Origin of the sequence: Vibrio sp. EJY3, from assembly GCF_000241385.1 — a bacterium.
GTDB lineage: Bacteria > Pseudomonadota > Gammaproteobacteria > Enterobacterales > Vibrionaceae > Vibrio > Vibrio natriegens.
In genome coordinates, this window is the sequence record NC_016614.1 from 1151280 (window position 1) to 1208950 (window position 57671).

A 57671-nucleotide genomic window follows, 5' to 3' on the forward strand; every position below is an offset into this window, starting at 1 on the left:
CTGATCCCTTGTCGCCAATTCCAACGGCGACAAGTTACACCTATCTCATCTCGCCATATCACTTCTCCAGCGTCTGGACTTTCGATTGCAGGCGTACCATCCTTCATTGTGTCAAATGCCTCTGTCCCATCTGCAATAGTCAGTGTTGGTGTACCTTGGTAAGCGTCTATATTTTCACCACCAACAGGGATGGCATATCGAATACTGATGGCATTATAAATATCGACAATAGGGTCAATGCTCTGCATTACCCCATCTTTTAAGACTCGTTTTCGCAAAGCCGCAGCTGAGCAAGGGGTTCGATTAGGCTTAGAGCCAAATTGTCGAAAAATGTCTCCCCACGCATTAATGTGCGATTCTGCCCATGAATAGTCATTCTCAATGACAAAGACACATGCTTCTTGCAGAACCTGTTTTGCGTACTCTGGGTTCTGAATTTCAGCTCCTTTGACTGATATACTCAGTGCTCTAAATTTTGGTGCAATATGAGAAATTCGAGCATCAATTGACGGCACTATAACAACCATTAGATAATTCCTTTAGTGATTCATTTTCATGCAAGATACATTACAATGACCAAATTAGTCAATATAACGACCGATAGTGGTGCTGATGCCGCATTCGTCAATCAAGCTGTAGCAACACGAATCAAGGAACATAGAAAACGTCTCAAGCTGTCACTGGATGCTTTATCAAAAAGAGCGGGTATCAGTAAGGGCATGTTAGTTGAGGTAGAGAAAGGTGCTGCAAATCCTAGCATTTCGACGTTGTGTAAACTGTCTGCTGCCCTTGGGATTTCTGTTGCGGATATCGTTAATGTCGCAAGTAACCCAACAATTAATGTCATTTCCAAAGAGGATATTCCAACGCTTTGGACTGGGGAACGAGGAGGTAGTGCCAAACTTCTCGCTGGAACAAGCGGTCCAGACATGATTGAGTTGTGGCGCTGGAATATGAAGCCATCAGAAATTTTTAAATCTTCAGGTCACCCTCAAGGTACATTTGAACTTTTTCATGTCGAATCAGGAACACTTACTTTGAACATTGATGAGCAAACGATAGAACTGCTTGAAGGTCAGTCCGCTATTGCTAAAACAGACGTTCCTCACGCCTACTCAAATCAAGCTGATTCTGATTTAGTTTTCACGATGAGTGTTGCTGAGTTACATCGATAAACTGAATGATAATTGAAGTAAAGCAAAGATATTTGGGCGCATCATCGAGAAAGGATGATGCGCCAAATTTTACGAGTTAGCTTGATCGATTTAATTTATGCAATGCATTCTTAGCCACTGTAGCAAAGTAGTTTGCTCCGGTAACAAGTAACTCGTCATTGAAATCATAATGAGCGCTGTGTAGAGGTGTACCGCCCTGACCTATTTGATGACCATTACCAAAAAAGACAAAGTTGCCTGGTATTTTTTGTAGAAATGCGCCAAAGTCTTCTGAAATCATCATGGGTTGGATATTGTCTTCAACATTGTTTTTTCCCACCACTTGTACTGCCGTTTCTACCGCTAAGCTGACGTATTCCTCCGTGTTTACTGTAGGAGCAAATTCGTGAGTGTAAGTGACGGTGCCATTAGCGTTGTGCGCTTCACAAATCCCTTTAACAAGACATCTCATACGCTCCTCAAGTTGTGTTTGAATCGCTTTGGAATAACTACGAGTGTCGCCTTTAATTACCACATTTCCAGGAATGGCGTTACGTAATCCATCGGTTAAGATCTCTGTACAGGAAACAACTGCCGGTTGGCTTGGGTCTACGTTCCGAGACACGATAGTTTGCAGTGCTAAAATAATGTTTGCCGCTATCACCATCGGATCATTGCCCATGTGCGGCCGTGCAGCATGTGTACCACTGCCTTGAATGGTTATTTCAAAGTTATCCTCGCTAGCCATGATACCACCAGATCGAGTAGCGATAGTCCCTAATGGCATTCCTGGCATATTATGGCCACCAAAGATTGCGTCTACTGGGAAGCGCTTAAACACGCCATCAGCCATCATTGCCTTCGCACCGCGACCATGTTCTTCCGCTGGCTGAAATAAAAAACGCACCGTTCCATCAAAATCAGGATTATCGGTAAGTAATTTTGCTGCACCGAGTACCATAGCCATATGGCCGTCGTGACCGCACGCATGCATCTTTCCCTGATGTTGAGAAGCATAGTTGCGCTCATTCGATGCCTCACAAATGCTTAAGGCGTCCATATCAGCACGAATAGCAACGGCTTTGTGGCTAGTTCCCCGACTGATACTGGCAACTAATCCTGTGCCTCCTATACCTGTGGTTACCTCTAGCCCCATATCCGATAAAATTTGGGTAACAAATTCAGCAGTCTGATACTCTTCAAAACCGATCTCGGGATGCTGATGCAAATGGTGACGCCAGCTCATTAACTGATTTTTAAACGATTCAATAGATGACATTTCCATTCCTTATTGTTTAGCAATGATTTCTTCTGCCGTAATACCTGTTAATTCTTTGAATAGATCTGGCGCTGTGGCACCTTCGGTATTAACGATTAAAACTTTGGAGTTCGCGTTTAGACCCAACGCATTGAGCTGACTCTGCTCTGCCAACTTGCTTAGTAGTGCCAGACCTGCCACCCCAGATTCACCGCCAACAATTGGAGTGTCGTGATGTTTACCATGAGCAAGATGCACCATGCTGTCGATCGCATCCTGATCTTCAATCAAGACGAAATAATCCACACTCGGTTGTAGAATGTCCCAGGCGATTTGTGAAGTTTCACCACAGGCTAGTCCCGCCATTACGGAATCTACCGACCCTGTTGCCGATGACGGTTTACCCTGGATAGCACTCTGGTACAAACAGTCTGCCTGGCTTGGTTCGACCACAATAAATGTTGGACGCTCAGCTCCGTATTGTTCCCAGAAATAACTAAACACACCTGCCGCTAAACCTCCGACTCCACCCTGAAGAATTATATGGGTTGGTTTATGCTCTCGCGCTTCGAGTTGTTCAGCCATTTCCGCAGCCATCACACCATAACCTTGCATAACATCTCGAGGTATTTCCGTGTATCCTTCATAAGAAGTATCCGAAACGACAATCCAGCCATTTTCTTTCGCAATGCGGTCGGCTTCTTCTACCGACTCATCATAGTTTCCAGTGATACGAACCATGGTTGCGCCATACTCAGCAATGGCGCCTTCCCTTTCTTGGCTGACTTGTGCATGAATCACAATGGTGCAAGGACAACCACTCGATTGTGCCGCTGCTGCTAAAGCGCGTCCATGGTTACCGTCAGTAGCACTGACCACAACAAAGTCTGCAAGTTGCTCTCGGTATTCACCCAGTAGAATTTTTTCCGCGTCGAGTGAAGGGAAATGTTTAAGGATTAAATTTATTAATGCATTGGGGGCGCCCAACGCTTTAAAGCTTCCTAATTTGGAGCGTTTGGATTCATCTTTTATCCAAAGCGTTTCAATGCCTAAAGCATGGGCAGTTCCCGTCATCGACCAGAGTGGCGTAGCGTTGGCATTGAGTAAAGGCCAAGTAGAAAGCCATTGCTTACTTTTCTGAGCCGTTTCACTGTTTAGCACTCCAGCCAGTTCGACAGGATAAGTGGCATGTGTTGCATTTGGATTTTTAAATAACATAGTAACTTCTCTCAAAACGAATTATTGCTGGGTAGGACTCAGTAACGCTGCCACTGTAGCTAGTAGCACCTTTGCGCCTTGGATCAAATCTTCAGCTTCGGTAAACTCTTTAGGGTTGTGGCTAATGCCATCTTTACTTGGTACAAAAATCATCGCTGATGGCGCAATGCGGGCTATCATTTGTGCGTCGTGACCAGCGCCTGACGTCATTCGGCGATGCGGGATATTTAGTGCATTGGCAGCTTGCTCGATAGCATCAACCAGATTTTCGTCAAAGATAACAGGATCAAATCCAGCCAATACTTCCGTTTCTATCGTGACACCCTCCTTTTGACTCAGTACTTCTAGGTACTCGGTTAACGCCTGCTCTGAGGCGTACAAGGTCGAGTTATCCGGGTTGCGCAAATCGACTGTGAACTCGGCTGCTCTGGGGATGACATTAATTGCGTTCGGCTCAAATTTAATACTCCCCACCGTCGCTAAAGTGCCAGGCTTACTTCGAGTTACGTCACGTAAAAACGTCATAACAGATGCCGCGGCATAGCCCGCATCATGGCGCATGGACATCGGTGTAGTCCCAGCGTGGTTGGCTTTACCTTTAATATGAATTTTTTGCCAGGAAATTCCCTGAAGATTAGAAACAGCTCCAATCTTAATACCTTCTTTGTCTAGAACTGGGCCCTGTTCAATATGTAACTCAAGATACTGGCTCGGAACTAAAGTGCCTAATGGCATATCGCCATTGTAGCCAATACGTTGTAGTTCATCCCCCAAACGCGTGCCATCTGTACCGACACTATTTAGGACTTGTTCTGCGCTTAAGCCTCCTGCATGAGCAAGTGACCCCATCATATCTGGCTGATAGCGAACACCTTCCTCATTGGTGAATGCCGCGACGATAATTGGTCGAGAAGGGATTATTTTTTCATCGCGAAATGCCTTAGTCACTGCTAATCCAGCGATTACGCCATAGCAACCATCCAAAGCACCAGCATTGAACACACTGTCAATGTGAGAGCCAATCATTAAAGCCTTGTGTTTTGTGTTGCCTGATTGATCTGGCAGTATGCCAAAGATATTGCCAATTTCATCAATATGAACAACCAAATCCTGAGCCTTCATCCAAGAGACAACTTGGTCTCTACCTAACTTCTCTGCATCCGTTAAGGCAATACGTGAACGGCCTCCATTTAAGCGGTCTAAGCCAATGTTTCCTAAGGTCTCTATATGTTCAAGCAGTGTGTTTGCATCTAATGTAAGTGCTGTCATATAAGCAATCCTATATTGCAGGGCGAATAGTAACTTTTGATATGACTAGTATAGTGACGCGTAATTGTATAAATTCTCTAAATGAACCCTGCCAGCGCAAATTTATTGCGTTCTTGAACCATTTAATTGAAAAAAGTTATGATTGAAGTTGATGAATTTGATTTAAAGATACTGCGAGCCATCCAAAAGGATGCGCGGGTAGCCCAAAGTGAATTAGGTGAAGAGGTGAATTTATCTACCGCCGCCGTGAACCGACGCTTAAAGAAACTTAAGACTAACGGCGTAATCAAGCAATACACCGCATTACTCAATCAAGAGGCCTTAGGGTTTGGTTTGACCATCATTGCAAACATTGAAGTGGAATCAGAACAAATCCATGAACTGGATGCAACACGCCGCGATTTTGAAAATTGCCCTTTCGTGCAACAGTGTTACTACGTAACGGGGGAATGGGATTTTGTATTGATTTTTGCAGTGCAAAGTATGGATCAATATAACGAATTGACACGAGAGTTATTTTTCCAAAAGCCTAATGTCAAACGCTTCAAAACCCTGGTAGCTATGTCTAAAGCTAAGGCTGGATTTGAGTTACCTCTTTAAATAAGTACACAGAATGTTCAGGTATTCTCTCTTTCGAGGGTAATGTCCAAATAACTGTCGGCTAATGTCGCCAAGAACTCGGCTTTTATTCGTGATCTACTCCCGTCTGCAAATTAGTAATGTTCATCCGACCAAAGAGATGATAAATAAAAAAGCGATTCAATGACTAACGAATCATGCTATTTGGGGGAAGGTGTTGGGTTTCTCGCAGGAATAGAGGAGCTGGTATTTGAACGACGTCGATTTGGTAATCGTCGTATTGATCGCCTTTGGTGCAATAAGGTTTTGAAGTTAACCATAAGCAAGTTAATCGCTTGTACCGTGGATTAGATTTAATTATCGCAGTAAACCAAGACGTGGCGCACTTTACATGAGCAACCCAACCTTTTTAATCTGACGCCGAGTAATCCCAAAATTAATGAATGTTTATGACACGTTATATCAAAGGATTGGCAGTGACACTGTGTTTTTGAATGCGAAGGGGATATTGCAGAAGTGGACAATGCGGCGTCAGATGTTAACGCCGCAATATACGACCCGTAGGGTCGATTTATCGAAGATTAGGTGCTAGCTTTTGGTAGTATATGAAGCTTGGTTTGCTTCAATTGATAGTGGTTGTATCAAATCAAAGACTGGTTGACTTTAGCCTTATTGCTAGCACCGACAGATAACGGGAGAGAGTTTGCAGGTCATGAAACCATCGCAAAGGAGTTGGAGGCTGAGGTGTACTTTGCCCACCCTTATAGCTCTTGGGAGCGTGGAGCCAATGAGAATGCTAACGGTCTTTTAAGGCAATATGTGAAGAAAGGAACCGACCTAACAACGGTAACAGACAGCGATATTGAATTCGCTCTATTGCGGATAAATTATCGACCAAGAAAATGTTTAGACTTCAAGCAGCCAGCAATTGTATTTAAAGAAATGGCATTGGCTGCTTCATATTAGCGAGTGTCGCACTTCGCAGTTGAATTCGGGAGTATGAAAACCTTTTCGTCAACAATTTATTTCAATAAAAACAAAGACATATTCTTTACTTTTAAGGCTGTTTATATCTAATAAAAACAAAGAATCGGTTTTACCCCTTATCGGGGGTAAACGACAGACTACCCTCTATAAGGGGTAAAGATGGTTTGTTGACTATGAATCAAACATCGATTGATGCACTGCGAAAGCAGTGCTGAATGAAAACGCTTAGTACCACATTGGGCAAACATTTAGTATGGAACGGGCAGAATTGACTTAGTTAGTTCCATTACACTTACTACTAGACTGCTCCATACCACCCTTTAGTGGACATCCGCTCAGATAATCGGACACCCCCTTACAAAAATGACAATAATCCAATTGCTGTGTTCGTTTGCATTTCTTTTTGTATGTTAGAATAACAACACCAGTAAATAATCAACGCTTACAATGTCAGAACAGTCATATCACAAGCTTTTAAAATCTACTTTTGAAAATGCACTGCTTCATCTCTACTTTAAGGTCAGTGCGTCTCAAAGCTTTGTCAAAGAAGTACAGCGCAACAAAATCCTCATTGACTTCTTAAAACCAAAATTGAGAGAGCAACGCTATTCACTTATCAAAAAAAAGCTAAAAGCCATCTGCTTAATGAAAAACAAATTTGGGTCAATCGAAAAACATTTAAATGGGATTGTTCAGCAATATAGCTCAATCAAGAGCAAGAATGATGTAGACAAACTCTATGACTTGCTTGAGCAGTTCGAGAAGGCAGGGTTTGACACAAAGCTGATTGAAGAAACTCCAACGCAGAATCAAGATGTTGTTTATTTGGATAGAGCACACATTAACAATTGTTTCGATGAGATCGATAATCACCAAATCGCACCAATTTCTTTACTCATTCATACAGAACAGTTAGACAAGTTTACGCAATGTCTTGATGAACAAATCCATTTCAAATATGAGATCTTTCAAGTTAACGAATCATTGAAGAACTATCACTATCGCTTACATCCTCTTTCCTGATTGCTTGTATATGTAAAACATACTAACTCTGAAACTATCGAGCATTGTTAAAATCATCTATGGAATCTCACCGTATTCTTTTGTCGGGATAAGCGTTACATTTTTCAATGCCATAGCTTAAAAAGCGGGTGCCTCGCTCAATGATGAAAAGCAATAGAGGAATAAACCCTAACAATAGCAACGTTAGTCATTACTCGCTATACAATGCCATGGAGTTTATTGCAATTTTTAACTCTTTAGGATAACTGAAATTTGTATGTCTATTGTTGATAATACCTTCTCGGGAGGTAACCTTATGAGCAAAAAACCAGACAGAATAACAGCAATGCAGCAGATAATTGATGCTGTTAAAGATGAGTTCCCCCTATACAATGAGGATACATTTAAATGTGGCACAGACAATAGTTGTATCGGTTGTCCTAAAAAGTTAATGGAGCTTGTCGATTCAGAATTATCATATTGGCAGCACCAATTGAATCGAGGAATTTCACCTACATTTGACGAAATATATTCATTTGGAAAAATGTGTAAAAGTGTAAGACGTGCTCTTGTCCGAAACAAACGAATATAGCGTTATTGTTTATCATTTCTGAGATATTTAATTTTTTTAGGTATATATGAGTAACAAGCCTGTCTCTTCATATGGGTAGGCTGTTGCCATGCCTCACAAATTTCCTTGTCCGTAAGTTTTTCTCTGATAAAATGTCTACTTTTCCCACACGTTTCCATTCGAATACCCCCATAAAATATATTTTAAATTATGATTCTCCAATATAAATTAATAAATAATATTAATTTTATTTTTTCCATGCCTTTCTATATCATTAATAAAATTATCCATCCTATCAAAACAGTATACTCTCAACTTACTTCTGTAAGGAAACAGAACAATACTTATGATCTTTCTTTTAGACTTATAAATTTCAACTCTTGATAAATCGGTCCATGTAAATTTAGCAACCTTATCTCTAACTCGATAAATTATTCCATCCTTGTCTATAACAAGCACTGTGTTTTTTAAAAAATAAATATTTATTATAGCGATAACAATTGTAATTAAAAATATAATTATAGTAAATATTTTAATTAGATAAATTAATTCTACACTCATACCAATGTTAGCAAATTTTGAAGTTAAATAAATCGAAAAAGGCCAAAAAAATGTGATAAAAAATGGCTCTAATATTTTATGTAAAAGATATTTTCTTGAAACATGATAAATCATATATTTTCCTTTAAATTCAAACCCATAATAAACTTAACGTAAAAATACGTTGTAGAAAAAAGTGAGTACTAAACAAAGACATTCAGTACTCACTTCGCTCACTAGTATTATCTTCTACTTCTTACTATCTGGTAACGTCTTGAAACATATTCAAATGGAACGCTCCAAATATGAACCAATCTACAGAATGGAAAAATAAGAAATATCGTCATTCCTAATATCATATGAATGCGAAATATAAAACTCACGCCATCTAAGTTGCTTGCTGCACCAGATTGAAATGTCACGACATCTTGCGCCCAACCAACTAACTTCATCATTTCACTGCCATCCAAGTGTTGTGCAGAAAACGGAATCGTCAAGACACCTAGGCATGCTTGAATGACAAGCAGTGTAAGAATGAGGATGTCGGCAAAAGATGATGTTGCACGCACTCGAACATTAGTCAGACGTCGTCTCAGTAACATTGCTCCTCCTGCGATAGTCATAATGCCAAAAATACCACCAGCGATCATCGCAATTAATTGTTTGGCGGCTAATGACAGAAATGATTCATAGACCCAGTGAGGCGTTAACATGCCAAAGAAATGTCCGAGAAATATGCCTATGATACCAACATGAAATAACCCCGAAGCTAATCGCATATTGGTATTGTCTAGAATTTGGCTAGACCCTGCACGCCAGGTGTATTGGCCATAGTCATACCTTACCCAACTACCGATCAAGAATACGGAACCAGCGATGTAGGGATAGATATTAAAAAAGAAACCATTTAAAAAGCTCATTGCTGTACTCCATTAATATCACTAATGTTTAAATACTGCGGCGAAACATTATTTACAAATCGTCTTTTATGTTGATGTTGCAACGCAGAATTGCATCCTTCTTCACCTAAAAATCGGATTTGCTCTTCTTCCCAAACGGCATCTAAGGCTTCTGGTGTATAGTCCTCATCTTCATTAGATACTTGTTGATGCAAAGCTTCAGCGTCTACATTCTCTTCCGATAATTCCAACAATATTTTAAAAAGATCAAAATAGTAACTGTCTCTTTGTTTTAACCGTTCAGTAATAAGCGCTAAAATCGGAGCTATATTTTTTAGCCCTTCCTTGGCATGTTTTGCATTCAATTGAGACACATATTCTAGATATCTAGGCAGATAATCAGGAAGTTCACCACCGCTAAGATGCAACCCAACTTCTTCATATTGGCCCATCAAATCAATCATTGCTTGACCTCTATCTCTTGATTCTCCATGAACATGTTCAAATAAGAGAAGAGATAGTGACCGTCCTCGATCAAATAAATCAACATAATTAGATTGTGCATCCATTAGCTCCAAATCTAAAATTCTATTAATAAATTTAACAAGTATTTTCTTTTGATCTATATTTAATTCTTCGCAATGTTTTACGATACCAATCAATTCATGTGGAAAATCCCAAGTATCACAGTTCGGATAATCCAATAAGGCCGCAATTAATCTGAGAGATTTCAGTTCCATTACTTGTCTCCTACCGTCTTAGCTGTGATATCTATAGAGTTGATGCGCTGACTATTAAATAGATTGATTCGAATATCATCACCGCCATGACATCCGTTACCAAAACTGAATCCACAGCCTTTAGCTTCAGGAAAGGCTTCACGCGCCAGTTCTCGATGACTTGATGGAATAACGAATCGATCTTCATAATTTGCGATTGCCAGGTAGCGATACATTTCTTCAGCTTGTTGTGCCGTCAACCCAACTTGCTCTAATGCACTAAGGTCTGTTTGACCATCAACTGTTTCAGCACGTTTGAAGTGCCGCATTGCCAGCATTCTTTTTAATGCCCTTAGCACGGGAACGGTATCTCCCGCAGTCAGAAGATTTGCAAGGTATTGCACAGGGATTCTTAAACTCTCTATATCTGGAAGCACACCATTATTACCCACATATCCAGCATCTGCCGCAGACTGAATTGGTGACAAAGGTGGCACATACCAAACCATTGGCAAGGTGCGATATTCAGGATGCAAAGGCAGCGCAAGTTTCCAGTCAATCGCCATTTTATACACGGGTGACTTCTGCGCGGCCTCTAGTACATTTTCCGTAATACCTTGTTTAAGTGCTTCTTCAATAACTTCAGGATCATTCGGGTCTAAAAATATGTCTAGCTGGTTTTGGTAAAGATCCGTCGTATCTTTCGCGGACGCCGCCTGCTCAATCTTATCTGCATCATATAGAATCACACCTAAATAGCGAATGCGCCCTACACAGGTTTCTGAACACACCGTAGGCTGACCAGACTCAATTCTTGGGTAACAGAAGATACATTTTTCCGATTTGCCGCTCTTCCAGTTGAAGTAAATCTTTTTGTATGGACATCCTGTCAAACACATCCGCCATCCACGGCATTTGTCTTGGTCAATCAATACGATACCGTCTTCTTCCCGCTTATATATTGCACCACTTGGGCAAGTCGCCACACAAGCTGGATTTAAACAGTGCTCGCATAAACGAGGTAAATACATCATGAACGTATTTTCAAACTGACCATACATCTCCTTTTGCATGTCATTGAAATTCTGATCAGCAGAACGTTTAGAGAATTCTCCACCCAGAATTTCTTCCCAGTTTGGCCCTTTTTCCACTTTGTCCATCCGCTGGCCAGTGATCAGAGAACGAGGACGAGCAATCGGTTGATGTTTACTCTGTGGTGCATTTTGGAGATGCTCGTAATCAAAAGTGAACGGTTCATAGTAATCATCTATGGTCGGCATATCTGGGTTATTGAACAGCTTTGCCATAACGCCAATTTTATTGCCCATTTTTGGCTCGAGCTTTCCTTTAATATTTCGAATCCATCCTCCTTTCCACTTATCTTGGTTTTCCCAATCACTTGGATACCCTGTACCAGGTTTACTCTCGACATTATTAAACCACGCGTATTCCATACCTTCGCGACTAGTCCAAACATTTTTACAAGTGACTGAACAGGTATGACATCCGATGCATTTATCAAGGTTCAATACCATGCCGACTTGTGAACGAATTTTCATACTTATTTATCTCCCACTAAACCACTGTACATATTCGGTGCTTGTGTATAATCGTTGTTTTCGTCATCTAGCCATTTGACTTCTTTCATTCGACGAACAACAACAAATTCATCTCTGTTCGAACCGACTGTTCCATAGTAGTTAAAGCCATAAGCCTGATGCACATAGCCGCCAATCATATGAGTAGGTTTTGGACATACCCGAGTAACTGAGTTATGGATCCCACCTCGTTGTCCAGTAATCTCACCACCTGGCAAGTTAACAAGGCGCTCTTGTGCGTGGTACATCATGACCATTCCTTCAGGCACACGTTGACTGACCACAGCCCTTGCCGTTAATGAACCATTAGAGTTAAATGCTTCGATCCAATCGTTATCTTCAATACCAAGGTCTTTTGCGTCTATTTCACTCATCCACACAATTGGGCCACCACGTGATAGTGTCAACATAAGTAAGTTTTCACTGTACGTAGAGTGAATCCCCCATTTTTGGTGTGGCGTAATCCAGTTCAAGGCTTTCTCTTTGTTGCCATTTCCCTTCTTACCCATAATGTCGTGAACAGTACGAGTGTTAATAGGTGGACGATAAGCTATTAAACTCTCGCCAAAATCTCTCATCCATTGGTGATCTTGATATAACTGTTGACGCCCTGTTACTGTTCGCCATGGAATCAACTCATGTACATTGGTATAACCAGCGTTATAGGATACATGTTCATCTTCTAAGCCAGACCATGTTGGACTCGATATGATTTTTCTCGGCTGCGCTTGAATGTCTCGAAAGCGAATTTTTTCTTCTTCTTTATTGATGGCCAGGTGGCGGTGTTCTCGTCCTGTAAATTCACTTAATGCATCCCAAGCTTTTACTGCTACCTGCCCGTTCGTTTCTGGCGCTAGCGTTAAAATCACTTCTGCTGCATCAATAGCTGTTTCAATTTTGGCGAGTCCTTTTGCAGCTCCTTCATGATGGACATAATTGAGTTTTTTGAGCAATTCAACTTCACTATCGGTATTCCAGTTGATGCCTTTACCACCGTTACCTTGACTATTTAATAGTGGTCCTAGAGAGGTGAATCGTGCATAAGTATTTGGATAGTCACGTTCCACGGCCATAATATGTGGTGCAGTTTTACCAGGTATCAACTCACATTCACCACGTTTCCAATCTTTAACGTCAAATGCCTGAGCTATTTCCGCTGGAGAATCATGCTGTATAGGTAACGTAACAATATCGGTTTCTTTACCCAAATGGCCTTCACAAAGACTCGAAAATGCTTTGGTAATGCCTTTGTAGATTTCCCAGTCAGACTTTGCTTCCCATGCTGGATCAACCGCTGCCGATAGAGGATGAATAAAGGGATGCATATCCGACGTATTCATATCATCTTTTTCGTACCACGTTGCGGTTGGAAGAACGATATCCGAGAATAAACACGTGCTCGACATACGAAAATCTAGCGTCACAACGAGGTCAAGCTTGCCTTGTGTTGGTTGATCACTCCATTCCACTTCACTCGGTTTTGTTGCACTAAACTCGCCCAGATCTTTACCTTGAATACCATGCTCGGTTCCGAGTAAATATTTGAGCATGTATTCGTGACCTTTGCCCGACGAGCCAAGTAAGTTCGAACGCCATATAAACATATTTCGTGGATAGTGTTTTTCAGGTTGTTCTGATGCGAAACGAATCTCGCCTTCTTTCAACGCATTCACAACGTAATCCGTTGCTGACTGTCCTGAGCTTTGTGCCTCTTTGGCAATATTCAACGGGTTTACGTTAAGTTGTGGTGACGAAGGTAACCATCCCATTCGCTCTGCTTTAACGTTCATATCAATCAAGTGTTCGCTGTAGCGCGTTTTATCCGCTACTGGAGACAATAATTCATCGACTTTTAACTTCTCATATCGCCATTGACTTGAATGATTGTAGAAGAAAGATGTACCATTCATATGACGAGGAGGCTTCTGCCAATCTAATCCAAACGCTAGAGGTTGCCACCCTGTCTGAGGACGAAGTTTTTCTTGTCCGACATAATGCGCCCAACCACCGCCACTTTGTCCAACACAGCCACAGAAGATCAACATGTTGATCAAACCTCGATAGTTCATATCCATGTGGTACCAGTGGTTCAAGCCTGCACCGACAATAATCATCGAACGTCCGCGAGTTTTCTCTGCATTATCCGCAAACTCTGTTGCAATTCGAATGATCTCTTCGGCTGAGACTCCTGTGATTTTTTCAGCCCATACAGGAGAATAAGCTTTGAGTTCGGAATACTCTGCTGCACAACTCGGATCACTTAATCCACGTTCTACACCATAATTCGCAAGTGTCAGGTCATATACGGTTGTGACAAATGTTTCGGTTCCGTCTTCCAAAGTAATACGTTTGGCTGGCAGCTTACGATTAATGAGGTCTGAGAGTGGCACATGGGTAAAATGTTCGTGCTCTAAACCACCAAAATAAGGGAAGGCAACATCAACCGTGTCATCTGCATCTTGTATCCCTAATTGCAACTTCACATTATTCTGGCCATCTCCCGCTAGCTGCTCAAGATTCCACTTACCTTTTTCTCCCCAACGAAAACCAGCAGAGCCATTAGGTGCAACGAATTCCCCATCGACTTCGTTAATAGCGATGGTTTTCCATTCAGGATTGTTGGACTCTCCGAGGTTATTCACTAGCTCTGATGCGCGTAAAAACTGACCTGCACTGTAGCTACCGTCAGCTCTAGGCTCCAACTTCACCAACATCGGCATATCTGAGTATTGTCGCAAATAGTTTTGGAAATATTCAGACTGACGTTTAACATGAAATTCTTTAAGAATTACATGACCCATTGCGAGTGCTACTGCACTGTCCGTACCTTGTTTTGGGTTAAGCCAATGATCGCAGAGTTTTGCAACTTCAGCGTAATCAGGTGTAATTGCGACCGTTTTCGTCCCTTTATAACGAACCTCGGTAAAGAAGTGCGCATCAGGAGTGCGGGTTTGAGGGATGTTAGAACCCCAAGCAATAATGTATGAAGAATTGTACCAATCTGCTGATTCAGGAACGTCTGTTTGCTCCCCCCACGTCATCGGAGATGCTGGTGGTAAATCACAATACCAATCATAAAAACTCAAACAGGAACCACCAATAAGAGACAAGTATCTCGCACCAGCGGCGTAAGACACCATAGACATAGCTGGAATTGGGGAGAAACCCACCACGCGATCTGGTCCATGTTCTTTTATGGTGTATATATTAGAAGCGGCAATAATTTCGTTAACTTCAGCCCAAGAACTACGTACAAATCCGCCTCGTCCTCGAGCTGTTTTATAAGCAGTCGTCGATTCAGAGTTAGTGACGATAGATTCCCATGCATCGATAGGATCTGCAAAGCGGCGTTTTGCTTCACGCCAAAGTTTTAATAGCGGCTTACGTACCATTGGGTACTTGAGACGATTCGCACTATATAAGTACCAAGAGTAACTCGCCCCTCGCGGACATCCTCTCGGCTCATGATTAGGAAGATCTGGACGTGTTCTAGGATAATCTGTTTGTTGAGTTTCCCATGTCACCAACCCATTTTTAACATAAATTTTCCAACTACAAGATCCAGTGCAGTTTACGCCGTGAGTAGAGCGCACAATTTTATCATGCTGCCAACGCGTTCTGTATCCATCTTCCCAATCACGGTTTGTATTAAGTGTTTGTCCGTGATCACCAGAAAACGAATCTCCGACTTGTTTAAAGTATCGAAATCGATCCAAAAACTTGCTCATTCAGTGTTTCTCCTATATTCAGGGGAATATTTTTATTTATATTTAGCTATCGATTAAAAGATAACCTTGCTACTAAATTAGGTACTCAGACTAGTTAAATAATCTATTTTTTTGTTGCGTAACCATTCTCTATATTTCGTCCATAAACGAACCACGTAATGATTGAGCAAACGACATAGAAAAATAGGAATAGTATTAAAGCACTTGAGGCTGAGCCTGTAAGAGAGAGCGATAGACCAAATGCCTGTGGAATAAAGAAACCACCAAACGCGCCAATGGCAGATATAAATCCTAATGCTGCTGCTGTATCCGTTCCTGACTTACGCGTGATAGTCTCCTCATCCAATTCTGCCATTCTCGCTTGTTGCGAAACAATACGGCGGAATAAAACTGCTATCATTTGAAATGTTGATCCACTACCAATACCCGAGCAGGCAAATAATCCCATAAAAATGATAAGGAAGAGAACAAAACTACCTGATGTACTTTCCGATGGAATAGTAAAGAAGATAAGAACGGTTAATAACGCCATAAGTACGAAGTTTAAAAACGTTACTTTTATACCACCAAATTTATCTGACCATGCTCCACCAACAGGTCGCATAAGAGCACCAATGAGTGGACCTATAAACGCAAATTTCAAAACTTCAACTTCTGGAAATTGCGTTTGAGACAACATTGCAAAACCAGCAGAGAAACCGATAAAAGAACCAAACGCGGAAAGATATAATAAACTCATTAACCATAAGTGTCCTTGTTTAAGTACTTTGACCTGCTCTTTGAACGAGGCTTTTGCATTTTCTATATCGTTCATTCCAAACCAGGAAATAAGGCTAAAGAGTAAAATTAACGGCACCCAAATCCATGCGGCGTTTTGTAGATGTGGCCCTTCAGATTGCGAAGTAAACCATTGAACGGAAATAGCAATAGGAACCACCAACTGCATTACGCTGACACCGAGATTGCCAAGTCCACCATTTAAGCCAAGCGCACTCCCCTGCATTTCCTTTGGATAAAAGAAACTGATATTTGCCATACTTGAGGCAAAATTTGCACCACCTAGTCCACATAGCAGCGCAATCATGACGAATGTGGAGTATGAAGTGTGAGGATTACTGATGGCGATTCCTAGCCAAACCATTGGTACAACAAGCATCAATGTACTGAATGCAGTCCAACGTCTACCCCCAAATATTGAAATTGTGAAAGAATAAGGAATACGACCAATCGCACCTGATACTGAGGGCAATGCGGTTAACAAAAAAAGTTGCTCGGTACTAAATGAAAAGCCGACTTTAGGCAAATTTACTGCAACTGCACTAAAGATCATCCAAACACAAAAAGACAATAGTAGGCAGGGAATCGAAATCCATAAGTTTCGCTTTGCAATGTATTGCCCTTGAGATAACCAAAACTGTCTATCCTCAGGAAACCATTGTTTAATCGAATGCGCACTTACTCGACCAGACGACTCCATGTCCTTTGTATCTATATTTATTGACATGATTCACACCATTGTTATTGGAAAAACCAGTACATTTAGTGATAATCACGTAGTAAATTTGTTGATTTAGATCAAAGACATATTCCTAACAAAACCTTCCCGTTAAGTGATACTGCTCATTATAGTTACAGCCTAATTTTATAAGCTATTGATATGATTAAAAAAATAAAAAATTCCATAAACAGGCGGTTTAGGAAACTATTAGGTAGTAACCCAATGGTAGTATGTCTTGTATCATAAAAAAGCGGTATGTTATTGGATACGGAAAACTAGCTCATTAGATGAGATAATGAATTTTTTCAATATATCCATAACAAAAAAAATTTCATTCTTTATATTAATACTTTGTAGCATATCTTTATCTGGTATGTTTATTTCACTCATAACGGTAGACAATATTCAAGGTCGAACGCACATTGTTAATCAAATTGGCTCGATAAGAATGCTCATCTATAAATCTATTTTGTCTACAGATAAAAGTATTACGTCAGAAAATATAAGTAGAATTAATAAAAAGCTGAATAATCCAAACATAATAGAGTACATGATCAAAAGTGGTTTAAGCGATCAGCATGGAAATTTATTAGCTTTCTTTCAGGAAAATATAGAAAATCAGAACTATGAATCAATAAGATCAAACTCTGACGAGTTTGTGAAAATAATAGATAATCTGATCTATAAAGTAGAACGTAATACCGAGAACAATATTAAATCTCTAGAAAACATCCAAAAAGCATTTTCCATTATGATAATAATATTTGGAATATATTCTATTGGAAACTTATACTCAAGGCTATTTAAGCCATGGATGTCAATACTTGATATATCAAGATCGATTAAATCTGGAGACTTTAGTAAGAAGTTTATCGTACAGAAACATAAAGATGAAATGAATGAATTGGGCGATTCTATTAATTTAATGTCAGAAAGTATAAAAGAAACATATATAAATTTAGAAAATGTTGTATATCATAAGACAGAGGATTTGAATAGAAAAAATAAATACTTAGACTTTCTATATCGAGCATGTAAAAAGTTTAATAATGAACAGTATAGTTGCGATATGTTGGCACCATTAACTCAAGAGTTAATTGAATTAACTGGTATACATAAAGTTAAAATATTAATTAATGATTATCAAGAAAGTGATAATACTCAAATATTTGATTTTGGTTCAATAAGCAGACCTGATTTTTGCAAAAACCTCAGCTGCAACCTCTGTTTTGATAATGAAAAGACGTTCATAGAAAACCTATCAGAGATCACTATAAAACTAAAGGACTCTAATCATGACTATGGAAAAATCGTCATATCAAACAAAATAAAATCCTGTATAAATGTAGAAAATGAGCAATTAATAATTGCATTTTCAGAACTATTAACACAATCTCTTTCCGTTTTCTATAAGGTTCAGCAGGATCAGCAGTTATTAATATTAAAAGAAAGAAATACAATTGCACGAGAACTGCATGATTCAATCGCTCAGTCCCTGTCTTGTCTCAAGATTAAATTGAGTATTTTACAAATGGATTTATCTAACTTAGACGAAGATCAGATATCTATTATTGGTGAAATGCGAGAAGAAGTAAATGTTGCTTATTGTCAACTTAGAGAGCTTTTGACAACCTTTCGGTTGAGGTTAGATGGGCTAGGTTTTTTACCTGCGCTGGAAAACACTGTTAAGGAATATAACAAAAAAATTGGCACCAAAATAAATTTTAGTTATGAAATCCCAGCTAATAAAATATCCACTCATCATTCAATACATTTAATACAAATAATTCGTGAGCTTTTAAATAATATTTATAAGCATGCACAAGCTTCCGATGTAACGCTAGATTTATCAATGAAAGATAATGATATCTCCTTAGTTATTCTCGACGATGGTTGTGGATTCTCTACTTCACAAGAAAACTCTCGTTATGGTCTAAAAATTATTGGTGACAGAGCACAGTCTCTATCAGGAAAATGGGATATCATCTCCTCTCCTGGCAAAGGGACTGAATTCTACCTAACTTTTCCTATATATTCACGAGTATAATATGATTAAAGAACATACATTTACCAATGCTGAAGCATCCACAATACTTTTAATCGACGATCACCCAATGTTGAGAAATGGTATTAAGCAATTACTCAATACCAGAAAACATCTAACCGTCGTTGCAGAAGCAAGTAATGGGCTTCAAGGGGTGGATTATGCTATTGACTACGAACCAGACTTAATCCTATTAGATATCAATATGCCAGAGTTAGATGGATTGAAAACGTTAAAATTACTACGAGATAAACACATCTCAAGCAAAATTATTATTTTTACCGTTTCAAATTACGATGAAGACGTGTCTAAGGCGATTAAATTAGGTGCAGACGGATATCTTTTAAAAGATATGGAACCAGAAGAATTACTAGCCTCTATTGAAAATGCATGTTTAGGAAAAACAGTCATTAGCCCTGAATTAACATCAATTTTAGTAGGAAATCTAAGAGAAAAGAAACAGGAAAAACTAACCAATGTATCTATTGATGTTCTTAGCACTCGGGAACAGGAGATTCTGAAAAACATTGCTATTGGTTTATCAAACAAAATGATTGCTAATAAACTTTTCATCTCCGAAAGCACAGTAAAAGTTCATGTAAAAAGCATCTTGAAAAAACTACAATTACGCTCTCGAGTTGAAGCAGCAGTTTGGGTACATCAAGAAAAAATCAGGTTCGAATAATTAGATATTTCTGCCTAAACACATCGATTAAGCAGAAATTCATTCTTCACTGTACATTAATTTTTAAATAAAATATTGTTCTCTAAAGCAATGTGCGTGAGGATGTCACTTTCAAATTGCTCTAATAATAAATATAAATTTTGCCATGACTGACATGCATCTTCATGTACTTCCAAGTAGTTCACCAAAGTCATTAAATCACTCAATGCCTGGATATGGTCATCATGGTCTTTCTCCATGACGAAAATAGGACCATCAGGATAGATCCCTTGACTGATCATTGGAAACAAGATTTGTTCTTCTTTCTCCATATGACTGCATAGATCGTTCTCAATCCCTTCTAAGCATTCACTCAAACCAAGAGGGCATTTAGGGTGGTCATAGTGTACAGTTTCAACACGTTTCGCTAACTCTATCGCCCGATTCAACTGATCTCTGTGTTTTATGTGAAAGTTAGCAATGATATATTTTATCAACTCTTGATGAGGTATATCACAAAATTTCAGAAACTCTTTGTTATCCCGACTCAGTTCGTTTAATTCATCAATCATATTAGAATATTTGGAAATATCATCGATAACTAAAAATTCATTTAATGTTTTCCTTAAGTTTATATATACATTAATGTTGTACGATTTTAATACATTTATTGAACCTGGAACGTTTTTTATAATATCACATAGGGAAGTATTATTTATGTTCATATCAATTATCCTCTTTCATACCACTTTTATTCTACTCTAGAACTATCTAACCTATTAGTCTTAATATATGATTTAATTAAATTTACCTCTAAATGATTACGACAATAATGAAAAATAACATTTCATATTTATACACGGCATACGATAATGGTATTTATAAATCAAGCCTATTTATATAAAGATTAGACAACTCATGTTCGTTTTAATTATATCCATAAAAATTTAAACGCTTTATCAACATTTAATGATCGCATAAAATTCCGTTTTTCACTTTTACTTTTACTTTTACTTTGATTCCTATGTCTCATTTTGACCGCTTATTCAATCTTTCATTCATTGCAATACCTGTATTCCTTACATCAGCTATCATTGCGGTACTTGCAAACTACGGGCATACCATTTCTACAACCCCTTTATTGATTGCATCAATAGGGGCTTCCATCACGATCATTTTTGTGATCCCTAGCAGTCCAATGGGAAAAACATGGCCTTTGGTCGGTGGACATGTAACGGCGGCGTTGGTCGGTATCGGTTTATCGACGGCATTCGATGATCTCATAGTTTTGATAACACTGACAATAACTTGCACTATCATCATTATGATTGTCCTAAAATGTGTCCATCCACCTGGCGTAGCAACTGCGCTTGTCCCTGTGTTGAGTCACACATCGCAGCCAGATATTTACTTCATACTCGATCCTGTCTTACTTAATGTTCTTCCCCTAGCCTTGTCTGGCATTGTGTATCGTAGATGGAATGCCATAAGGTCTTCGAAAACAACTCAAAAACCATCAATTAATTCAAAGTCTGCACATGAAAAGTCATCACTTTACTTTGATGAATTACATAGTGTTCTGGAAACGAGAAATGAATGGTTAGATATTGATGAACAAACGCTCGATGAAATTTTCAAACAAACTCACCTGCTTGCTTTGGAGCACAAAAGTCAAAAACTGACCTGCAAACATGTAATGACAGAAAACATTCTGGCACTCACAGAAAGTGATTCTGTCTATGAGGGTCTCAATACACTTCAAAAAAATAAATTTAGTGCCATCCCTGTTATAAACTCCGATAAAGAAATTGTAGGTATTTTTTCATTAGTCGATTTTTTACTTTATGTCGAAAAAAGAAAAATAAATTCATTCGTAGGTTTATACCTCTTGGCAAAGAAAAAGACCTCGAACACTATTGGCCAATATATGAAAAGAAATCCGATTTCTATGCATGAAGAGCAACATGTAGCTCGTCTTATCCCTTACTTAACGTCAGGATTTCACCATATACCTATAGTTAATTCTAAATCTCAACTCGTTGGGATGGTTAGTCAATCTGACCTGATTGAATTTTTATACAATCTCAAAAAGTAATACCTGAACAAAAACATCCTACCTTTGACAGATCAATGTCAAAGGTAGGAGTAACGAACCTATGAGTCTTGTTTTGTATTGTACATTTGTTGTTTTATATTATTTGGCAACGACCAGAAATTAATATTGAATTGGGCATCATCACTCAACTCAATACGATGCCAATATTGCGGTGGACTTGTCGCAAATTGACCCGCATTAATCACAACAACCACTTCAGGTTCTGTGGCATTCGCATCGGCAAAGCCATAGTAAGTCACTTGCCCCTCCATCACACACAATTGACCGAACACACCTTCCGCTGTGTTATGGTGAGATAGTAACGCTTGCGGCACGTTATCATTTGTGAAGAATGGTGTTGAGCGTTGAATCGTCCAATCTTTTGGAATACGTAGGTGCGACATAATACCCTCTTTGTTTAACTTTTATTGAAATTCGATGTTTCTATTGACCAGATGATTTTGACAATTCGCGAAGCAGTGGGAATGCCTGCGTAACTTGTTCGCTTGTAACGACAAAACCAACGAGATGGCCGTTATCATCTTTCGCTTTCGCCACAATACCAGGGGCAGAGATACTCACCTCCCAATTCTCAACACCGTTTACGGTCCCCGCGAGTTGGATTGGGTAACTAGGTGTTTTGACCTTAACCATCATGGGAGGTAACACCAGCTCGGCGTCTTGCCCCAATAGTTGTTTGCCTAGAACGTTGGCGCTTAACACAATGGGTTGTAGGTATGGCATCATTCGCTCTTGGATTTCTGCGCAATCTCCCAACGCAAAAACATTGCGAGTTGAAGTCTGCAAACGACTATCGACGACAATCCCTTTGTTAACTCTAATAGCCGCTTCTTTAGCCAATTGTGTATTGGCACATAAGCCAGCCGCTGAAATCACGATATCGGTTTCAACTATACGCTCAGAGCTTAATGTTGCCGTTGATCCACTTTCTGAACGGTCTACTGCTACTACGCTAGTTTCTAACGCCAGTTGAACGCCTTGCTGCTTAAGCTGTCTCTCTATTGGCAAAGCGATGAACTCAGGAATTAAGTTTGCCAATAAGTGAGTATTTGGCTCGATAACGGTTACGTTTTTACCACTGGTGGCAAGATCCATAGCAATTTCAACACCAATTAGCCCGCCACCGATTATCAAAACCCGTTTTGCTCGGCTAATATGTGTCTCAGCCGCCTGATACTCTTGTAGCGAGTTCAACGTCAATACGTCTCTTACTCCATCACCATTCATTCGTGGTACGAATGCTTTTGCTCCCGTAGCAAACACCAGCTTTCCATAGGGGTAGACTTGCCCATTTGCTGTCAGCTGCTGCGTGTAAACATCCACCTTTTCAACCTTGGTGTTTGCAAACAACTCGATGTTATGTTCTTTAGCAAACACGTCGCCAGATTTGACAACTAAATCCGAGGCGGTTTGTTTTCTACTAAAGACATGACTCAAATCTGGTTTGTTGTATTCGGCACCATCTTCAGCAGTAAAGACCTGAATTGGAATATGTGCGTCCATACGACGCACTGTTTTAATTAACTGGTAAGCAGCAAAGCCACTACCAATAATTACTATAGGTGTCTGCATACTGCCTCCTTACGCTTTATATTCAACAAAGACATCTTTGCCTAAGTGACATTCTGGACATAAGAAATAATCGGGTATGTCAGACCATACTGTTCCAGGCTCAATGCCTTGGTTTGGCTCACCTTTTGAAGGATCATATACCCAGTTACACACAGTACATATCATGCACTGACACCCTTCAGGGTGTGGCTGCTCCTGTTGGACACCAAGCTGAACTTCTTCGACTTTTCGCGGATTCACTTGTGGTGTTTGTTCTAAAGCTTGCGAACGGAGTTCAGTAGGTCTTAATAGTAAGTTGTTGGCCCATAATTTAGCAATAGCCTGACCATGTTCACGACATTCGCGCATCGCTTTTCCGTCTGGTCGCCATTTGGTTTTCAAGCTGATTGCAGTTTCGAATCCTGCATCGGTTAACCGCGCATGTATACGATCAACCGCGCCACCATTCCAACCGTAACTACCAAAGGCGGCCGCTTTTTTCGCTTTAAAACGAAGACCTGTAATTTCCTCTAGCATTCCTGCAATTTTTGGCATCATGACGTTGTTCATGGTTGAGGACCCGACCAAAATCCCTTTGGAGCGGAATACGTTGGCGAGAATTTCATTCTTATCATGCTTAGAGACGTTGAAAACCTTAACGGCAACGCCAGGATCAACATCATGAATGCCCTGTGCAATCGCATCCGCCATCATTCGAGTATTATTTGACATCGAGTCGTAGAAAATCGTAATGCGATCTTCTTGATAATTGTCCGCCCACTCTAAATATTGCTCAATAATTTGAGCAGGATTATCTCTCCACACAATACCATGTGATGTAGCAATCATATCGACAGGCAGATTAAAACTTAGTACCTCTTTAATCTTTGCCGTTACTAGGCTGCTGAATGGCGTTAAGATATTGGAATAGTAACGTAAGCATTGCTCCATCAACTCATTTTGATCGACTTCATCATTGAATAATCGTTCATCGCAATAATGTTGGCCGAATGCATCATTACTAAATAACACCGCATCACCCGTCAGATAAGTCATCATACTGTCAGGCCAGTGAAGCATTGGCGCTTCAACAAAAACGAGCTGTTTTCCGTTACCAATATCAATGCTGTCACCTGTTTTTACCGTTTTGAATTTCCACTCAGGATGATGGTGATGTCCAACAATTGAATCTATCGCGGCTTCGGTACAATATATGGGTGTGTTAGGAATTTTCTCCATTAATACGGATAAAGCACCTGAGTGATCTTCTTCCGCATGGTTCACAACGATAAAATCAATGGACTTAAGATCAATTTCCATCTCAAGGTTTTGAAGAAACTGATGGCTGAATCGATGATCAACGGTATCAATCAATACCGTTTTTTCTTCTCGAATGAGGTAACTGTTGTAGCTGGTACCTTTAGTCATTTTGTATTCTGTACCATGAAAATCTTGCACTTCCCAATCGCGTTGACCTACCCAGTGAATATTGTTTTTAACATGAATTGTCATTGTCACTACCTTAACGTGGATTTAAATTAATTTATCTCTGATACATTAGATAATGCACAAGGCATGCCAAAAACACATATTGTTATTTATCAATAGCTTACCGCAAGTTCGTCACACAAACGATGTCCTAATGACATTGTTGACAACTGTCATTAAGACATTACAATTGTCATATTGACAATTGTAGGTATTCAATATGACTACATTAATCGCCCAATGGCTTCACATTACACAAGATCTGAATTCAGCTCTTACTCGACAGGCTCGCTTTGACACCTTGCTCACCACAATACGAGAAGTCTTAAAGTGCGATTCTTCTGCTCTGCTTCTTTATGAAGATCAACACTTTAAACCGCTAGCCATCAACGGTTTAGCAAAAGAAGTATTGGGCCGCCGCTTCTCTATCAATGAACATCCAAGATTAGAAGCGATTGCCCGCGCGGGTGATATTGTGCGTTTTCCATCGGATAGTAACTTACCCGACCCCTACGACGGCTTGATCCCTAATCATGATGACAAATTACACATCCACTCATGCATCGGGTTACCCTTGTTAATAGACGATCATCTCATCGGCGCTATCACCATTGATGCGTTTGATCCCTTCCAGTTTGATTCACTTCTAAATCATGAGCTACGTTTTATCAGTGCGTTGGCCGCTGGCGGACTTCATACCGCATTGCTTTTAGAAAAATTGGAAACACAGACCAGCTTGCCAAGAGAATCGTTTACTGAAAAACGTGCATTGAATGACGACATTATTGGAGAATCGGCAGAAATGAAGTCGTTGCAACAACAAATTAATGCGGTCGCCAATACTGAACTGTCCGTATTGGTCATGGGCGAAACTGGGGTTGGAAAAGAGCTGGTTGCCAACGCCATTCATCATCGTTCTAATCGCGCAGATAAAACATTGGTCTACCTAAATTGTGCAGCGCTACCTGAATCTGTAGCAGAAAGTGAATTGTTTGGGCATATAAAAGGAGCGTTCACTGGCGCGATCAGCAATCGCAAAGGTAAATTCGAGCAGGCTGACGGTGGTACTTTATTTCTAGACGAGGTTGGTGAGTTATCACTTGAATTACAAGCAAAGCTGTTGCGAGCTTTGCAGTACGGGGATATTCAGCGCGTCGGGGATGATCGGCACATTCGTGTCAATACTCGTATTGTGGCAGCCACCAACCGAGTTTTACATGAAGAAGTGACAGCAGGACGATTTAGAGCCGATTTATATCATCGTTTAAGCGTCTTCCCGATTCGTGTTCCTCCATTACGTGAACGTGAGGAGGACGTAATATTATTAGCAGGTTTCTTCGCAGAACAGCTACGAAGCAAATTGGGACTAAGTAGCATTCGCTTTTCATCAGATCTTATTCAAGCATTAAAACAATACTCGTGGCCAGGGAACGTACGAGAGCTGGAGCATATGATCAAACGTGCAGGTGTATTGTCCAAAGCTCGCACGCACTCAGCGGACATCGAATTGTTAGTGTCAGACTTTGATATCTATACATCACCGTCTGCAACTTCAGATGGAAGGAACACACCAGATATTTCGTCGATTAATCAACCAAATGTGGGACTTAAAGAAGCAACGGATAGGTATCAGAAAAAAGTCATTGAGCAAACGCTCAACCTTAACCAGGGAAACTGGGCAGCAACGGCTCGCCAATTAGAGCTTGATAGTGGGAACCTACATCGTTTAGCTAAACGTTTAGGAATCAAGTAATGACTGAGAGGCTCTCAATCATAATCATGATGGATACTAATAATAAATTATGTTCAGATCCTGTATACCCAACTAATCTACAATTAGCCCTAACAAAATAAGGGCATAAATGCCCTTATAATTAGCAAATTAAAGTGTATGCATCCTGGATTGTAAGTACTGATTTGGTAGAGATTCAGACAAATTAATGGAGCTAAAGTATGGCTAATAAACATCTAGGTTCATGTCTTTGTGGCAGAGTGAGATATGAGCTTTCAGGAGATTTCCAGTCTTTCTTTTTGTGTCACTGTACTCGTTGCCAAAAAGATACTGGCTCTGATCATGCTGCTAACCTATTTGCTAAAGCGAGCAAATTAACATGGTTGCAAGGTGAAAGCGACGTTAAAACCTACCAACATCCAACCTCAATGCATGTAAAAAGCTTTTGTAAAAAATGTGGGTCTGCACTTCCCACGATAGCTGAAAGTATTAACAGTGTAGTAGTTCCTGCGGGTAGCCTAGATAGTCCTATTTCTATTAAGCCTACCGCTAACATCTTTGTAAGTAATGGTGCAAGCTGGTCTAGAAATTTAGATAGTGTGCCTAACTATGAAGAACTGCCGACGCATGTTAAGAGCTAAACAAATACAAATACAAATACAAATACAAATATTTAAAGCGTAATCACACTTGGTACTTTATCACTAAAAAATGTCCAGATTTGAGCTACGACATAGGGTGTCCCCCCGCTCGGGAGCAGAGGCGATTTAGGTTCCTTAACTTGGCTTTTAAATCTGTTGGTGAGAATCAAAACTCGTGATTTGATATCCGTTTGATTTTTGAGCTGAAACTACCTCTGTTAATACCAAGCATTTTTGCAGCCTTTGTTTGATTACCTCGGGTGTGGATTATCAACTCAGTAAATAGTGTTTCTAACACGATAGGGGTAACCCAAGACATATCAGGTGTTGCCGACAGACTATCAGACCATGTCGGATCTAATTCTAAGCGAAGTAGTTTCTTCAAATGATTTTTGTCGATTGGGGATAAATGGTTATTCATTGGTGCTCTGTTAAAAATGGCGGATGTTAGTGGGTTAGTCAAACGGTGCACTATATCGTTGCAGGTCTAGTGTGTCGAGTCTTAGTAACCTACCCAGATGTTCTCACAACCCAATATTCTCTGGCTCTCTTAGGTTTGGGACAAAAGAGCCATAGAACTTCCACTCCAAAACATGTGTGCCCCATTCCTTCTTTACGGCAAAGAGCACTACTGTCTACTGCACTATGCGTAGCCCTAATAAAACTTATCTCTGATGAACGGTGGAACAGTGCTGGAGCAAAATATTGCCATTAAGAAATTTATCAGTTTTTCTTATGTCTCGATTTATAAATTGAGCCAATAACCAAAAGACAGCATCATTGAGAGTTGAACGTTACAATCGGCAATTCAGTGCAAAGTCTATCAGAAATAATATGAGGAAAATGAGTTGATAGAAGCAAAAACTATCGGGTTATTCTTTATTACAGCAATAGCAGAAATATTGGGGTGTTATCTACCTTATCTCTGGTTGAAAGACGGGAAATCTGTCTGGCTTTTACTACCAGCGGCTCTATCCCTAGCACTATTTGCTTGGTTACTATCTCTTCACCCAACAGCGGCTGGGAGGGTTTATGCTGCTTATGGTGGGGTTTATATTTTTGTAGCAATCCTATGGCTGTGGATAGTTGATGGTATTCGACCAACTTTATGGGACATAGTCGGTGTAACGGTAGCGTTGATCGGCATGGCTATCATCATGTTCGCACCAAGGCACGTATAACAACGTTGATTTGTCCAATCATTGAAACTTTTTAAACGTCTGGGTGTATGAACACACGGGGTATGAGCACGGGGTATGAGCAAGCTGTGATTACCAAGGGAGCCTGACGGGATAAATCCCAAGCGACTTTGTCGTTCACCTTTAAGTCTAGCCCACAGGCTAGACTTCTTTATTTAATGCCGCTGAGCGTTGTATTCTCAGCGCTCTGGTATTTAGTGCCTCGCGCTTCCAGATATTTCGTATCGTGCAACTGCTGACGGTGATGTTGTACTCCTTCTTTAGTATGGTTCTCAACTGTACTGAGGTTTGATACGGATTGTTTAAGGTCAGCTCGATAATTTTGTGTTCGGTTTCTTCAGGTATGCTGTTTTTGCTGCGGTGCAGCGGTTTGTTAATGCGCTTAAGGCCAAGGATGCCTTCCTCGGCTAATACCTTTTGATAGTTGTAGATACTTCGGCGCGAGCAACCAGTGAGCCGAGCGGCTTCCGTCGCATTACCCAGACGGTCGGCAAGCTCGATGACATCCAACTTGCGCTGGACTTCCATCCCATACTCACTCGCTCTTGGTGGCTCTTCTAACTCGGTAATATGCAGTTTTCGGTGACCAAAATAGACTGAGAATGCACCATCGAACTGACAGCGTATTTCCAGTTTCTGATTGACGATGGAGTGCCTTATGGGTGAGTCGATGAGATACATTTTATTGTTATAACTGAAGGTATGATCTCGGCGAACCTTGCGATATTCCTTGTGAACACAGACCGTATCAAGGTTGATGTGTTCAGGGACAACCTTGAACGCCGACCTCGGGTTCTTCGCCTGCACCGCGATTTTCTGTTGCCAGTACAGTGGAATGAATTGGTTTTGAAGATACTCGTTGGCGCTTTGAATATCGGTAATATGATGCAGCCGAAGCTCTGGAACCAGCCTGTCTTGGAACGTATCGAATGCCCGTTCGACACGTCCTTTGCCTTGGGGCGAATTCGCAAAGATGATTTCGATCCCTAGCTCTTCACAAGCGCGTTGCATCTGAGAGAAGTTACTGCGTTTTGGACCACCGAATATACCCGCTCTATCGACGTAGAGCGTCTTAAACAGACCTCGCTTTTCGATATACGCCTTCATGACTTTCATACAGCCTTCCGTGGTTTCGGAAGGGAAGAACTCGGCATGGATATCACTGGTCGCATCGTCGATGATGGCAATCAAGCATGAGCGATGCTCACCAAACCATTGATGCGGACTGCCGTCCATTTGCAGCATCAGTCCAGGCTGCTCCATTCGTTCCCTGTACTTTCTTACTCGGCTACGACGACGCTTGGCTCGCTTCACATGGTGGATAGCGTGCGCCCACTTTCGCAAAGTTTCCCGCTTGATGGTCAAGCCTTCGTTGACCGTGAGCAACTCGGCCAGATGCTGCAAATTGAAATCGAAGTACTTAGTTTGGATCAGTTGCTGAACCTGTCTTTTCAGTGAATCAGGGGTTTTATTGACAGGCTCACGTCCTTTATTGCCATGAACAACAAAGCGTATGCCTTCACGCCGATAGCGGTGGAGATAACGCTCTATGGTACGACGGGATTTATTGAGGAGTTTGGCAGCACTGTGAATGCTGATCTTACCTTGAGTGACTTTAGCGATCACATCAACAGTAAGCTGGGAGCGAGAGTCCATGATGATCATCCTTACTAACCCCTGAATGGTGATTTGACCTATTCAAAGGGTTAGGTATAGAAATGGATCCGTCATTTTCCCTTGGTAATTAGTTCACCGACAAAATCGGTTGGTAGTTAAGGTACGACAGAATCGCTTGGTGATCACACGGGGTATGAGCAAGCACTACCTCAGTTTTGCCCCAAAGCAATTCAGAGCAAAAGCTCCTGCTTATTTAGATCCTTGTAATTTCCCCTATCAAAAGTTATCCGAAGGAGTTTGGAGAGCAGCCTTTTTCTAAAATTATAGAGCATCATGCAATCTGATCTCTGTTAACTTTCATTAACCTATTGATTACACGTTGATGTGGTATTAAAAAGGTTGCATGATAAGAATATGAAAGGCGGCTAAAAGCCGTATAGAAAGCATTATGCTTAATCTCGTAAAATCAGTGGTTTAGTGCTTTTCTTTGTTCCCCGAGCTGATTAGTTTCGAGTTGGTCGGCAAGTTAGCTTTATTGGGCGCTGTTTTTCGGACACTTATTCTTTGGTGCTGAAAATTCAGGGAGTTGCCTCAGTCAATTTTCGGGTAAGCGCGAGGTTAGGGAAGTTGACTCAATCGAAACTTTGAACTTGGGTTCTTGAGTTTTTAGCAGACAAATTTCAAAGTCTGATTTTCAAAAATTATGAGTCATTTCAGTTTTTTAGCTCTTGCCTTTTGTTAGCTAATCCTAGCTGAGTTAATCTTGGTTTTGGCAAAAATGCGGGCGTTGAAGCTTAAGCATAACAAAGCGTTTAAGTGGGATTTGGCACGCGTGGCATTTTCAGTTTGCGTTGAGTTCGGTGGTTACGGCACTGTGCGGTAGCGTTTGTGTTGCGTGCCAGCCCCCCTTAACGCGGCGCTATATTTATAATCAACTACATCATAAGGAATTGAATTGATGAAGAAAGGTTTCATGGTCTTGGGTTGCCTTGTGGCTTTAAGTGGTTGTGCCTCTCCTGGCCCGATGCAGACGGCTCAGGGGCCGATAAATACACCTGCATTCGATCCAATAGTACTTGATACCATTAAAGATGGCTCAGAAAGTGTGTTGTTTAAAGAATATACAACGCTATATGAAGGTGAAGATCTACAGTCATGGGGAGTGTTTTTTATTACGGAGCACGGAGCTTATATGGGTGTTTGGGATTTGTCAGGGTATAGATATAATTTGTCTTATAAATTACCAATCGAAAAGCTAACTAATATCACCGAAAAGACTGTAGAGCGTGATATGTGGGTTGATTCTGATCTGTTGGTTTTAACGGATACTACTGGAAAGAAAGTGGGCTTTGCTTTAAATCGTAAAAATGCTGCTAGAGCTATCCTGCAAGAGCTCACCAGTCAATAAATATAACAAACGCTTTAAGACGGATTTGCAACGCGTGGCATTTTTACCGTGCGTTGATTTTAGTGATTAAGGAGGTGTGCGGAAACATCGCATTGCGTTGCTCACCACTTAAGCGGGCATTAGAATTTTTAGGAAAATATGAAGAATATTGAAATTAAAGATATCTTGAGGTTCTCTGACTCTTTGAAGGGTGAAGACCCCGAGCACACATATCACCGTTCTTATCGCCATTTTGTAAAGTATTTCAGTGACAAGGATACTCTTACAGAGCAAGACTTGGTTATTGGTGCAAATTTCACTTATGGGTGGATGCCAACAATCATGAACTTCAAGTCGAATAATTTTGAAGAGTCGCTGAATATACTAAACAAGGCAAAGTTGCCTGAACGAATTTCAAGTGATGAAATCGTTGCTTTAAAGTCATTGGTAAACAACTCTCTTGTTGGCGTTTCAAAACTTCTACATTTCGTAAACCCAAGTGTTTATGCGATTTGGGATAGCAGGGTGTGCTATTTCCTGCTTGGTAAGTCTCACAAGTACATTATTGAAAAAGTAGATTTGTACTGGGAATACTTAGACTTATGTGGACGAGTAGCATCAGAATCAGAATTTAAGGAAATACACACTGCTTTCGAAGCTTCGGTCAATTACGAAGTTGCAGAGTTTAGAGTCGTTGAGCAACTGATGTTTGTTAATAGCAGTACAACGATAGCAAAATTCTAACAATCTATTTAAGTGGGCATTAGTAGCTAAAGGAACGAGGCTTTATATGAAGTTAAAGATCGAAGAGATAGTAATCAGGTATCCAAAAGATTTGTTAGATAGCTGGAAGCAAGGCGACAAAAGTTGGATTCCAGAGCAACTATATGTACCTAACGATGTTCATAACCAGCAAAGTTACCATTTTGGAGAGTATTTTACTTTGGCGCACTATTCCAAATTAGGGTGGCAAGGCACAGCTTTTTACGCTTTGGGGGATTGGGAGCCAAACAATCCTAAATATACTCTCGGTAGAGATTTGGTTGCTAAACATCTCGATCCGAAGAAGTTAGCAGTGCTCAAAGCGATAAGAGGCTCTAAAACATCGGGTGAGCCTGATTTGTTTCTATATCGCGAAGATGGCAGCATATTGTTCCTTGAGGTGAAGAAAGAGTCAGACCGAATATCTGTCGAACAACTGTTATGTTTGGCCCAAATTAAATCTATCTTTGGTTGTGAGGTCGGTGTGGTTTATCTTGCTGAGACAAATCAGAACTACACACCGAAAACTTATGAACTTGATGTAATTGAGTTTCCTAAGGGGTGGCTGTAGTTGCGCTATATACAAACTGTTTAAGAGTGATTCGCAATGCGTGGCATTTTTACTATGCGTTGCGTTTGGTGTTTAAGGTGGTATTCGGAAGCTTCGATATAGCGTTGTTCACACCTTGACAGGGAGTTACTTTCCCATATGTCAGCTAATCCGTTATATCCTAATTTAGTAATATAACTGACAAAGTTCTGTCCAGAGGTGTGCCAGAGCCGATCACTGCAAACGAGCTTTTGCCTCATTAAGCTTCAGCGAACATATGCTCCATTACTTCACAATGTTCTTTGACTGAATTTTCCTGATAGATTTATTATGAAGTAACACATCGATTAATTCAGTGACTATTCTAAATGACAACCAAACCTTCAAGCGAAAATTACCAACACAAATTAAAATTTTCTTATCGATGCTAGAGTCTCCTTCGGTCTATTTCCGACCCTATCGCCGCCTCATAGAGACTCAGTTGCCTTAAAGGCCGAAATAATCATCGCTCATTACGAGGAGTGAAGAATTCAGCAGCAAAGCATGAATGCTTTTTTAAAAGTTAATAGCGATGTCGAAGCAGAGCTTCCAGTTCTTTGCCCATGAGGATCTCAAAAGAGGTATAAATGGCAGTAAGACACTCTTCGTTTCCACATCTATCAATACGAACAAAACCTTTAGATGCAAGGTCATCAATAGAAATCGAAAGTTCTTCGACACTGCGACCTGTTATATCAGATAACTTCCCTACACTATTTGCTCTATCACGAGAAATCATATACAAAAGCTTAATATTTTCGTTAGTTAAAACCTGTTCCAGATCCGTTAATGATGAAAACCAGAAATGAGGGATATCTTCGACATGGTTTAATTTTCCAGCTGAAACATCCAAAATATACTTACGAACGAGTTCTTCATCGGCTATTCCAATTCGAGCTATCATAGTCAATCTATTCCTATACAATAATTCCCTCTAACTTAAAGAAAAAGTCGTGATAAGAAAGATAAATTATAGCAGGTTTATCAATCCTCAGTAGTTATTTTATATAATCTATAGTATTATTAACTACTTTGATGACTAGCAATAATCTTGAGGAGATCTGCCGTAATATTAATTGCTTTAACACTGGATGGTATATCCATCTTATCTTGATATTGCACCCAAACCTCCCCGTCTTTAGATATGCGGATCATTGCGAATGTGTCGTTAAGAAAGGACTTATTGACACCAAGCTGTTCATTAATATCATCCGTCATAATCATCCCTATTACATGTTGGTAGCAGAATATGATGAATACTAATCCATGATTTTGAATAAAACAATACTATTCATCATTAGAATACAAAATACACACTTGCATATAATATGAAAAGCCAGTTCTTTGATCTGGCAGATATCAATGAGGTTTTATTAAAGACTGGAACACAAAGACTCTAATACCTTTCTTTCAGTGCTTAATTTTTTAACTCTATTACCAGTCTCAAAACTGTCTATTTTACTCATGTGTTTAACAAAACGATCAGCATTTGCTTTACTTGAAATTTTGAAGTTAGATAAATGATTGTAAGTCTTAATTTTATCAGTTAATTTTTTATCATAGAAAAGCATATTCTGAAAAAGAATATCAGGCATAACGTATGCGTCTAGTACTTGTTTAATTCTGTACATTGACTGATACAGATCTTGTGCTTCTACAGCAGTCAAAAGACCATCTAAAGCAAGTTTTTCAACAATATCTGCAACATCATGGATTGGCTTTGATATCTTTGCCGCCTCTTTCTTAATTCCCGCCCTGTCAATCTCGAAGTAACCACGGCATTCATTCACTTTTGCTTTTTGATATATTCCGTAATAGTATTTATGCTTAGCTAAAAATTTCTCATATGCACCTCGAGTAATCTCGAACTCCCCCGACTTCACACATTCAGAAGCATTGTTACTTACAAATTCTTCAAATGTATACTTGGGGTACTCATCAATACGTTTTTGAGCAACATTAATCACCATTGTCATTGGAGATCTATTTCTAGAATCTTCATTATTTATCTTTATATTTAATCGAAGATAAAGAGTCATACCTTTTCTATGTCGATACGGAGTATAATACATACCATCATTATTTTTGTTATATCTTTCTTTATCTACTGCCACATTAATTGCATCTGCGTTATTAGCCATGATTAAAACCTTATCATTTATTTTTATCTTTTAATATAAGATACCAGTAAAATTAATATAAGTAAAGAAACTGATATTTTCAAAAAAAATAATTTTAAGATATTGTTCTTAAAGATCTATCTCATACAAAGGAACTAATATTTTATTATTATTGGCAGGAAAATTTGATAAATTATTTATTAACCATGATGAATCATTGAGTTTTCAAGCCTTAGGAAAATATTAAAAAACAATGACTAGATCATTATCTATAGATAATAAAAGATCTACATTGAATGACCAAGATAATTAATATAAAACGAACATCTACTTATAACCACCTCTGGAAAAAACCTTTTCTAACTTACAGATAAAAAATTAATTATGAATATATTACACTATGTCAATAGCTTCTCCTTTGCTCTCAAATTTGCACTCAATAAATTCTTCAGTACAAAAAGTTTCAGAATCTTTCTGTGACTCAAATTTTTTAAGTTCCTTTAAAGAGATCACTTCTAAATTGAAATCGTTGATGAATGTTTGCATAGCTAACTTGTGTTGAATCTCGTTGCTGTTATCTCTGATAGAAGAGAACAAATCAATAAACAACTGGCGGAGAACATCAGAGAATGTGTCGCTAAGTTGTACTAAATTGATCTGAATAGCGATCGCACAAGACATTTTATTTCCACTTTGTATAAACCTTCTAGAGCGAAAATGGAATCGATCGTTCTGTAAAATCGCTTGCAGTTTATTAAAGTAAATTTTGTTAGCAGTGAACAAAACAAGTAACCAGCCGTTATCGTCAGACTGACGCTTTACGTAACTTATATGCGCTTCTCTTTTCTGCCTTTGCGATAGCAAAGCTGACTTATTAATTTCTTCTTTAAAACGCTCGAAATTGAGTGAATCAGCCGATAGTATTCCGTTTTTTATAAGCTTACCGAGGGTAAACTTGCGGTTTCCACCTAGCTGAGATGCAGAAAATCGGTGGTCGCTCAGTTTAAAGATAAGGCTAGATACTTTCCCGTCCTTCTCTCGTACTTCGACTGTGAGTTCTGGATGTTGCTTCTCTACCGCAAAGACAAATTCCGCTAGCGTTGAGCAATGATTAAGACGGTTAATCGCTCTCGAAATCAATCGTGCAACTTGCGCTTTTTTAGTTTTAACTCTTGCATTATTGATGCTTGAACTATCGTCATAGCAAATATCTATACTCGAAACTAACTGCCGCAGGCCGAACTCGATTTCAAGTTCCCTCATTACCTCTTGTGCAAGATAATAGCTATAGCTGTCAGAGACTTTCTTTCGAGTTATCATATCTATAGTGCTAGTCACGATATGTACATGCTCTTCGTCCGTATCATTATGCTTGAAAGATATATAGCGACAATTGTCGTATCCGAGTTTATCCATAAGCCTCTTGACAGTCTTTTGCCATTGAGTGTTACTCAAATGTTCGTTCGTATCTAAAGAAACTATCATGTGCTTGAACTGTTGCTTTACAGCGGGATTTAGAGCAATTGATTGCTGCATTTCCGTGATGGCCATTGATAAGTCTAATAACTCCCCTGCCGCTGTTCTAGCTTCATGAGGAATGTGGATGATGTTGTTGGCGTATATGAACTCAGTTATTGCAGCACGCTCTTTGCTAGTACCAGCGGAATAGTTAATTAGGTTTTTCGCAACACGCTCATCGTTACCTTTTATATAATCAACAAGTATATGTACAGTCTTCTTATTGTGCTTTTTTTGTTTTTGTTCAGGTTCTTCATATATCATAGTTTTTTCTCTTTTTTTCTTGTATCAAACTTTCTAATTTTTCAATCGAAATATGCTCCTTTGCTATTTCATACGCAGTATCTTCAGTAAAGCAATTTATTAACAAGAGCCTGGTTTCTTGGAATTCTCGTTTTAATACTTCAAATGCTTGGAAAACTAGCTCTACCTCTTGTCTATCAAGCTGTTTTCCATTTTCTAGGTGTGAAGCAATAGAGCTAATATCTTTAAAAATACCCGATGTTTTATGGAAAAAGCTTTTTGAAGCTTCAAGTACAACTGGTTTAACCACCATCGTCCTATTTAATATAGCTCTCATATAAGCAGATAAAGTGCTATACCCTGATTTTTTCTTATTATCTATTTGTGTTTGATATTCAATTTCTGTAAAGTTTATTTTCACTGATTTAGACAACTTGTCTTCATCAGACTTTCTTTTTTTAATTTTATCTTTCTTTGCAGACTGTAGTGCTTTTTCTATTTTCAAAAGTTCATTTTTATCTACAGAATGGAATATATCTATGTAATCACTCATTGCTTGTGTTCCTTATTATAATTGTTATATGTCAACTTTTTTGAGCGAAGCGATAATGGCTTAATATAGCGCTAACCTCGAAGAGTGTTAGTGCAACCGAACTAATTGTGAGGAAATCGTCTGATGAGGATATTTGGGACAAATAGAACTCACAGACATAGCTTGCTTCAAGTTGTATTTTTATCATATTAACAATATATTAAAAATATTCAATATAAATTTAAATCAAGCGTCTGTTTTTTAATTTTAATCATGAGTTTATATCTCTAATTTTAGAGTTAACTAAAAAATAACTTTACAATCATCGACTTAACAGTTATTTTATTAAAATTAATTACATAACTTCTTAACTATTAAGTGCCATGGCATGTGATAATACTTACCCTTTAAGTAAAAAGATAATATTAAATACTTATCGAATAATAATTTAAAACATCTTTCATTAAATAATAATTACAATAGTTACTCCTTTGAAATCATTCCATTTATTACAATTGAATTAGTCAATAATTAACATAGCCTGAGTCGTCATAAAAGAACGGAAAGAAACACTTTTACATTAAATATATATGCACGATTCCAGTTGTAACAATAAATTATTTCAGCTACCCAATCGGTTTCCATAGCTCTCATTGAATAGAACAGAATTAACTATTAATAAATCATGTTTTACCCAATGACCAATCATTTATTGTCCTGAGCAGAAATCTAAGAAAGAGGTTTAGCAAAGTTCCTACTCTATTACCCCGAGCTTCGTAAGAGGATATATCACGGCACTGAACAAGCTACGAAAACATACTGCTCAAAGGCAAAATTGCCTACTCAATGATCTCGGGTATATAATTGGTTTTTTCGCGTTTTTTCCAAACTAAACAAAAGCACCGCTTTGCGGTGCTCTGTTGGTGGAAGTTACTCAAATAACCTTGCGTCATCTGCGATTGCTTGCCATTTTTCGGGGTTTTGTAGTACAGCTTGTCTTACTGCAAAAAGATATTTTATCCTTTCTAGTGCGTCGCCCAAATCATCAGGTACGGGTACAGTATCAATAGCTGCTAGTTTACCTAAATTACCATGCACGCGTGACATGTTGATTAGTCGTATTGGGGCAGCTTCGTTTACATCTTTCTGCGCGGTAAAAATATCACTAATAGCTTTGTTATTTTTGTCGTCATTAAAGAATACTGGCACTTCACCCACAGCTTCACTTTTAAACACTATACGCAGTGGTTTACCAAGCTTTGAATCCGATGCTATCACATACTTGACGAATGAGCGCACAAAGCCGTTGTAGCGCTCTCTGTCCTCGTTTCGCTCTAATTGTAGCTGCTCAAGCGTGTTTACATCATAGTCGCTTGTTTGCGTTGATAGCTTTTCAAATCGTGCTTTTGCTTTATCTTGCTCTGTATAGATAGCTTTTAGCTTGTTTACATAAACGGATATAATACGAGGATCTGACTCTTCAAGCATTTGTGTCTTAATATCGTCAGCGCTTGCTTCTAGCTCTGCAACCTGCGCTTCTAGCGTGTTTAGCTCTTTCTGTAAGCTAGCAAAGCTATTGTTGTTAATCTTTGCGTAATCTAAACCAGCCAGCGCTTTAATTAATCGCGGCTCGATTTCTTCATAGTTAAGTGCGCGTTGGTCGCAGCCTTGCTTGTCAATCTGCTTGCGACATCTTACTTTGATGCGCCCGCGATTAGGCTTAAAGTAAGACATGCAAGAACCACAGGTTGGGCAATAAAGCATACAGCTAAATAGATTTGAAAACGCGCCCGTTTGTCGCCCTCCAGATCTCTTAAAAGATGCTTTAAGCCTGATCCACTCTTCTTCTGTAATCAATGCTGGGTAATAGCCTTTTATTACATCTCCAACAGGTTCTTTGCGCACCCCCTTTTCGCCGTGCACATGCTCGACTGGTTGAAAGTCGCCGACAAGCTGTATCATCTTTAGATACTTCTCAACAATCTTTGTGTACCAAGTATTGCTGCGGTTCCAGCAAGGATATCCTTGCTCATTAAGATAAACTGTAATGCGATGAGCACCCCAGCCTTGCAGCTTTAAATCTACCATCTTGCGCACAATTCGCGCACGCTCAGGTATCAACACAAAGTGCGTTTTATCTTTGCTTAATTCAATCCAGCTAGGACTCATTGATGTGCGTCTCTCACCGCCCTCTTTTTCTAATAGTCGCTTGTGTGTGAATCTGGCACGTATGCGTTTTGATTTCTGTTCACTCTCTAAGTGCGCTAAATGTATTGCTGTAGTGATAAGCAGGTCTTGACCTAAGTCACTACTTTTGTCGTGATAAATGATCAGGTTGAAACGGCAAATGGCAACATCAATGCCGTACTTTTTGAAACGTGCAAACAGAGCGCGGGCATCATCAACGGGCAAGCGACTTATACGGTCAATTGCTTCTACAATTAGCAACGTACCTTTTTCTACCTGTCCGTTTTCCGCTGCTTTTAAGAATGCGCCAAGCCCCGCGTTTTCATCTGTATTTAATCCAAAGTACGCACTTAACCCCCTGTCGTAGATGGGGCTATCTGCAAGTGTATACACTGGTAAACCATCACGGCTGTTTGAAATGTTTACATCTTCAATAAACTTGCTAGCTATTTCGATTTGTCGCCGTAGGCCATCTCCTTTTACTTGTGTGCCCTTTGAAACTCTAGAATAAATATGTGCAATGCGTGGTTTTTCGTCCATTCCAATCAGCCTGTAATGCTATAACCTATAACTTTTTGTTAGGATTGATTATTGCACATTAATCAAATGGATCAACAAAAAGAGGGCTTCATACAGGAAAGCGCATTAAGTTATTGAATTTATTAAATAAAAAAGCCACCATATTTGGTGGCTTGTTGTTTAAATTAACTGCTATACTATTGATTTAGAAGCTCAACGGATTGCGATGCTATCACCCACTCTTCGTTGGTTGGAATAACCAATACTTTCGCATCCAGCAGTTCAGATTTACCAATTTCACCTGAATTACCGAATCGGGCATCTTCGTTGCCTTTCTCGTCTTCCACGAAACCAAGCAGGCTAAGGTTTTTAAGCACTTCACGGCGAATATCCAGAGAGTTTTCGCCAATACCACCCGTAAAGATAACCGCATCTAGACGATCAAGAGGGATCAGGTAAGAACCGATGTATTTCGCAACACGGTAGGTAAACACTTCAAACGCTAATTTCGCACCTTCGTGACCTTCTTCCATCGCTTGCAGAATACCTCGTGCATCGGAAGTAACGCCAGACACGCCCAAGAAGCCTGATTTCTTGTTTAACGTTTCGAATACCTGTTCCTGAGTCCAACCTTTCTTTAATAGGAACTCAATGATGCCTGGGTCTAGGTCGCCAGAACGTGTACCCATCATCAAACCAGCTAGTGGAGTAAAGCCCATCGAAGTATCAACCGATTGGCCATCTTTAATCGCACATACTGACGCGCCGTTACCAAGGTGTACGGTAATGAAGCTCGATTGCTCCACAGGCTTATTCAGCATTTTTGCAGCTTCACGACTTACAAAGTAATGGCTTGTACCGTGGAAGCCGTAGCGACGGATCCCATACTGCTCGTACAGCTCGTGGGAAATAGCGCCAGTAAACGCTTTTTGAGGCATCGTTTGGTGGAATGCCGTGTCGAATACCGCAAATTGAGGAAGAGTCGGAAACGCTTCAATCGCAGCACGAATGCCGATAGCACCTGCCGGATTATGTAGTGGAGCAAGATCGGCAAGCTGTTCGATTTCTTGTGTCACTTCATCGGTAATGCGAACCGTCGTTGTGAATTTTTCACCGCCATGAACGATACGATGACCGACAGCCACGATGTCTTTAGCTAAACCTAATTCGTCGGTTAACCCTACTAGTTTTCCGATAGCGATTTTATGATGGTTATCGTCACCTTCGATAGAAACTTCCTTTTTTTCACCGTTGAATTTCCAGCTCATACGAGATTCTGGAAGACCAAAGCATTCGCCCAAACCACTCAGTACCGCGTCACCTGAATTTGAATCGATGACCGCGAACTTTAGTGACGAGCTTCCTGAGTTGATCACTAGTACAAACGAATTAGACATGAAATAGTTATCCTGTTGTGGAGCAGAGGTTGTCATTACGCTTTCACGCAGCGTACGACTTATATGCTTTCTATTATTCAATAATTTTTTAATCTTTCAACTATCTTTTAAAGTTAATGGTCTGATTGCACATTTTTTATTGATCTAGGACACTTTCTGATTTTATTCGATGCAAAAAAAATATCTTCTCATAAAAGAGAATTGTGATTCACTCGTCTTGTTTATTGACTAAATTATGAGCTAACTTATTTATTAGACGAATAAAAACAATAAACATAACAATACATCGGGGAATATCGTGCCGAAAATAACGCTTTTACTTGTCAGTTTAGGCTTAATGTTGCTCTGCTTCGGATGGCAAATGACAAAAAATATTCGCTCGAAAACGGATGTTTCTGGGTGGACCTGGCTTTTAGTACTGATTAGCTATTTTATTATTGCGTATGCAACGTACTTGTACACCATTGCGCAAAACCCCTCAGGCTCACTTATCGAAACTGGCATATCTATACTTCTATTTGCTGGAAGCGTTTTTGTCGTCTTCGTCATCAAATTCAGTAATGACTCCATCGTCGAATTACATAGCCTTGCAAAGCGCGAAAAACAAAATGCCTTTCATGATGCTCTAACTGGTCTCCCAAATAGAAAATACTGTTTTGAGGTAATTGACGATCGTATTCAATCTGGCCTGCCTTTTTCAGTGATTCTCTTTGATGTTGTCAATTTCAAACAAGTCAACGATGCGATGGGGCACTTCTGTGGTGACCAATTACTGATTCAAATTGGTCAAAGGTTGCAAGATGCGCTTGAAGATAATGACAAAATATTTCGCGTCGGTGGTGATGAGTTTGTGATAATCACGGCATCTGCCACTGAGGAGGATGGCAAGAAACTTATCGTGAGGCTCAATAAAGCACTTTCCACTCGCTTTCACCTCGACGAATTCCAAGTATCTGCCGCTGTCGTGTTTGGCATAAGCACTTACCCTCAGGACGCAGAGTCCAATGAATTGCTGATAAAACATGCCGACGTTGCAATGTATCACGCGAAAAGTAACGGAAATCTTTTCGCATTTTATAACGACAATATGAATATTGGGGCTAAATATCAGCTGGAAATTTCATCACGTATTCAATTTGCGTTAGATCAGGATGAGTTTCGCCTGTATTACCAGCCATTAATTGATGCTCGTACTAGCGTCGTGGTGGGTTTTGAAGCAGTTATTCGTTGGCGAGATGGACAAGGTAATAACATTTCGCCAAACGATTTCATACCAATTGCCGAGCGAAGTAATCAGGTCAACAACATAACCATGTGGGTGCTGGGGCAAGTTGAAAAAGATCTGAAAACGTTTATCCGAAGAGGCATCAAGCTTCCAATTCATGTCAACTTATCAGCGAAAGACCTATCTTCAAACGTATTACTTACCCGCCTAAAAAAATTAATCGAACACTCTCCTGAATTTGCCCATCTTCTAAGTTTAGAAATAACAGAGACGATGGCGATTGACAAAGTGAAGGAACTTAACCCACTTATACACGAAATAAAAGGGCTTGGTATCAAGATCAGCCTCGATGATTTTGGTACGGGCTATTCTTCCCTCTCACTGTTAAGAGATCTTCCGGTGGATCAGATTAAGATCGACCGATCATTCTTATCTACAGCGAACCGAACGGAAAGCACGCGCTCCATTGTTGAAAATACAATCGCACTTGCCCACGGGCTTGGTTACTCGGTAGTTGCCGAAGGCGTACAAGATATGGATACCCTGCATTTTTTACGACATCGTGGCTGTGACATCATCCAAGGTTACTTATTCTGCCCTGCTCTCCCATTAGACGAAGTGATCAATTGGGTAGCGGAGCACGACGAGAAACGCGACAGTTTCCTACCAGCATAAAAAAACCGAGCATGTTAACCATGCTCGGTTTTTGAAATCAGCTTTTTCTAACTCAGGTTATTTAATTAACCTGGCTCGATTATGCTTCCGGAGTGCGACGGCCACGGCCGTGACCACGTTCACCACGGTAGTTACCACGGTGATCACCACCACGGTTACGGTCGAAACGACGCTCAGCACCTTCGCGGTTACCATCACGGCTACCTTCGCGGTTGCCACGGAAACCACCTTCACGACGGCCACCTTCGCGACGAGCACCACCTTCACGGTTACCACGGTAACCACCACCATCACGACGTCCACCGTCACGACGACCACCACGAGACTCGCGGAAATCATCGAAGTCACATACTACCGCACCAACATCTTGTTGACGGATACGTAGCTTGCTCAACTTGTTCGCGGCTTCAGAAGTCATTGCTTTTGGTAGCTGAACGAAAGTATGACCTTGTGCTAGCTTGATCGCACCGATAGAACCTTTACCTAGACCAAGTTCATTTGCCAGAGCACCAACGATGTCTTTAACTTGAACACCTTGCTCACGGCCAACTTGTAGCTGGTAAGTATCCCAATCTTGGTTGTTGAAGCTGCGGCCACCTTCACGACCACCATCACGACCACCTTCACGGCGCTCTTTACGACGCTGCTTATCGCGCTCAATTGCTTCTACCATTGGATCTTCACCGATGTAGAACAGTGGGCGTTTGCCTTGCTGACGCTTAAGAAGCATCGCAGCAAGCATTGCTGGGTCGATTTCTAGAGAAGTTTGTAGTTTCTCAACCAACTCAGCAAACTTATCTAGTGATTTGTGCTCTTTCTCAGCTTCTAGTTCTGCACCTAGCTGAGCTAGACGAGCTTCAGCAACCTGGTCACGTAGAGGAAGTTGGATTTCTTCCATTGATGACTTAGTTACACGCTCGATAGTACGAAGCATGCGGATTTGGTTAGTGCGAACAAGAAGGATCGCTTTACCTTTACGTCCAGCACGGCCTGTACGACCGATACGGTGAATGTATGACTCTACATCGAATGGGATGTCGTAGTTAAATACGTGAGTAATACGTGGAACGTCAAGACCACGTGCAACAACGTCAGTTGCTACAAGGATATCGATAACACCCTGTTTGATGTGATCAACAGTACGCTCACGTAGAGACTGAGGGATATCACCGTGTAGTGCTGCAGCTTTAAAGCCACGAGCTGAAAGCCAGTCAGCTAGACGCTCAGTATCTTGACGAGTACGTACGAATACGATTGACGCATCCGTTTCTTCAGTTTCAAGAAGACGAGACATCGCTTCATCTTTCTCTACACCCTTCACTACCCAGAACTGCTGTTGAACTTTGTCTACAGTGTGGTTCTTACCAGCAACGTCTACCGTTACAGGGTCACGAAGGAAGCGCTCAACAATCTTTTTCAGCATTGGAGGCATAGTCGCAGAGAACAGAACGCGTTGTGCTGATTCAGGAGCGTGCTCCATGATTGCAGTTACGTCGTCCACGAAACCCATGTTTAGCATTTCGTCCGCTTCATCAAGTACGAAAGTATTAACTTCGTCTAGATGTAGACGTTCACGGTTGATCAGGTCTTGAACACGGCCAGGAGTACCAACAACAACGTGCGCACCATTCTTAAGTGCACGCATTTGATCAACGATAGAAGCACCACCGTAGATTTCTAGAACTTTCAAGCCCTTGATGTTTTTACCAAGGTTTTTCATTTCCGCTGCAACCTGAATCGCTAGCTCACGAGTCGGAGCAAGTACGATTGCTTGTGGTTTACGTTGGTTTAGATCTAGTTTGTTGAGAAGAGGCAGAGAGAATGCTGCCGTTTTACCTGTACCCGTTTGTGCCTTGCCCAGCGCGTCAACACCTTCCAACAGGTGTGGGATTGCCGCAGCCTGAATTGGAGTTGGTGACACGAAACCCATTCCGTCTAGAGCAGAAAGGATAGAATCATTCAGAGATAAATCACTGAATTGAATAACAGAATCTTGCATTGGGATCCTACTTAATTAAACAAAAAAACAGTCCCATATGCTCTTCCAATTCGATACTGAATTATCCAGATACTAAATCCATTCAGATAGGAATTAGCACAGTACACAACCGCGATAAGCCATTAGGGACGACTAAGGGAGGCGGATTATTCCTTAAATGCATAAAAAAAGCCAGAAAAAATTGAATTACATCACAATTTATTCTCAATAATGGCATTTTCCGCATAAAATACCACCAGTCCACCATTTCCCGCAAAAGCGCGCCATGAAAATTGATGAGTTCTTCACCAATCCCAAATCACTCTATCGCTGTTTATCAGCCCATATTTTACACAAAACGCCCAGCGAAATGCGCTCTACCGATAATAATAGCTCGCATTTATTAGAGCGCACTAGCTCTAGCGTTAAGTTAAATCGAAGCGTGAAGGCCGACTGCTTAAAATCTTGCTCAAAAAGCAGGCACAAACATTACTGATATGAGCTTTAGCGTCGTTAGTAGGGTTGAGTGAGCGTATACAAGGCCGCATAAAAAAATGGACCAAAGAGGAACTAACCAAATCATATAAGTGAAGCAAAAGACAGACAGTGTTTGAAGAAGGCTTCAACATTGCCTGCCATACATAAAGCTTACTAATAAGTCGGTTCAACTCAAAGAGCCATTAGATACATGCGATATATAAAGCCTCAATTTCTTTTGGAGTTGGTTGACGAGGGTTACCGCCTAAGCATGGATCAGCCAATACTTTGTCTATCCAGTTTTTGCAATCATCGTGGCTAATACCTAAAGTTTTAAATCCTTCTGGGATGCCAACGCGCTTAGATAATTGGCGAATTAAATCAACGGCTAGTTCTGCTGCTTCTTTATCGTTTAAACCTTCTGTCTTCCCACCCATTACCTGTGCAATATCACGGAATCTCTCAGGATGCTCTTCTGCGTTAAACGCACATACTTCTGGTAGCAAAATCGCGTTGCACACACCGTGAGGTAGGTTATGTGTCGCACCCGGCTGATGAGCCATTGCATGTACTAAGCCTAAACCGGCACTATTGAACGCCATTCCCGCTAAAAACTGTGCGTTAGCCAATTCTTCACGCGCTTTGATATTTTGACCATCTTCAACCGCTACGGGTAGCCACTGGGTAATGAGGCGAATCGCCTCTAAAGCCGTTGGTTTAGTCAGGGTGTGAGCGCCTGGTGTCACGTACGCCTCGACCGCATGAGTTAGTGCGTCCATACCCGTAGCTGCCGTGACATGACTAGGTAAATTAATCATCAAAGTAGGATCATTCACCGCGATATCAGGAATTTGCTTAGAGTCAATAATGACCATCTTCACTTGTCTTTCTTCATCAGTAATGACTGAGTTTGATGTCATTTCCGCTGCAGTGCCCGCCGTCGTATTAATCGCAATGAAGAAATCGCCCTCACACTTTACCTTGCCGATACCGTCAAAATCGACGATTTCGCCAACGTTAGATGCCACAATACGAATGGCTTTCGCACAGTCTACCGGGCTACCACCACCAACCGCGATAAAGCAATCACACCCAGTATCGACATACGTTTCCAAACCTTCGCGCACAAGTGATGCCGTCGGGTTAGGTGTCACACGGTCAAACAACACATAGTCGATTGCAGCTTTATCTAACAGAGCAATCAGATGATCTAAGATTCCCAGTTCCACAAGATTTGCATCGGTCACGATCAATGCTCGCTGAATGGGCTGCTGGCTCAACGTAGAAATCGCGTCATCAACGGCGCCGACGCCTGCGTAACTCAGTTTTGGTAGGTTTAATGCAAAGGCCATTTTATTTACTCCTTATTACTTCTCAACTCGTAAGCCATATGACTTGAATTTTTCCAGCACCACCTGCATAGATTCATCATCCAACGTTGGTACTTCTGGGTTAACCGCGAGAGCTTTGAGGTAAAGCTCTGCCAATACTTCGACTTCATGCGCTAACCAAAGCGCTTTGTCTAAGTTCATTTCCCCAGCGATCAAGCCATGATGTTGAAGCAAGATTGCTTTGCTTTTTGAGATGCCTTCTTCCACATACTTCGCTAACTGAGGACTGCCAAATGTCGCGTAAGGTACACAAGGAATTTCAGTCGTTCCCGATGCTGCGATCATGTAGTGAATAGCAGGGATTGGTTTGTTCAAGATAGAGACCGTTGCAGAATTGATCGCATGGTTATGAACCACGGCATTTATATCTGGGCGATGTTGATAGCAAGTTAGGTGGAACAGCCATTCAGAAGAAGGAAGTTTACCCTCTTCAAAGGTGCCATCTTCCGCAACATAGACAATTTGCTCAGGCGTCAGTTGTTCGTAAGGAATGCCCGTTGGGGTGATTAACATGCCGTTATCAAAGCGGACACTGACGTTACCTGCGGTACCTTGGTTTAGACCTAAACGGGTCATTTCGATACAAGTATCGATAATGTGTTGGGAAAGCTCTATTCTGTTCATTTCGTTAATCCTTAAATTTAAATGCTGGATAAGCCTTTTATGAGAGTGTCGCCGGTTGCGTTGGCGAAAGTGCAGGATGACTACCTCTAAGCATGGCTGTGCTCCCGTTTTATTTGATTTAAGACTGCCGTTGCTTCTGGATAGATCACACGTAATTTAGGACGCATATTGTGTTGAGATTCATCGACAGAGCGGTAAAAGCCCACGCCATAAAATGCGAACATCGCTGCTCCAATTACCGTCGCTTCGGCCTGCTCTACGATATGAAGTGGTCGCTGTAACGCATTAGCACGAAGTTGATTCCAAAGCGGATTTTTGGTGCCACCACCCACTACAACGATTGGCTCGTCGCTCAATTGGCATAATTGATTCAGGTAAAGAAAACGTTGTTTCAGCTGTTGGCTTAATCCTTCAAATACCGCTCGGGCAATTTGGCCACGCGAAGTATGAATAGAAAGGCCTTCTATTGACCCTTGACCGATACCACTTTCATCAACTGATAAAGTTGGTTTAAACACCACCCCACCAGCACCTGGCCCGGCGGCTTCAGCTTCATTAACCATGGTGGTGTACAAATCGTTTGAGTGTTTTTCTGCACTGTAAAATTGCGTCACAACCCATTCAACGACGGCGCTAGAGAGCCACTGTATTGCTGGATTGTACAAACCCTTTAATGCGTCAAGCTCTACGGTCACTCCATTATCCAACGCTTGTTGATTGAGTGCGGGACGCAGGCTGCGCGCCATTAAGATTTCCCAGGTGCCTGAGCTCAAAAACGCTTGGTTTTCTTTCGCTCCCGAGCCCACTAAAGCAAACTGAGTGTCGTGACCTGCGGAAATCACGGGTGTCCCACTAACAAGCCCCAATTGTTTGGCGATGTTTTCTGAAACATATCCCACCTTTTCACCGGCCATCACAAGCCTTGGGAAATGATCCGATGTCAATCCTAGGTAATTTAGCGCTTTAGCATTCCAGCTACAGGTTTCCACACTGGTCAGCATGGATGTGCCAGCCATTGTGTAATCGGTGGTCATTTCGCCAGTTAACCTGTGAGTGATCATCGATGAAATGAAGACAAATTTATCCATCTTTGCGTACACTTCAGGCTCGTTTTCTTTAAGCCAACGCAATTTGTAAAGCGTATTAAAACTGTAGTCTCCAATGCCGTTGCTTCGGTAGAGTTCCAGACGATCAACCTCATCTTCTACCGATTTCATTACGGGTATGGTTCTCGGACACTTCCAAGAGATAATTGGGTAAATCTGATTTCCATCACTATCAAACGGAGCACCATCAACACCAAATGTTGTTACGGTCACAGCCAGAACATTTTTCGCTCCGACTTGAGCCACGACATGCCGACCACACTCAAGGAGCTTTTGCCAGATGTCTTCAAAATCCCACAGGTGATAACTTGGGTTTTTCGCATCACATTTGGTCGAGTTTTTTATGAAATGAGACGCGACGATGACGCCTTTTTGGTCAATTGCAATGGCACGCAAGTTGGTCGCACCGCAATCTAAAACAATCACTACAGACATGGGGGCTCCTGAAGGGGGCGGGAATCACCCCGCCCGAGAAGATTACTTGTATAAAGGACCAAAGTTTTCGCAAGCACGGTAGTCTTGACCTTCTTTGTCCTGACCAAATGCCGTCCATGTGTGAGGGCGGAAAATGTCTTGCTCGTCAACGTTGTGCATTGACACTGGAATACGCAACATAGAAGCAAGCGTGATCAAGTCAGCGCCAACGTGACCGTAAGAGATAACACAGTGGTTCGCACCCCAGTTCGCCATGACTGAATACACATCTTTAAACGCGCCTTCACCGGTCAGGCGTGGAGCAAACCAAGTGGTAGGCCATGTTGGGTTTGTACGCTCATTAAGCGTTTCATGCACCTCGGCAGGTAACGTCGCCGAATGACCTTCTGCGATTTGCAGTACTGGGCCAATGCCCTTAATGATGTTGATACGATGCATCGTAAATGGCATACCACCATGAGTCAGGAAGTTCGATGAGAAACCACCGCCACGGAAATATTCAACATCGGCAGGTGGCCACTGGGTCGCAGCCAGACACGCTTCTGCATCCTGTGCATTCATATTCCAATGCGATTTAAATACAGGTTGACCTTGCTCATCACGAGCTTCCCCACAGCCATCCAGAGCCGCTGAACCTGAGTTAATAAGGTGAATCAATCCAGACTCAGGGCGGTAGCCGCTGACGCGATCTACTGAATCTTGAGACCAGTAAGTGCGCACGTCACAGAATACTTGCGCTTGGCCTGTCAGCATTTTTCCGAAAAGCATATTTACGCCGTTCAAGCAGTCGTTTTCTGTCGCAATAGCAAACGGTTCGCGGATGCCGTTCCAGTCAAATGACGAGTTGAGGACCGCTTCACTAAAGTCACCATTTGGTAAGTGATCTGTCCAATGGCGTTGACCCTGGAAGCCGCCTGCAACAGCATTGTGTCCCATCGCCTCTTCCGCATAACCCATTTCTGCGAGTTTCGGGTTACCAATCATCAGATCGCGCATGATCATCGTCATCTTAACCACGGTTTCCCAATCTTCGGTTTTACGCTCTTCGGTCATTGGAACTCGGTTGTAATCTTTACCTTCTTTGCAGTGTTCTTTTGTCCACGACAACGCCAGTTCAAACTCTTCTTTATCGAAGATTTCGCGGTCGAGACGACGTTTAATTTCAGTCATATCAACATACTCGTTGCGCATGCCTAAGTAATGTTGGAAGAACGGTTGGTCTACGATAGAACCCGCAATCCCCATTGAGACCGAGCCCATAGATAGGTAGGATTTACCGCGAATAGCAGCGACCGTTAAACCTGCGCGGCAGAAACGAAGGATCTTATCCTGAACATCGCTAGGAATAGACGTGTCATCTTTATCCTGAACTTCTTCGCCATAGATAGAAAACGCGGGTAAACCAAGTTGAGAGTGACCTGCCATTGCTGCGGCTAGATATACAGCACCCGGACGTTCGGTACCGTTGAAGCCCCAAATCGCTTTTGGCAGATGTGGATCCATATCCAGCGTTTGAGTGCCGTAACACCAGCAAGGGGTAACGGTAATAGATACGCCAACGTTCTCACGCTTGAATTTTTCTGCACAAGCTGATGCTTCGGCTACACCGCCAATGGTCGTATCGGCAATAACACATTCAACCGCTTCACCGCTAACGTGACGTACATTTTCAGTAATAAACTTGGCTAAGTTGTTAGCCATGTTCATTGTTTGATCTTCAAGAGACTCACGAACCCCAAGACGACGACCATCGATTGTTGGACGAATACCGATTTTTACTAAGTTTTTCATTTTCGATTCTCTATTTCACACTAACGAGAGATTATTTTTTGAATTTGGTAGCCTTTAAGGCCAAATAAGACTAAGTAGACAAAGCCAATTAACGGGATAATGAACGCAGTCTTAATATCCTTCGATTTATATAGATTTAGTCATTACTTGGTTTGTATATTTTTTAGACTTCATTGAATTAGTGGATGATAAAACGTCCGTCATTTTAACTTTCTTCAAGTGTCACTATCCCTCCCGAGAAACAGGAACAGCTTTTACATTATGTAAAATTAATTAGAACTGTGTATTAACATCAGCATTCGATATTACAATATCTATTTCATCGAAGTTGCAGACCTTTAATAGACTTTTTTTCTTATACTTGCTCTTATCCGCTAAGAGGATTACTTTTTCTGACACGTTGATGAACATTTTCTTTATTTCATAGTTGTATTCATTAGAGTCCCACACACCGGATAACTCATCGAAACCAACACATGATATAACACTGACATCAAGTGACATTTCAGCTAAGGTTTTTCTCGCAATAAGCCCATAAAACGCTTTGTACTTTTCAGAGAAAGAACCACCTAAACTAATTATTGAGATATTATTTTTACCACTTAACACATTTATATTGTTAATCGAGTTGGTGACGACTGTACATCTCATATTAGGTAGTGCTTGAGCGACAAGCCAGCTAGAAGAACTTGCGTCTAAACCAATAACTGAACCTTCGTAAATATTGGAAATGACTTGATCGACTAAATCCATTTTGTCGTTAACATTGCGATTCGCCCTGTTGTTGAAAGACGTTCCTTCATCTTTATAGTTTTTACCTATTGCTCCACCATGAACTCGTATCAGCTCCCCTTTCTCATCCAGAACTTTAAGGTCTCTGCGTATCGTCTCAACCGAAACATCAAGGTCATTAGCCAAATCCGTCACAAATGCCTTTCCGGACTTGTTAACAACATTCAAAATGTAATTGGTTCTAGATATCGACTTCATTGGTTATCTTCTGCATTTCCTTTACATGCCGCAGATAATAACTTTTAGCTCATTCAAATGTTAGGCAATGTTCATGTGATTTTAGGGAATTTTAAATAAGTTGACCGAAATATAGAACGACACCACAAAAAAACGGGCAATTCCCCAAATAATCGGGCATAAGAAACAATAATTTAAAGTAATAATCACAATTGGTATATATCAGTCAAAAACGGGCACTGGCAGACAATAACGATTTAGAAGAGATTAAATGATAGAGATATGTGATATGACTCGTAAATAACTTATTTTTTATTGGATTTATATTTGAATTTTATTCGATATGTATCTAGCCACTTGTTTAAAACTAATTCTAATCAAAAAAGAAAAACAAATAGCCTCTGATAATCAGAGCAGTAGTAATGACATGGTTTACCGTGATTATTTTGGGTTTCGCCACATTCGATAACCACTTTTCCTCATGGCTTTGCCTAATAAATGTGCAGCAACAGGTGCGGTGAGGAAAATAAACAACATGGTACCTACAGCGCGAGAGATCACCGTGGCATCAGGAATAGCTATGGCTACCGCCAAAAGCAATGATGCCACACCAACCGTACCCGCTTTTGTTGCCGCGTGCATCCGAGTGTATAGATCCGGCATTCGGACCACTCCCAAGCTGGCGATCAGAAAGAATAAGGTACCAATGCACAGCAAAAGACCAATGATCACTTCCATTACTCTCCCCCTTTTCGCTTTGCTATCATTCGAGCAAATGCGATGGTGCCGAGAAACGCCACTAAACCAAGTGTGATAGCAATATCTAACAACGTCTCTTGACCACTATCCAGGGTATAAACAGCAATGAATCCAATCGTGACAAACGAGATAAGATCCAGTGAGACGACTCTGTCTGCCAACGTGGGGCCCAGAACCAAACGTACCAACGCCATAACTACGCTTAGCAACAGCCCACCGTAAGCAAAGAAAATACTGAACTGCAGCCAACTATCCACGCGTCACCTCCAATATTCGTCTCTCTAAGCCACCTTTGATATCTCGAATTACTTTGTCATGTTCTGGAGCAAACATGGCATGCACGATCAGATGTTTTTTGTCAGGTGTTACATCCAAACTTAACGTACCTGGCGTTAACGAAACCATATTCGCAAGCAGCGTGATTTCTATATCTGATTTCGCATCGAGTGGTACGTAAATGATGTCGGGTTGGCTTAGATGTGTTGGCGTTAGCACATCCCACATCACCCTAGCGGCAGACATGAGTAACTCGAAACAGAAATAGCTCACTAGCCTCAAAAGTGAAATGAAAACCTGAAAGTAACGACTTTTCGTTCTGAACGGCTGACTGAGCCTCAAAACGAGAAACCCAGCGATAAAGCCAAATATAAAGTTGAGGCTGGTATAGGTGCCGTTTAGAAGCATCCAAGCCAGTGCGAGAAAGAGGTTGAGAAAAAAGTAAATCATTGTCCACCTCCCAATACTGCCTGAATATATTCCTTCGGCTCCAGCAGTTGCAGCGCAGCCTGCATGGCAAATTGATAAAATGGCTCGGCAACCAGACCGATGATCAAACTCATCGCCGTTAAGGTAACAATAGGAATACAGTACAAGTACGTAGTCGACTTAGTCATTATTTGTGCGTCAGCATCACTTGGCTGCTTTTTCCAGAACACCGCATTCCAAATTTTGCTCATGGAAAAAACCGTCAACAATCCCACCAGCAAGGCGGTTGCTGCAAGCCAATAGCCCTCTATTTGCAAACTCGCTTTAATCACTAAGAACTTGCCCCAAAAACCGGAAAGTGGCGGAAAGCCAGCCAAAGAAAATGCAGTAATGAAAAACAACAAGGCTAACCAAGGCATAGCTTTATATACACCACCTAATTGCTTCAGTTGACTGGTTCCGTATTTCCGTTCGACGAAGCCTCCAATTAAGAACAGGTTTGCCTTCACTAAAATATGATGAACGATATAGAAAATAGCCCCAGCGACTGCCAACGGCGTATAGACGGCGAGCCCCATGATCATGTAACCAATCTGGCTGATAATATGAAATGAAAGGATTTTCTTTATATCGTAATGACTTGCTGCCCCTAATACCCCCGTCAACATTGTCAAACAAGCCATCCACATCAAGGTCGATTGCCAGCCACTTTCTGCCAATGGAAATACAAGTGTAAATACACGTAATAATGAGTAAACACCGACTTTAGTCAGTAAAGCAGCAAATAGTGCAACCACGCCGCTCGGTAGCGTGTGGTAAGACGCAGGAAGCCAGGCAAACAAGGGAAACAACGCCGCTTTGATAGAAAAAGCAAATAAGAAAAAACCTGCGAGCAAGGTTTTCGTGTCGGATGGTATCAAAGCCGCTTTAGCGTGAAGATCCGCGAGATTTAGCGTTCCGGTAACGCCATATAACAAACCTATCGCGAGCAGAAAAAACAGCGTCGAGATCAGGTTCAAAATCACGTATTTCACAGCACCATCAATCTGATTCTTGTTGGCATCCAGGACCATCAGACCGAAGGAGGCAATCAGCATCACTTCAAACCAAACATAGAGATTGAAGATGTCGCCAGTCAGAAATGCCCCGTAAACGCCCGCAAGCAAAACATGCATCAACGCATGATACATCCCGTATGATGATTTGTAGCGAATATCTCCAACCGCATAAAGCACACAGATGAGACCAATCACCGCCGTAACCATAACCATGGCGACAGTGAACAGATCTGCTACAAACACAACGCCGAAAGGAGCGAACCATTGGCCAAATGCTACCGCGACAGGCCCATGCTGTATCACATCACTGGTAAGAAAAGCAGCGACAAACACCGTTAAAAGCGTACTCGCGCCACTGATGCGTTCAACAAGACAGATGTTACGTTTAGTGATAAACACCGCGACAGCCGTCAGGAGTGAAATCACGATAGGTAACGTCAGCCAAATGGTCGTCATTCGTCCTCCTCTTCTGATCGTCGCATATCATCAACGTCTGCCGAGCCTGTTTCTGAATAAGCGCGATAGAACAACAAAAGTGCAAAAACGAGCAATCCAAAACCAATCACGATTGCCGTCAAAATCAGTGCCTGAGGTAACGGGTTAGCAGCACCATCTGGTGGTAGTTGTGCGCCTGACTCGATAAGAGCGGGGACGCCAATGGTTAAGCGGCCAGCCGTCAATATGGCCAGATTCACAGCACTGCTTAGTAAAATCAGACCAAACAGTATTCTCAATATATGCCGTTCAAGTAACAGATAAATACCCGCTGCAACAAATACACCGACCACCAGACTCCATAGTACTTCCATCAGTCGAGCACCTCATTCACATGTAACAGCAAGCCCATCACGCCGCCAATAATGGCGAAATAAATGCCCACATCGAAGAGCAGCGGAGTCCCTAGCGGGAGAATATCCTTCCACCACAATCCGGTCAGGAAAGGTAACTCCAGTACCACTCCTAATAGCCCTGCTATAAAGCTAAGCGAGATACCGAACATCGCAATACTTAATGGTGAATAGTACAAACGGTCCCTTACGTACTTGGGCGACTCTGCATACATCATTAGCGCAAACCCTATCACCGCAATGAGTGCACCAATAAACCCACCTCCAGGTTCGTTGTGCCCGCGCAGCAGTAAATACAGAGAAAACAGCAACATCAATGTAAAGACAATGTGAGCCGTGGTGGAAAAGATCATTGAATGGACAGGAGGATGCTTGTGATTTGGGGTGGTAAATAGACTGGTCGCTGCAATGCCCGCCATCACGACCACAATCACCTCACCTAACGTATCGATGGCACGAAAGTCGACCAGAATGACATTGACAACATTGCGCCCGTACCCTTCAGGTAGACTTTTCTGGAGAAAGAATTCAGCTAACTGGGGATCTAACGGTTGAGAAGTGATATTGATGAGAGCAACGCTAACAGAAAACCCGACTATTCCAGCAATAATCGCGTGTACCAGACGACGCCGTTTAGAGTGATTACGCACAGTGGTCAATTTGGGCATGTGGCGCATCAGCAAGACTAAAAAGACCACCATCAGTGTTTCTACTAACAACAAAGTCTGTGCAACATCGGGCGCGCTGTACAACATAAACACGAGTGTTGTCATAAAGCCCACCACGCTAAGGGCTGACACCGATAACAAACGAGACTTAGAAATCGTACATACGGACACCGCTGCCACAAGTAACAGAGCAATAACTATTTCGTAGAAGTTGATAGCGAACAGCTCGGTAAAACGCGCGCTTGAAATATCTAATGGGCGACTGAGCAACACGATGGCTAGAACCAGGCTAAACATAAGTACATAATTGCTCAGCCTCTTTTGCTGAATCCATTGTGTCTGCCACTTAGCAAACCGTATGACACCGCTGACAATTTTATTAAACACCGTCTCCGCAGTAGGAACGATAAACGCGCTTTTATACCACTTGGCAACCCTCTGCGAGTAAAGCGCGTAAACCACCCACCCCAACCCCAATGTAATAAGGCTCAATAACAACGGGAAGTTGACTCCGTGCCATAACATAGTGGCCACTGGTTCTGAGGCAGGAAGGCTGGTCAAAACACCGGGAATAATGACATTATGATTTATCCAACTTAGCCCCAACACTGGCGTGATCAATCCGCCAGCGGACAGTAGCATCGGTGGTATCCATAGTCCTTTGAGTGACTCGATATTTTTCGCAGGAGTGGGCTCACGTTGAGAATGAGCAAAGAATGGTTTGTAGATTAATGCAATCGTCACCGCCACCATGATTACATTGACAGCGACTAATAAACCGATAATCGCACTGCTAACCTCAAGGCCCGATTTGTACATGTATTCTTTGCTCAAAAAGCCAAGGAGCGGTGGTACTCCCGCTTTAGACAGCGCCGCCAACGTCGCAGCCGCTAAACTTAAAGAAAGCACGGCTTTCAGTCCATTCAGCTTGGTCACATCTCTTGTGCCAGTTGCTTTGTCAATATTCCCGACCACCATGAACAGGGCCGCTTTGTAAAAAGAATGCGCCAGGATAAACAAGAGCGCGGCGGCCAGTGCGAGCTCCGTTCCCATGCCAATTAGCATAACGAGCTTACCCAAAGCCACATTAGTGCTGTACGCGAGCATTAACTTCAAATCCGTCTGTTTTAAAGCCAATAATCCACACCAGATGGCCGTAAACCCACCAGCAATACTTAACGTGTAAAACCAAATATCACTGTGTGAGTAGGCAGGAGACAGCCGCGCCAGTAGATACACGCCCGCTTTTACCATAGTGGCGGAGTGCAGATAAGCGCTCACTGGCGTGGGTGCTGCCATCGCATTTGGCAACCAAAAGTGAAATGGAAACTGTGCGGACTTAGTGAAGGCACCAAGGAGAATCAATATAAGGGAAGGCAAAAACCATTTGTGAGACGCAATTTGTGTCGATTGTTGAACAATAGTACTAATCTCATAACTTCCGGAGATTTGTCCTAATAAAATCAGCCCAGCCAACAGAGCCAATCCTCCAGCCCCAGTGACCAAAAGAGACTGTAACGCCTTTTCACGTGACACCTCTTTCTCATGATTAAAGCCGATCAGTAAATACGAGGTGATGGTCGTCAGTTCCCAAAAAACAAACAGCAACAGAACATTGTCGCTCGTGACAATGCCT

General features: G+C 41.2%; 50 protein-coding genes and 2 pseudogenes (2 of these 52 cut by a window edge). 17 read left to right on the plus strand and 35 right to left on the minus strand.

Annotated elements, in window-relative coordinates; translation table 11 throughout:
* On the minus strand, positions 1-527 hold the 5' portion of the coding sequence (locus tag VEJY3_RS21045; protein ID WP_014234446.1) for a B3/4 domain-containing protein. Its footprint begins 166 nt before the window's first position; only the first 527 of its 693 coding nucleotides appear in the window; its start codon is at positions 525-527; the stop codon falls past the left edge of the window.
* Between the two features lie 45 nt (positions 528-572).
* On the opposite strand from VEJY3_RS21045, the gene VEJY3_RS21050 reads away from it, so the two are divergent.
* Positions 573-1175, plus strand: a complete 603-nt coding sequence (locus VEJY3_RS21050; RefSeq protein WP_014234447.1) for a helix-turn-helix transcriptional regulator — start codon at positions 573-575, stop codon at positions 1173-1175.
* Between the two features lie 76 nt (positions 1176-1251).
* On the opposite strand, the gene VEJY3_RS21055 is transcribed toward VEJY3_RS21050, so the two are convergent.
* The 3 genes from VEJY3_RS21055 to VEJY3_RS21065 are packed head-to-tail and all read right to left on the minus strand — an operon-like array spanning position 1252 to position 4899.
* Positions 1252-2433 (minus strand): M20 aminoacylase family protein, encoded by a 1182-nt coding sequence (locus VEJY3_RS21055; protein ID WP_014234448.1) that lies wholly within the window; start codon positions 2431-2433, stop codon positions 1252-1254.
* Positions 2434-2442: 9 nt separating this feature from the next.
* On the minus strand, positions 2443-3630 hold the full coding sequence (locus VEJY3_RS21060; protein ID WP_014234449.1) for a diaminopropionate ammonia-lyase: 1188 nt from the start codon (positions 3628-3630) through the stop codon (positions 2443-2445).
* A 21-nt stretch (positions 3631-3651) separates the two neighbouring features.
* The gene (locus tag VEJY3_RS21065; protein WP_014234450.1) at positions 3652-4899 is read right to left on the minus strand and encodes a Zn-dependent hydrolase; all 1248 of its coding nucleotides are present in this window, start codon (positions 4897-4899) and stop codon (positions 3652-3654) included.
* Between the two features lie 138 nt (positions 4900-5037).
* On the opposite strand from VEJY3_RS21065, the gene VEJY3_RS21070 reads away from it, so the two are divergent.
* The 6 genes and pseudogenes from VEJY3_RS21070 to VEJY3_RS21085 all read left to right on the plus strand — a co-directional run bounded on the left by VEJY3_RS21070 (position 5038) and on the right by VEJY3_RS21085 (position 8059).
* Entirely contained in the window at positions 5038-5499 is a 462-nt protein-coding gene (locus tag VEJY3_RS21070; protein WP_014234451.1) for an Lrp/AsnC family transcriptional regulator, read from the plus strand.
* A gap of 162 nt (positions 5500-5661) precedes the next feature.
* The gene (locus tag VEJY3_RS25750) at positions 5662-5829 is read left to right on the plus strand and encodes a hypothetical protein (protein ID WP_158308264.1); all 168 of its coding nucleotides are present in this window, start codon (positions 5662-5664) and stop codon (positions 5827-5829) included.
* A 39-nt stretch (positions 5830-5868) separates the two neighbouring features.
* Positions 5869-6070: pseudogene (locus VEJY3_RS25090) on the plus strand (DUF4113 domain-containing protein); the annotation flags it as partial.
* 95 nt (positions 6071-6165) lie between these two features.
* Positions 6166-6444: pseudogene (locus VEJY3_RS21075) on the plus strand (IS30 family transposase); the annotation flags it as partial.
* Positions 6445-6912: 468 nt separating this feature from the next.
* Positions 6913-7488, plus strand: a complete 576-nt coding sequence (locus tag VEJY3_RS21080; RefSeq protein WP_014234453.1) for a DUF2913 family protein — start codon at positions 6913-6915, stop codon at positions 7486-7488.
* 295 nt (positions 7489-7783) lie between these two features.
* The gene (locus VEJY3_RS21085) at positions 7784-8059 is read left to right on the plus strand and encodes a hypothetical protein (RefSeq protein WP_014234454.1); all 276 of its coding nucleotides are present in this window, start codon (positions 7784-7786) and stop codon (positions 8057-8059) included.
* A gap of 207 nt (positions 8060-8266) precedes the next feature.
* Here VEJY3_RS21085 and VEJY3_RS21090 read toward each other — a convergent pair whose 3' ends face one another.
* The 6 genes from VEJY3_RS21090 to VEJY3_RS21115 all read right to left on the minus strand — a co-directional run bounded on the left by VEJY3_RS21090 (position 8267) and on the right by VEJY3_RS21115 (position 17026).
* Positions 8267-8713 (minus strand): hypothetical protein, encoded by a 447-nt coding sequence (locus tag VEJY3_RS21090; RefSeq protein WP_014234455.1) that lies wholly within the window; start codon positions 8711-8713, stop codon positions 8267-8269.
* A 107-nt stretch (positions 8714-8820) separates the two neighbouring features.
* Positions 8821-9498 (minus strand): respiratory nitrate reductase subunit gamma, encoded by a 678-nt coding sequence (gene narI, locus VEJY3_RS21095; protein WP_014234456.1) that lies wholly within the window; start codon positions 9496-9498, stop codon positions 8821-8823.
* Positions 9495-10217, minus strand: coding sequence for a nitrate reductase molybdenum cofactor assembly chaperone (gene narJ / locus VEJY3_RS21100; RefSeq protein WP_014234457.1), 723 nt, complete (start codon positions 10215-10217; stop codon positions 9495-9497). The genes narI and narJ overlap by 4 nt, the downstream gene beginning before the upstream one ends.
* On the minus strand, positions 10217-11755 hold the full coding sequence (narH, locus tag VEJY3_RS21105; RefSeq protein ID WP_014234458.1) for a nitrate reductase subunit beta: 1539 nt from the start codon (positions 11753-11755) through the stop codon (positions 10217-10219). The genes narJ and narH overlap by 1 nt, the downstream gene beginning before the upstream one ends.
* Before the next feature lie 2 nt (positions 11756-11757).
* The gene (locus VEJY3_RS21110) at positions 11758-15522 is read right to left on the minus strand and encodes a nitrate reductase subunit alpha (protein WP_014234459.1); all 3765 of its coding nucleotides are present in this window, start codon (positions 15520-15522) and stop codon (positions 11758-11760) included.
* A gap of 103 nt (positions 15523-15625) precedes the next feature.
* On the minus strand, positions 15626-17026 hold the full coding sequence (locus VEJY3_RS21115; RefSeq protein WP_308507401.1) for a NarK family nitrate/nitrite MFS transporter: 1401 nt from the start codon (positions 17024-17026) through the stop codon (positions 15626-15628).
* 289 nt (positions 17027-17315) lie between these two features.
* Here VEJY3_RS21115 and VEJY3_RS21120 point away from each other — a divergent pair, with 289 nt between their 5' ends.
* Positions 17316-19067 (plus strand): histidine kinase, encoded by a 1752-nt coding sequence (locus VEJY3_RS21120; RefSeq protein ID WP_014234461.1) that lies wholly within the window; start codon positions 17316-17318, stop codon positions 19065-19067.
* 1 nt (position 19068) lies between these two features.
* A complete protein-coding gene (gene narL, locus VEJY3_RS21125; RefSeq protein ID WP_006071645.1) occupies positions 19069-19749 on the plus strand; it encodes a two-component system response regulator NarL in 681 nt (226 codons plus the stop codon).
* Positions 19750-19805: 56 nt separating this feature from the next.
* On the opposite strand, the gene VEJY3_RS21130 is transcribed toward narL, so the two are convergent.
* Positions 19806-20453, minus strand: coding sequence for a hemerythrin domain-containing protein (locus tag VEJY3_RS21130; RefSeq protein WP_014234462.1), 648 nt, complete (start codon positions 20451-20453; stop codon positions 19806-19808).
* Positions 20454-20752: 299 nt separating this feature from the next.
* Here VEJY3_RS21130 and VEJY3_RS21135 point away from each other — a divergent pair, with 299 nt between their 5' ends.
* The gene (locus VEJY3_RS21135) at positions 20753-21823 is read left to right on the plus strand and encodes an HPP family protein (protein WP_041170416.1); all 1071 of its coding nucleotides are present in this window, start codon (positions 20753-20755) and stop codon (positions 21821-21823) included.
* Between the two features lie 59 nt (positions 21824-21882).
* Here the strand turns inward: VEJY3_RS21135 and VEJY3_RS21140 are convergent, their stop codons facing one another.
* From VEJY3_RS21140 to norV, 3 genes are read right to left on the minus strand one after another with little or no spacing between them, the layout of a single operon-like run.
* Entirely contained in the window at positions 21883-22227 is a 345-nt protein-coding gene (locus tag VEJY3_RS21140; RefSeq protein ID WP_014234464.1) for a DUF1971 domain-containing protein, read from the minus strand.
* 40 nt (positions 22228-22267) lie between these two features.
* The gene (gene norW, locus VEJY3_RS21145; protein WP_014234465.1) at positions 22268-23416 is read right to left on the minus strand and encodes an NADH:flavorubredoxin reductase NorW; all 1149 of its coding nucleotides are present in this window, start codon (positions 23414-23416) and stop codon (positions 22268-22270) included.
* 9 nt (positions 23417-23425) lie between these two features.
* Complete coding sequence (gene norV, locus VEJY3_RS21150) at positions 23426-24907, minus strand: anaerobic nitric oxide reductase flavorubredoxin (protein WP_014234466.1); 1482 nt, start codon at positions 24905-24907, stop codon at positions 23426-23428.
* Between the two features lie 196 nt (positions 24908-25103).
* On the opposite strand from norV, the gene norR reads away from it, so the two are divergent.
* Both norR and VEJY3_RS21160 read left to right on the plus strand, forming a co-directional pair.
* Positions 25104-26636: a nitric oxide reductase transcriptional regulator NorR gene (norR, locus tag VEJY3_RS21155; protein WP_014234467.1), complete on the plus strand. Its 1533-nt coding sequence runs from the start codon at positions 25104-25106 to the stop codon at positions 26634-26636.
* 200 nt (positions 26637-26836) lie between these two features.
* On the plus strand, positions 26837-27256 hold the full coding sequence (locus VEJY3_RS21160) for a GFA family protein (RefSeq protein WP_014234468.1): 420 nt from the start codon (positions 26837-26839) through the stop codon (positions 27254-27256).
* A 166-nt stretch (positions 27257-27422) separates the two neighbouring features.
* Here VEJY3_RS21160 and VEJY3_RS21165 read toward each other — a convergent pair whose 3' ends face one another.
* Positions 27423-27677 (minus strand): helix-turn-helix domain-containing protein, encoded by a 255-nt coding sequence (locus tag VEJY3_RS21165; RefSeq protein ID WP_041170417.1) that lies wholly within the window; start codon positions 27675-27677, stop codon positions 27423-27425.
* Positions 27678-28104: 427 nt separating this feature from the next.
* On the opposite strand from VEJY3_RS21165, the gene VEJY3_RS21170 reads away from it, so the two are divergent.
* Entirely contained in the window at positions 28105-28437 is a 333-nt protein-coding gene (locus VEJY3_RS21170) for a YnfA family protein (RefSeq protein WP_014234470.1), read from the plus strand.
* A gap of 159 nt (positions 28438-28596) precedes the next feature.
* Here the strand turns inward: VEJY3_RS21170 and VEJY3_RS21175 are convergent, their stop codons facing one another.
* On the minus strand, positions 28597-30120 hold the full coding sequence (locus VEJY3_RS21175) for an ISNCY family transposase (RefSeq protein WP_081469390.1): 1524 nt from the start codon (positions 30118-30120) through the stop codon (positions 28597-28599).
* 910 nt (positions 30121-31030) lie between these two features.
* Between VEJY3_RS21175 and VEJY3_RS21180 the strand changes: the two genes are divergently transcribed.
* The 3 genes from VEJY3_RS21180 to VEJY3_RS21190 all read left to right on the plus strand — a co-directional run bounded on the left by VEJY3_RS21180 (position 31031) and on the right by VEJY3_RS21190 (position 32792).
* Complete coding sequence (locus VEJY3_RS21180; RefSeq protein ID WP_014234472.1) at positions 31031-31480, plus strand: hypothetical protein; 450 nt, start codon at positions 31031-31033, stop codon at positions 31478-31480.
* 138 nt (positions 31481-31618) lie between these two features.
* Positions 31619-32203, plus strand: a complete 585-nt coding sequence (locus VEJY3_RS21185) for a hypothetical protein (RefSeq protein WP_014234473.1) — start codon at positions 31619-31621, stop codon at positions 32201-32203.
* 46 nt (positions 32204-32249) lie between these two features.
* A complete protein-coding gene (locus tag VEJY3_RS21190) occupies positions 32250-32792 on the plus strand; it encodes a VRR-NUC domain-containing protein (protein ID WP_014234474.1) in 543 nt (180 codons plus the stop codon).
* Positions 32793-33333: 541 nt separating this feature from the next.
* Here the strand turns inward: VEJY3_RS21190 and VEJY3_RS21195 are convergent.
* The 7 genes from VEJY3_RS21195 to VEJY3_RS21225 all read right to left on the minus strand — a co-directional run bounded on the left by VEJY3_RS21195 (position 33334) and on the right by VEJY3_RS21225 (position 41326).
* A complete protein-coding gene (locus tag VEJY3_RS21195; RefSeq protein ID WP_014234476.1) occupies positions 33334-33714 on the minus strand; it encodes a transcriptional regulator in 381 nt (126 codons plus the stop codon).
* A 119-nt stretch (positions 33715-33833) separates the two neighbouring features.
* The gene (locus VEJY3_RS21200; protein ID WP_041170418.1) at positions 33834-34028 is read right to left on the minus strand and encodes a hypothetical protein; all 195 of its coding nucleotides are present in this window, start codon (positions 34026-34028) and stop codon (positions 33834-33836) included.
* Between the two features lie 155 nt (positions 34029-34183).
* Positions 34184-34951: a hypothetical protein gene (locus VEJY3_RS21205; RefSeq protein ID WP_014234478.1), complete on the minus strand. Its 768-nt coding sequence runs from the start codon at positions 34949-34951 to the stop codon at positions 34184-34186.
* 372 nt (positions 34952-35323) lie between these two features.
* Positions 35324-36712 carry a relaxase/mobilization nuclease domain-containing protein gene (locus VEJY3_RS21210; protein WP_014234479.1) on the minus strand — a complete coding sequence of 463 codons (1389 nt, stop codon included), beginning with the start codon at positions 36710-36712 and terminating at the stop codon, positions 35324-35326.
* Positions 36702-37244 carry a hypothetical protein gene (locus tag VEJY3_RS21215; RefSeq protein ID WP_014234480.1) on the minus strand — a complete coding sequence of 181 codons (543 nt, stop codon included), beginning with the start codon at positions 37242-37244 and terminating at the stop codon, positions 36702-36704. The genes VEJY3_RS21210 and VEJY3_RS21215 overlap by 11 nt, the downstream gene beginning before the upstream one ends.
* A 909-nt stretch (positions 37245-38153) precedes the next feature.
* Positions 38154-39950, minus strand: a complete 1797-nt coding sequence (locus VEJY3_RS21220) for a recombinase family protein (protein WP_014234481.1) — start codon at positions 39948-39950, stop codon at positions 38154-38156.
* A 176-nt stretch (positions 39951-40126) separates the two neighbouring features.
* The gene (locus VEJY3_RS21225; protein ID WP_014234482.1) at positions 40127-41326 is read right to left on the minus strand and encodes an acetate/propionate family kinase; all 1200 of its coding nucleotides are present in this window, start codon (positions 41324-41326) and stop codon (positions 40127-40129) included.
* A 361-nt stretch (positions 41327-41687) separates the two neighbouring features.
* On the opposite strand from VEJY3_RS21225, the gene VEJY3_RS21230 reads away from it, so the two are divergent.
* A complete protein-coding gene (locus VEJY3_RS21230; protein ID WP_014234483.1) occupies positions 41688-43226 on the plus strand; it encodes a bifunctional diguanylate cyclase/phosphodiesterase in 1539 nt (512 codons plus the stop codon).
* A gap of 79 nt (positions 43227-43305) precedes the next feature.
* Here the strand turns inward: VEJY3_RS21230 and VEJY3_RS21235 are convergent, their stop codons facing one another.
* From VEJY3_RS21235 to mbhE, 12 genes are all read right to left on the minus strand, one after another.
* Positions 43306-45225, minus strand: a complete 1920-nt coding sequence (locus VEJY3_RS21235) for a DEAD/DEAH box helicase (protein ID WP_014234484.1) — start codon at positions 45223-45225, stop codon at positions 43306-43308.
* A 659-nt stretch (positions 45226-45884) separates the two neighbouring features.
* The gene (gene fucO / locus VEJY3_RS21240) at positions 45885-47033 is read right to left on the minus strand and encodes a lactaldehyde reductase (protein WP_014234485.1); all 1149 of its coding nucleotides are present in this window, start codon (positions 47031-47033) and stop codon (positions 45885-45887) included.
* Between the two features lie 15 nt (positions 47034-47048).
* The gene (gene fucA, locus VEJY3_RS21245; protein ID WP_014234486.1) at positions 47049-47696 is read right to left on the minus strand and encodes an L-fuculose-phosphate aldolase; all 648 of its coding nucleotides are present in this window, start codon (positions 47694-47696) and stop codon (positions 47049-47051) included.
* Positions 47697-47782: 86 nt separating this feature from the next.
* Positions 47783-49237 carry an L-fuculokinase gene (gene fucK, locus VEJY3_RS21250; RefSeq protein ID WP_014234487.1) on the minus strand — a complete coding sequence of 485 codons (1455 nt, stop codon included), beginning with the start codon at positions 49235-49237 and terminating at the stop codon, positions 47783-47785.
* A gap of 42 nt (positions 49238-49279) precedes the next feature.
* A complete protein-coding gene (gene fucI, locus VEJY3_RS21255) occupies positions 49280-51028 on the minus strand; it encodes an L-fucose isomerase (RefSeq protein ID WP_014234488.1) in 1749 nt (582 codons plus the stop codon).
* 273 nt (positions 51029-51301) lie between these two features.
* Positions 51302-52018, minus strand: coding sequence for a DeoR/GlpR family DNA-binding transcription regulator (locus VEJY3_RS21260; protein WP_014234489.1), 717 nt, complete (start codon positions 52016-52018; stop codon positions 51302-51304).
* 420 nt (positions 52019-52438) lie between these two features.
* Positions 52439-52735 (minus strand): monovalent cation/H(+) antiporter subunit G, encoded by a 297-nt coding sequence (mnhG, locus tag VEJY3_RS21265; protein WP_014234490.1) that lies wholly within the window; start codon positions 52733-52735, stop codon positions 52439-52441.
* Positions 52735-53013: a cation:proton antiporter gene (locus VEJY3_RS21270; RefSeq protein WP_014234491.1), complete on the minus strand. Its 279-nt coding sequence runs from the start codon at positions 53011-53013 to the stop codon at positions 52735-52737. The genes mnhG and VEJY3_RS21270 overlap by 1 nt, the downstream gene beginning before the upstream one ends.
* Positions 53006-53482, minus strand: a complete 477-nt coding sequence (locus VEJY3_RS21275; protein ID WP_014234492.1) for a Na+/H+ antiporter subunit E — start codon at positions 53480-53482, stop codon at positions 53006-53008. Before VEJY3_RS21275 ends, VEJY3_RS21270 begins: the two co-directional genes overlap by 8 nt.
* On the minus strand, positions 53479-54975 hold the full coding sequence (locus VEJY3_RS21280) for a proton-conducting transporter membrane subunit (protein WP_014234493.1): 1497 nt from the start codon (positions 54973-54975) through the stop codon (positions 53479-53481). Before VEJY3_RS21280 ends, VEJY3_RS21275 begins: the two co-directional genes overlap by 4 nt.
* Positions 54972-55328 carry a Na+/H+ antiporter subunit C gene (locus tag VEJY3_RS21285; RefSeq protein WP_014234494.1) on the minus strand — a complete coding sequence of 119 codons (357 nt, stop codon included), beginning with the start codon at positions 55326-55328 and terminating at the stop codon, positions 54972-54974. Before VEJY3_RS21285 ends, VEJY3_RS21280 begins: the two co-directional genes overlap by 4 nt.
* Positions 55328-57671, minus strand: partial view of a hydrogen gas-evolving membrane-bound hydrogenase subunit E gene (gene mbhE, locus VEJY3_RS21290; protein ID WP_041170488.1) — the 3' portion only. The gene runs 263 nt beyond the window's last position; only the last 2344 of its 2607 coding nucleotides appear in the window; its start codon lies beyond the right edge, outside the window — the gene reads right to left on this strand; it ends in the stop codon at positions 55328-55330. The genes VEJY3_RS21285 and mbhE overlap by 1 nt, the downstream gene beginning before the upstream one ends.

Excerpts from the sequence above, each read along its gene's own strand:
- narI (WP_014234456.1), bottom strand. The coding sequence starts at position 9,498 with ATGAGCTTTTTAAATGGTTTCTTTTTTAATATCTATCCCTACATCGCT.
- VEJY3_RS21115 (WP_308507401.1), bottom strand. The coding sequence starts at position 17,026 with ATGTCAATAAATATAGATACAAAGGACATGGAGTCGTCTGGTCGAGTA.
- norV (WP_014234466.1), bottom strand. The coding sequence starts at position 24,907 with ATGACAATTCATGTTAAAAACAATATTCACTGGGTAGGTCAACGCGAT.
- VEJY3_RS21185 (WP_014234473.1), top strand. The coding sequence starts at position 31,619 with ATGAAGAATATTGAAATTAAAGATATCTTGAGGTTCTCTGACTCTTTG.
- VEJY3_RS21110 (WP_014234459.1), bottom strand. The coding sequence starts at position 15,522 with ATGAGCAAGTTTTTGGATCGATTTCGATACTTTAAACAAGTCGGAGAT.
- VEJY3_RS21050 (WP_014234447.1), top strand. The coding sequence starts at position 573 with ATGACCAAATTAGTCAATATAACGACCGATAGTGGTGCTGATGCCGCA.
- VEJY3_RS21180 (WP_014234472.1), top strand. The coding sequence starts at position 31,031 with ATGAAGAAAGGTTTCATGGTCTTGGGTTGCCTTGTGGCTTTAAGTGGT.
- fucA (WP_014234486.1), bottom strand. The coding sequence starts at position 47,696 with ATGAACAGAATAGAGCTTTCCCAACACATTATCGATACTTGTATCGAA.
- norR (WP_014234467.1), top strand. The coding sequence starts at position 25,104 with ATGACTACATTAATCGCCCAATGGCTTCACATTACACAAGATCTGAAT.
- narJ (WP_014234457.1), bottom strand. The coding sequence starts at position 10,217 with ATGGAACTGAAATCTCTCAGATTAATTGCGGCCTTATTGGATTATCCG.
- VEJY3_RS21065 (WP_014234450.1), bottom strand. The coding sequence starts at position 4,899 with ATGACAGCACTTACATTAGATGCAAACACACTGCTTGAACATATAGAG.
- VEJY3_RS21200 (WP_041170418.1), bottom strand. The coding sequence starts at position 34,028 with ATGACGGATGATATTAATGAACAGCTTGGTGTCAATAAGTCCTTTCTT.
- narL (WP_006071645.1), top strand. The coding sequence starts at position 19,069 with ATGATTAAAGAACATACATTTACCAATGCTGAAGCATCCACAATACTT.
- VEJY3_RS21225 (WP_014234482.1), bottom strand. The coding sequence starts at position 41,326 with ATGTCTAATTCGTTTGTACTAGTGATCAACTCAGGAAGCTCGTCACTA.
- VEJY3_RS21175 (WP_081469390.1), bottom strand. The coding sequence starts at position 30,120 with ATGATCATCATGGACTCTCGCTCCCAGCTTACTGTTGATGTGATCGCT.
- VEJY3_RS21215 (WP_014234480.1), bottom strand. The coding sequence starts at position 37,244 with ATGAGTGATTACATAGATATATTCCATTCTGTAGATAAAAATGAACTT.
- VEJY3_RS21080 (WP_014234453.1), top strand. The coding sequence starts at position 6,913 with ATGTCAGAACAGTCATATCACAAGCTTTTAAAATCTACTTTTGAAAAT.
- VEJY3_RS21220 (WP_014234481.1), bottom strand. The coding sequence starts at position 39,950 with ATGGACGAAAAACCACGCATTGCACATATTTATTCTAGAGTTTCAAAG.
- VEJY3_RS21090 (WP_014234455.1), bottom strand. The coding sequence starts at position 8,713 with ATGATTTATCATGTTTCAAGAAAATATCTTTTACATAAAATATTAGAG.
- fucK (WP_014234487.1), bottom strand. The coding sequence starts at position 49,237 with ATGTCTGTAGTGATTGTTTTAGATTGCGGTGCGACCAACTTGCGTGCC.
- VEJY3_RS21205 (WP_014234478.1), bottom strand. The coding sequence starts at position 34,951 with ATGGCTAATAACGCAGATGCAATTAATGTGGCAGTAGATAAAGAAAGA.
- VEJY3_RS21210 (WP_014234479.1), bottom strand. The coding sequence starts at position 36,712 with ATGATATATGAAGAACCTGAACAAAAACAAAAAAAGCACAATAAGAAG.
- VEJY3_RS21275 (WP_014234492.1), bottom strand. The coding sequence starts at position 53,482 with ATGATTTACTTTTTTCTCAACCTCTTTCTCGCACTGGCTTGGATGCTT.
- VEJY3_RS21230 (WP_014234483.1), top strand. The coding sequence starts at position 41,688 with ATGACAAAAAATATTCGCTCGAAAACGGATGTTTCTGGGTGGACCTGG.
- VEJY3_RS21060 (WP_014234449.1), bottom strand. The coding sequence starts at position 3,630 with ATGTTATTTAAAAATCCAAATGCAACACATGCCACTTATCCTGTCGAA.
- VEJY3_RS21260 (WP_014234489.1), bottom strand. The coding sequence starts at position 52,018 with ATGAAGTCGATATCTAGAACCAATTACATTTTGAATGTTGTTAACAAG.
- VEJY3_RS21235 (WP_014234484.1), bottom strand. The coding sequence starts at position 45,225 with ATGCAAGATTCTGTTATTCAATTCAGTGATTTATCTCTGAATGATTCT.
- VEJY3_RS21285 (WP_014234494.1), bottom strand. The coding sequence starts at position 55,328 with ATGGAAGTACTATGGAGTCTGGTGGTCGGTGTATTTGTTGCAGCGGGT.
- fucO (WP_014234485.1), bottom strand. The coding sequence starts at position 47,033 with ATGGCCTTTGCATTAAACCTACCAAAACTGAGTTACGCAGGCGTCGGC.
- VEJY3_RS21085 (WP_014234454.1), top strand. The coding sequence starts at position 7,784 with ATGAGCAAAAAACCAGACAGAATAACAGCAATGCAGCAGATAATTGAT.
- VEJY3_RS21280 (WP_014234493.1), bottom strand. The coding sequence starts at position 54,975 with ATGACGACCATTTGGCTGACGTTACCTATCGTGATTTCACTCCTGACG.
- VEJY3_RS25750 (WP_158308264.1), top strand. The coding sequence starts at position 5,662 with ATGACTAACGAATCATGCTATTTGGGGGAAGGTGTTGGGTTTCTCGCA.
- mnhG (WP_014234490.1), bottom strand. The coding sequence starts at position 52,735 with ATGGAAGTGATCATTGGTCTTTTGCTGTGCATTGGTACCTTATTCTTT.
- norW (WP_014234465.1), bottom strand. The coding sequence starts at position 23,416 with ATGCAGACACCTATAGTAATTATTGGTAGTGGCTTTGCTGCTTACCAG.
- VEJY3_RS21140 (WP_014234464.1), bottom strand. The coding sequence starts at position 22,227 with ATGTCGCACCTACGTATTCCAAAAGATTGGACGATTCAACGCTCAACA.
- fucI (WP_014234488.1), bottom strand. The coding sequence starts at position 51,028 with ATGAAAAACTTAGTAAAAATCGGTATTCGTCCAACAATCGATGGTCGT.
- VEJY3_RS21165 (WP_041170417.1), bottom strand. The coding sequence starts at position 27,677 with ATGAATAACCATTTATCCCCAATCGACAAAAATCATTTGAAGAAACTA.
- VEJY3_RS21160 (WP_014234468.1), top strand. The coding sequence starts at position 26,837 with ATGGCTAATAAACATCTAGGTTCATGTCTTTGTGGCAGAGTGAGATAT.
- VEJY3_RS21120 (WP_014234461.1), top strand. The coding sequence starts at position 17,316 with ATGAATTTTTTCAATATATCCATAACAAAAAAAATTTCATTCTTTATA.
- VEJY3_RS21135 (WP_041170416.1), top strand. The coding sequence starts at position 20,753 with ATGTCTCATTTTGACCGCTTATTCAATCTTTCATTCATTGCAATACCT.
- VEJY3_RS21195 (WP_014234476.1), bottom strand. The coding sequence starts at position 33,714 with ATGATAGCTCGAATTGGAATAGCCGATGAAGAACTCGTTCGTAAGTAT.
- narH (WP_014234458.1), bottom strand. The coding sequence starts at position 11,755 with ATGAAAATTCGTTCACAAGTCGGCATGGTATTGAACCTTGATAAATGC.
- VEJY3_RS21190 (WP_014234474.1), top strand. The coding sequence starts at position 32,250 with ATGAAGTTAAAGATCGAAGAGATAGTAATCAGGTATCCAAAAGATTTG.
- VEJY3_RS21130 (WP_014234462.1), bottom strand. The coding sequence starts at position 20,453 with ATGAACATAAATAATACTTCCCTATGTGATATTATAAAAAACGTTCCA.
- VEJY3_RS21070 (WP_014234451.1), top strand. The coding sequence starts at position 5,038 with ATGATTGAAGTTGATGAATTTGATTTAAAGATACTGCGAGCCATCCAA.
- VEJY3_RS21055 (WP_014234448.1), bottom strand. The coding sequence starts at position 2,433 with ATGTCATCTATTGAATCGTTTAAAAATCAGTTAATGAGCTGGCGTCAC.